The organism is Cohnella silvisoli (genome assembly GCF_021190915.1).
Taxonomy (GTDB): Bacteria; Bacillota; Bacilli; order Paenibacillales; family Paenibacillaceae; genus Cohnella; species Cohnella silvisoli.
The window spans coordinates 57672-114879 of the sequence record NZ_JAIOAP010000009.1 but is presented as its reverse complement, the minus strand read 5'-3'; the positions used below and the strand labels follow the sequence as shown (position 1 = coordinate 114879).

Below are 57208 nucleotides of genomic sequence, written 5' to 3'. Positions count from 1 at the left end.
GAAAAGGAATACTCGCTTGGCATTTCCGTTTCCTATTTCTTGAAAGTCCTAACCTCAGCTGCATTAGCCGCGTTTATCGCATTTTTCTTTAAAGTACAATGTTTGAAGTGGTTTGAAATGACCGAGACGAATGTTTTATTAACCGGAGTTTGCTTAGCGCTTGGGATGTTTCTGTACCTAGGCATGATCAAGCTCTTGAGGATACAGGAAATTAATTTCGTATATGACAAACTTGCCGCCAAGCTCCATTTCAAGAAAGCTCCTGAGGCGGTAACGATTAGCGATTAAGGTCATTTTGGTGAAGGGACAGTGGACATCATATTGAAAATTTTATTTCTATCGTGGGCTTATCCAAAAAAGAATACACCCTATTTGGGGATATGGGCGCACCAGCAGGCGCTAGCTTTGAAAGCTAGAGGAGTTGAAGTGGATGTCGTAAATATGGTGCCCTATATTCCTAGATTTTTAGGGTTCATTTCAGACAAAATCAAGAGATATTCGAACATTCCGCGATTGGAGCAATATGATGGGATAACTGTCTATCATCCGAAGTTAATACGTTCGAATCCGTACGACGCGCTGGACAAGTTGTTGTTCCATATCTTAAGTTTCCAGTCCGGAATCATATCTTCCGTGCTAATGGATTGGATAGATATTAAGAAGTATCAAGTTATCCATGCCCACAATTTGTTTCCAGACGGGGTCATTGCCTATCTCTTATATAAACGCTACGACATTCCTTATGTAATTACTCTGCATGATGTCGACAAGTTTAACCGATTTCCCAAAAGAGGCTGGCAAAGAAAAATATCCAGGCTGATTATCGATCATGCGGATAGAGTGTTTGTCGTAAGCAATCGCGTTAGAGATAACATTCTTCCTTATGTGGAAAATGAGCGCATCCAGGTTCTTTATAACACCTTTTGGACAGAAGAGCGCGCGCAAAATTTACCTAAAGCGAAAAATATCGTAACCATCGCATCCTTGATTGAGCGAAAAGGGATTCATGTTTTATTAGAAGCGTTCTATCGCGTAACCGCTAAGCACGAAGATTACCATCTGACGATAATTGGCAATGGCAGTCAATTAGAACCGCTAAAGAGTCTAACACGCAAGTTTAATTTAGAAAACAAGGTTACTTTCACGGGAACTCTGGCTCATCAGGAAGCAATGGACAAGCTTTCCAGAGCATCTGTGTTTTGTCTGCCGAGTTGGAACGAAGCATTTGGCGTTGTCTATGCCGAGGCTATGTCTTATGGTATTCCCATTATCGGCTGCAAGGGCGAGGGGATCGCGGATATTGTGTGCGATCGGGTCAACGGTATGTTGGTCGAACCTCATGATGTTGATGAATTGGAACATACGATTCTCTCTTTAATAGAGAGCCCTGAGTATGCTTTGAAAATTGGACTCGAAGGGAAAACGAAAATTCGTGAGCTGCATCCGGATCTCTTCGGCGAGAAACTTAAAGGAATCTATCAAGAAATACTTGCTGCGCGCTGAAAGGAGAAGTTTATGCTAAAAATCTACTGCCTTATCTGCTTTTTTCTTATTAATGGACTTATTTGTTATCAGAATACGTCACAGTGGACCGATTCCGTATTGCTGCTATCTTTCTTATTAAACCTAGTATGCATCGTGATTGGATTTTACCAGTCCATCAGTAATAAGTATTTGAATCTAGACACCATAATATGGGTATTTGTGTATATGTTTTTCTTTCTTGCTCCAGTGATTCAACTTGAATCTAGCCCTTTCTTTCCAAACTCATTGCCGATAGAACCTAATGACATGATTAAAGCAAATGGAGTGATTTTGCTTTGGAACATTGTGTATCTCGTATTGAGGACAAGAAGAAAGATTAATCCAGATGAAGCTGTTATAAGATCAAATGAGCAAAATGGCCTTCATTTAATTAATAACAAAGTCAGAGCCTTATATTTTTTAGCTGCTATTCTTATGTTTCTTATTACGTTCGCCCAGTTTAAATTTGATTTTTTCTTCGGTAATGTCGATTACGCTGCGAAAGTTTCCAATAAATCCATATTGTTGCTAGTTAATATTTGTTTTCAAGGCACCGTGTTTGCCAATTGGGTGTTCTCCTTTGACAATTGGAAAAGACAGAAAGGCATGGCAAGTTTTTTGAATATAGGTGTTTCGTCAATTATTTTCGTTTACCAAATCAGTCCATTTAATACAAATCGATTTTATATTGGACTTTGCATAATCATGATTGTTTACTTGTTCTTTCACAAGAAAGTTAGCCCTAGTAAATTCGTAGGGGTTATATTTGTAGGTTTATTGGTTATTTTTCCTCTGTTGAACAATTTCAGAAATGGTTTAAAAGAAGTTGAGATACCATCCTTATACCATTTAATGCTCGATCAACTAACGGAATTGCATTTCGACGCTTATTCGAATTTAATCGCTACCTTCCACTATGTAGAGGCCAATGGATTGGCTTACGGTTATCAAATGCTGGGCGTATTGCTCTTTTTTGTTCCCCGGAATATTTGGCCGGGAAAGCCGCTAAGCTCGGGAGAAGCGGTGGGTGATTTTATCTCCACTCGATTCGAGATGGATTTTAGCAACATATCCAATCCTATTCCGAGCGAGTTTTTTATTAACTTCGGTTGGTTCGGAGTTATTCTGGGTGCCTTTCTGGTTGCTCGAATGGTAAATAAGTTGGAATCGGACACACTTATGAATCGCTATACGCATGCATTGATTGCCGGTTATTTATTCATCATTTATCGTGGAGATCTCATGAATGCCTTTGCCTATTGCTTTGGAACCTTCGTCATTATGGTTTTGGTTCCGAATTTATTATCGAAGCTGAGCAAGAAGCAGCTATATTTGCCTCCTATCGGGAAACTCAACAATGGTTAAACCGAGAATGCCGAAGAAGATGGGCAGAAGGGATTTTATTGCCGGATTAGCAGCGGCTGCCGTTACTTTTGTTGCCGGAGGAGCCATCGGCAGACGGTTATTCCCGCAGGCGGCCACGCATTCGGTATCTGTCGTTTCCGCGAGTCTACCACCGCCTTGGACCAATGTCGTGGACTTCGGTGCCGATCCGACGGGGAAAAGCGACAGCAGCGAAGCTTTTATCCGGGCATTAACTCATATAGAGCAATCGGCCGCCTCTAATCCTGCCCATGAAACATTAGGCAACGATACGGCACGAGGAAGGGTAAAATTGTACGTCCCTGAAGGATGTTATCTCCTATCCAAACCGGAAGCGCTAATGAGACATTCATACCATTCCAAGACATTAGGACTCGTTATTCAAGGGGCAGGCAGAGGTCTGACGCAAATTTATTATCGGAATAGCAAAGCTGGCGAGTATTTGCTTTACAACAAGGATACTTGGCTATTTATTTCCATCTCCGATATCGAGTTTATTTCGGATGACGTCAACAACAACTTTATGTATTCCTACTCTGAGGGCTCCGCGCAAAACTATACATTCGAGCGTTGCATGTGGAGCGGCTCGTGGAATTATGTTTTTCACTTGGAAGGCACGAATACTAACAGCGAGATGACTTGGTTCCATTGTAATTTCTCCGGAGTCATTAGAGCCGGAATCTATGTGCCGGCGGATGGGGGCTCGGATCAATTTCTTAACTATAACTTTTACTCTTGTCAATTCGAGGTGGAAGAAGGAAACTACCTAGTATTCGAAAAGGGCGGCAATATCAATATTTGGGGCGGCAGCATTATACACTATGACCGCGATAAAGGTGGAACTTTTTTTAAGCTTATGAACGGTGGTCACTTTGGCGGCGTGGAAAGGTTCTTATGCATAGGTGCGCGGTTTGAGCATCGAAACAAGAATAGCAAGCTCATAGAGTGCGAGTGGAATGATGGTGCCGTATCGTTTATAAGCTGCGACATGTCTTCCCAAGCGTTTCAATTGGCTCCTGCCATCCATGCGACCTTCCGGTCAATCAATCAGAAAATGCCTAGTATTACTTTTCAAAGTTGCGTCTTAATGGGCAAACACGAGTTCCGTTATCTCTCCCGTTCTTGGGAAAGTCCGCACAATATCGTATATGAGAGCTGCGAGTTCGCACATGGACTAATGGCAGACGAATTTATCGTTTACACGAACGATGAAAGCTCTCTTCCGGACTATAAGGGGGGAAGACCTCAGGTTATTTTCCGTAACTGCCGAAGCATCCACGCTACCCACGAGACGGGATTCTACGATTCCGATCTCGGGTTTCAAAGCAACAATCGCGCCGTGCTCACCAAGAAGTTGATCAGTATAAGAAATGCTTTTGGCGCATTACCTCATAACGGGGAAGCTGAGAGCTTTCAATTGCCGCTCGGCGCCATTATTCTGAACGTCAAATTTATCGGCAAGCCGGATGCGGTAACAAGCGAGGCAGCTGCCGACTATTGGATCGAGACTTCCGAGCAAGTACCTGCCCGAATTGCCGCGGTTTATGCGGAACAGGCTAGTCGAGGGTTTCAAGCGAATATCGACCCAGTATTCGAGTGCAATACCGATGCCAAGCGTAAGCTTCGGCTCTGCTCAGGTTCTAAAGTGGACGAGCCCAATGGCGGCGCCTATTGCTTAATTGAGTACATAGGCTGAGTCGTTGGTAAGAGAAAAGAGGCTGATCGGCCGATGTACAATTCAAGCAAGAGAACCTTGATTACGATCCTTATTTTTGTTGTCGTCATGGGATGCATCTTTTATTTCGGCAACCATTTTTCGAAAGCCAAGGAGCAGGAATGGCTGCGGCAAACGACTCTGATGTCAACGTCTTTAGAGCTGAAAACCGAGCAGGCTGCCAGTTTAAACCTATACGACAAGATGAAGCAAGGAAAGGTAATCCGATATTTGATTATAGGGGACAGCATAGGTCAAAGCGATGGCGCAACAAGAGGGAATAATTGGTTTGGTCTATTGAATCGGAAATTAAAAAATACTTATCATGTCGTCCCTTTCATAGACCGCATTACGATGGGGGCGCGGTAGTATTAGCCGGGTGGATCGACTATATCGAGCGATTAAAGAAGAAAGCCGATGGCTACGACTTGGTATTCATCTGCTATGGACAGAACGACCAAGGTTCCTTAACAACGGAGGAATTCGGTGCTATTTATGAAAATCTAATACGCCGAATAAAGCACGACTACCCTTATGCGGAAATTGTTACTTTAGTCGAGAGCAGCCTTCAATCGGAAACGTTTCCCGATGTTATTAAATCGCTGACCAAACGCTATGGTCTTATCAACGTAGATACTCGACAATCGTTCGGAAAGTCTGCACTGCCCTATGATCAATTGACAATCGATGGCGTTCATCCGAATAACGAGGGTTATAAGCTATACGCTCAACAAATTTATGACGCGCTTTCTCAAGAGTACGACTCAGGCAAACAAATCAGTGAATTAGGAGATTCACTATTGTATCCACAGTCCTCGTTCACCTCGGGACGTACGCTAAGAGAATGGACGACTATCAACGGTTTTATCCATAGAGGAAATGCTTTGTTTGGCAATAAACCGGGGTTTACGGCCGAAAGCGAGTTTGAAGGCCAATTTGTGGCCCTTTCTTATATGACAGACCCTAAAGGCGCTCTCGTTAACGTCTACGTAGACGGGAAATTTCAAAGACAAATCAGCACGAATATTCCGTTTGTCGTGAATTGGAAAAGTATCGTCACAAGCGGTTTGGCACAAGGCAAGCATCAGCTCAAAGTTGAGATTGCGCCTGCGAAGGATGCCGTATCGACAGGAACGTTTGCGCATATTATCGGTTATATTACGAATTGAATGGTGGGGTAAGTATGGTATCCATTGTTATCATTACTTGCAATAGACTTGACTCTCTGCCAAAGACAATCGAATCTTGTCTTTCCTTTATGGATCATACTTCCGAGTTGATCGTTGTAGACAACGGATCGATCGATGGAACCCGAGAGTGGGTTACGGAACAATCCCTTAAGAACAGTAAGATTAAAGGCGTATTTTTACCAACAAACCTAGGCGTTGCAGGCGCAAGAAACGTAGGCTTTGCTAGGGCGAACGGAGATATTGTTTATTTTATTGACGATGATGCTTGGATACAGAGAGCGGAGCCCGGCTTCAGGGACATAGAGAAGCTATTTTCCGATCATCCGGACATCGCGATCGTCGGTACGGAAATAAGAAATACGGTCTATCATATTTTTGAACATGGGGTGTTCCCGAAAGGGAATATGAAACCGTCCGAGGGCATTATGTTCAATTACATCGGGGCGAGCCATTTTATAAGAAAAAGCGTATTTGAGGGGCGGGAGCTGTATCCTGCGAATCTTTTCTATGGAGCAGAGGAGCACTATGCTTCCTTGTATGCTTGGGGACAGGGGAAAATCGTTTACTACTACTCCCGTTTCTCGGTCGTGCATCAACCTAATAGAAAAACAAGGATTAATGACGAAGAAAAAGTATGCAGAAGTTACGTGAATTTATTTCTATGTAAAAAGTTGACGACGCACTCTTCGGTTATCCCGGTTATGTGGGTTCTTTTCCTGCTTCGTGTAGTTAATATGTCCAAAGGGCAAATGGGCCTTGTGAAGAAATCCCTGAGCCTCTATTCGGATGTACACGATGATGCGTATAGGAGACCGATGTCCTTCGTTAAGACGGCATGGCTAGTACGGAAGTTTGGATTTGTGACCATTTTATAATAAACGGATTTTCGGCAGGGAGGAAGCTCCATGATCGATACGCATTGCCACATTATTCCGATGTGCGACGACGGGCCGGAACATTGGAATCAATCGTTGGATATGGCTAGGGAAGCTGTACGTCAAGGCATTACAGGAATAATAGCGACACCCCACCATGGAAAAGGATCCTATTACAATAACCCGGACAAAATTGCGGCATTGGTCAAACAGTTCAATGGTTTACTAGTCAATGAAAGTATTCCGTTAACGGTATGGGCAGGACAGGAATACCATTTAAGCGCAAATTACAAAGAACAATCGGGGATATTCAATAATGTTCAACCTTTGGCCGACAGTAAGTACGTCCTCGTAGAACTTCCTTCTAAAGAAACTCCGAAGTACCTGAATGATTTTATCCGTTTTCTCAAATCGAACGAACTTATACCCATTATTGCTCATCCGGAACGCCATCATCCTTTCATTAGGGAGCCAGGTCGGCTCTATGAATTGATCGGTTTGGGTGTACTCTTTCAGCTAACGGCTCCCTCATTGGTCGGCCATTATGGAACCGAAGTGCAGCAAGCTGCATGGATGATGGCGCGTAATAGGTGGATTCATATACTTGCCTCTGATGCTCATGACTTGAATAAGCGCGCATTCCGGCTCCGTGAAGCTTTTTGGCTTCTGGAAGCGGGATTACAAAGGGAAACGGTAGACTACTTGAGGTTTAACGCTGAGCAGCTCGTACAAGGGGAAGTGCTGGAAACCGGGGAGCCGATTATCCCGTTTCAACATAAGAGCAAACGTAAAATTCCGTTTTGGAATCCTCATCGTCTTTGAGTCATATATATAAGGCGGAGCCGCTAGCACAGTTGGGCAAGCAAAGTCTCGATGAAGAATTCTAATTGTGTGAGGTACATTCCTATGAACATTAAGCAAACTCAATTAAACGGCGTATGTTTGATAACTCCGGATTACTATGCCCAAGGAATCACGTATTCCTTTATTCAGGATAATCATTCTTTATCGAAAGAGGCGGGAACATTAAGGGGACTGCACTACCAGTTAAATCCGAAGGCCCAGACGAAGTTGGTTCGCACGTTAACGGGGGCGATCTATGATGTTGTCGTCGACATCAGGCAGAGCTCTCCCACCTTTGGTCAATGGATGGGCTTTTTTCTGAGCGAAGCGAATAAAATGCAGCTGTTGGTACATGGCCGACTTTGAATCCATTGCTTTCCGACAAAGATAAGTTGCATCCTGCTTTTGGGCAGGCGGAATTATATCCATAAAGAAGAAGGGGACCGCCGATATGGGGAAGCTGAAGGTTCTTATTACGGGTGCGGAAGGACAAGTAGGCAGGGAGCTTGTTAGTGTTTTTGAAAATAGAGGCTGCGAGGTTTACGCTTACGGAAGATCCGATCTGGATATAACCAATGGGGAGCGGGTTTCAGAGACAGTTAACCGGATAAAACCGGATGCGATTGTTCACTCTGCCGCATATACGAAAGTCGATCAGGCGGAAGCAGATCCGGATCAAGCTTTTTTGATCAATGGAACAGGGACCAAAAACGTTGTGTTAGCTGCCGAGGCGGTGGGCTCCAAGTTCGTGTATATAAGTACGGATTACGTTTTTGACGGGAAGGGAATTAAGCCGTATAACGAACAGCATCCCGTAAATCCGGTTAGCGTATACGGCAAGTCGAAGCTGGCAGGCGAGCAGGTTGTCCGATCTTTGCATTCTCGATATTTTATCGTCAGAACATCATGGGTTTACGGGCAGTATGGACATAACTTCGTGAAGACGATGCTGAAGCTGGCGGAGGACAAATATTCGGTTTCCGTCGTGGCGGATCAAATCGGATCACCCACATACGCCGTAGATCTGGCGGAATGTATTTCTCGTATCGTTCAAAGCTCTCAATATGGAATCTATCATGTTTCCAACTCCGGGAGCTGTTCATGGTACGAATTCGCCAAGGCCATATACGAAGAAGCAGGAATTTCCCTTACCTTGCAACCGGTCGATTCAGATGCCTTTCCCCGTCTGGCTAAAAGGCCTAATTACTCCGTAATGGATCATAACAACCTGATTTCCAACGGGTTTGGTGAAATGCGCAACTGGAGAGAAGCTTTGGCTGAATTCATTAAGCAACAGAGCTAGCCATTGCTTGCACATGAAGCACGAAGGCCAAAAAAGTACCATCATCGAGCTAGAACCAGATACATATGAAGTGTGAGGGCCAAAAAAGTACCTTCGTTGAGCCATCACCAGATACATATGAAGCACGAAGGCCAAAAAAGTGCCTTCATTGAACCAAGCCAGATTACTTATGAAGCACGAAGGCCAAAAAAGTACCTTCGTTGAGCCATCACCAGATACATATGAAGCACGAAGGCCAATAAAGTGCCTTGTCCAAGTAAGGGATCTAAGTAGCAACCAAAAAATGGACCTAGAGGAGAAACCGGAGCACCAAGCGCAGCAACAGGTCTACTAGCCCAATCCCCCCTCGGCAGACTCCACTCGAATTGTGTTCGGGAGGAGTCTGCCGTACTACGAGCACCCCCTCTCCAACATCCCTCCTATGCCTTCAATTTTATCGCCCGCACAGTCCGTAATTTTCGGAAAACGTCCCTTATTTTCGGCTTTAGCCGTTCTACCCCGATTCCGGTCTTCTCCATGCGTTCCGGTTATTGCCGGGTAGGGGAAGATCGATTACATTTAGACTAGATTGCGAGAATGAATGAAGCACGGACGGGGAGAGGCGTTGTAATGACCACCAAAGGAATCCGCCGGTTCGCTTTCCGCGACTGGGGCATGGGGAAAAAGCTGACGGTACTTTACACGCTTATGATTTTGCTGCCTGTTATCGTCGTCACGCTGCTCGGGTTTCAACGTTATTATGACAACCTCAAAGGCAAAATGGGCGACTTGAGCCTGCAGCTTCTCGATCAGGTCGGCCGGAATATCGACAACTACTTGCAGGAAATCGATAGAATCTCTTTGACCTTCTACCTCAACGAGGACGATCTGAAGGTCATTGCCGACGGCGGAAAAGAAACGAGTCCAACGTTGGATTACGAGAAAAAAATATCGATTAACCGGACGATGAATTCCATCATGCGCGCTTCTCTTAAGGACATTATGGGTGCCTATTTATTTCAGGACGGCAAAGTGTTCGCGCAATATGGCTCCGGGTTTTATGTTGATTATAGCAACTCTACGAAGGAAGCTTGGTTTGCAGATGCGCTTAAGGGCGATGGCAAAGGCATTCTTATTCCGACGCATCGTATAGACGTGCCAGGGGAGCATGAGAAATACGCTTTGTCGTTCGCGCGAAGCCTCATTAACATTACGAATCACAAGTCGTTCGGCGTGCTGATGATGGATATCGGCATGGATACGATAGCGGACATCATGAATCCGATAGGCAATAACAATGGAGAAGTGCTGTTTATCGTCGACGGTAACGGACACATCATTTATCACCCCGATCAGAAGCTGTGGACCCATAAATTCGATATTCCGCTGCCTAAGAGCCGGGATACTTTCTTCATTGATATCGATGGAAAACAGACGATGGTCAACTACGTTACGGCTTCTCGTTATGGATGGAAAATCGTCGGGACGATGCCGGTTAAAGAACTGACCAAGGACCTGAGCTTGCTTCGAAGCCTGCTATGGACGTTAGCCGGAGGAACGCTGCTCGTCTCGATTGCCATAGCCGCGCTTCTAACGTCCCATATGATTAAACCGCTCAAGAAAATCCGGATTCTCATGCGACGGGTGGAAGAGGGCGATTACAAAGTACGTTACCGTTCGCCTTCCAACGACGAGATCGGCCAAGTCGGGCAAAGCTTTAACGTCATGGTGCAGCGAATCAACGAACTCGTAACGAACGTGCTAACGATTAACATCCTGAAAAAGGAAGCCGATTTCAAAGCGCTTCAGAGCCAGATTAACCCTCACTTTCTGTACAATACGCTGGAATCGATTAACATGAAGGCGGAATTCAACGGGGATTACGAGGTAGCCGACATGATCTCATTACTCGGCAAGCTGTTCCGAATGTCCGTTAACCAAAGCTCGGAGCTCATCCCGTTCTCCCAAGAGTTGGAGTTTATACAGGTGTACGTCAATCTGCAGAAGCTGCGTTATCCGAATATGACCGTAGAAATCGATATCCCCGAGGAAATATTGCAGTCGTGGACGCTGCCTTGGATTATTCAGCCGCTCGTCGAGAATGCGATCATTCACGGTTTGGCGCCCAATAAAGGGGCCGGTATGATTAGAATCATAGGCAGCCGGGATGAAGATCGAACTTTCATCACGGTCATCGATGACGGCGTAGGAATCGAAGCGGATCGGCTCAAGCAAATTCGCAGTCAACTGATAGTCGAAATGTCCGTGCTTACTTCCCATATTGGACTCAAAAACGTGCACGACCGCATCCAGCTTCAATTCGGAAGAGACTGCGGATTGTCTATCGATAGCGAGCGGGGAGAAGGAACTCGCGTTATCGTGAGCGTGAGCAACAGAGAATGGAGGGAGATTCGCGATGCCAACGCTTATGATCGTGGATGATGAAGAGACGATACGCCGAGGATTGGCGCTCGCTATTCGGCGTTTGGCGCCCTCATGGGAAATCGTTGCCCAGCTTGAGGATGGCTTCGAGGCGATGAAGGTGCTGGAGAAATTTCAGCCCGATTTAATGATCGTCGATATTTCGATGCCGGGGATGAACGGACTGGAATTGATCGGGATCGTTGCCGAGCGATATCCGAACATCTCGCAGATCGTGTTATCGGGCCACGATAATTTCGCTTTCGCTCAGAGCACGCTGCGCAACGGGGTAACCGATTATTTATTAAAACCTCTGGATCGCCAGGAATTGATGGCGGCATTGTCCAAAATCCAACAGAAGCTGGCCATGCGCCAGAAAACGGAAAATGAACGGTCCAGCAGCCAAAGGATAAAGCTCGAGCGGTACGTTCTGCAATGGATTTCCGGAGAAGCGGACTATTCCGAGCTACTGGAAACGGGCTTCAGAGATATTGGATGGCTGTTGGATGGGAAAGAATTCGCGGTTATGGTGACGCTGGAAAGCGCGGAGGGGCGATTCCCGGAGCCCAGTCAGCTCGAAGAGCTTCAAGCCGAGCTGTGGGAGCGGTTTGGGCACATTCACCAGTTATTCGGTTTCTACGTAGGCAAGTTTCATCATGTTCTGCTTATCGAAGGCAATGACCTGCCGATCAAGGCGATTCGGGATTATTGGACATCGGAATCCTCCGTTGGCGTAAGCGATAATCTCGTCTTGTTCGAGCATTTGCCCGAAGGTTACCGTCAGGCTATGCAATCGGCCTATGCGGAGCAAGCCAACATGGCGCAAGGAACGGGGGCGCGTTCAGACGCCGAGGCCAACTTAAAGGAAGAGCGTTTTCTGGAGGCAATCGCGGAGGAGAACATTTCACTTACGAAGACGATGATGCAGCAATGGAAAGAGGAGTTTCTCCATTCCCCGAACGACAACGCCGCATGGGCCCAATTGCGGTTTTACCGTTTCCTCTCTGTCCTGCTCCGACGCGTGCGCAGCCGGAATGACTCAGGCCTCAGCTTGCAGGTTGAACGTGAAACCCCCTGGCTTCTGGCCAGGATCGCTCCCCCTGTCTCGCCGCAGCTGCTTTCCCGCACCTTCGACGAATTCATGGAAAGAATTAATGTTCAGAGCGTCGATGAGAAGCCGGATAACAGGAAGGTCGTCCGGGCGGCCAAAGCTTATATTCAAGAGCGCTGCGGGGATCCCGAGCTCAACCTCGAACAAGTCGCCCAGCACGTGTACATGAACCCGACCTATTTCAGCGAGCTGTTCAAGCAGGTGTCCGGCGAAAATTTCATCGAGTATTTAACGGTAACCCGCATGAACGCGGCAAAGCGCCTGTTGAGGGAAACGCATCTCAAAACCTATGAAATTGCGGAGAAAGTAGGTTACACGAGCGCAAAGTATTTCAGCACCTTATTTCGGAAAGTATGCGGGCTTACCCCATCGGAGTATAGAGACCAAGTTTAACGGATCGCCGAAAATAACGAACGAAACACGAGTTTTAGGGCATTCAGAAAGCGCTTCAATTTGGTTTAACATGAGGTAGCAAGTCAATCAAACAAACCAAACGGAGGTCACAGAAAAATGAGAAAACCGCTTTTGATCGTGCTTGTCCTCATGTTATGCGTGTCTAGCTTGCTGTCCGCGTGCGGAGGCAACAAAAACAACAACGCCTCGACGTCCACGTCGGCATCGCCGACCGAAAGCGCCAAGGCATCGGAAGCTTCCGCTTCTCCCGAAGCAAGCAAGCCGGCCGAGCAGGTAGAGCTCAAAGTATCCGGTTATAAGTCAGGCGCTGAAATCGGCGCGATTCCGGAGCTGAACGAGAAATTCATGAAAGAAAATCCGGATATCAAAGTCACCTATGAAGGTATGCCCGGCGCGCAATACAAAGATTTCATCAAAACAAGGCTGGTTGCAGGCGATGCATCCGATGTTATGCTCCTTCATCCCGGCGCCGAAATCGTCGACTATGCGAAAGCCGGATACCTGATGGACTTAAGCGGCGAGCCTTGGGTGCCGGATTTCACGGTAAGCGCGATCGACGCGGCTTCCGGAGACGGCAAAGTTTACGGAACACCAAATGATACAGTTATGCTTGGCGTTTACTATAATAAAGATATTTTTGCGAAGTTGAATTTGAAGGTGCCTACTGATTGGGATCAGTTTTTGGCGGCTTGCGAAGCTATCAAAGCCTCTGGCGTGACGCCGATCGCAATTGGTAATAACGATGGATGGATGACGCTGGCTGCGCTGTTCGTTATGGCTCCTGCGATGATATATGCCAAAGATCCCGATTTCGATAAGAAGCTGAATGCACGCGAAACGAAGTTCGCCGGTTCTTGGGACGAAATGAACAAAGCTTGGTTCTCCCTCGACACTAAAGGGTACTTGACTCCGAAGAGCACGGGGATCAGCTTGGATCAAGCGCAAACGGATTTCGCGAAAGGCAAAGCCGCGATGTATATCGACGGAACTTGGTCTCTGGCAGGCATTAAAGGCAAGAACGAGGCGCTGAACCTCGGAATGTTCGCCATGCCGTCCAACAAAGCGGGCGAAGACGTCTACGTATCCGCGGCAGTCGGAACGGTATGGACAATCAATAAGAGCACGGAAAAAGCGGACGCAGCGAAGAAATATTTGGCTTTCTGGGCCAAGGAAGAAAATCAGAGCATCTGGGCGAAGAGCGGCGGCGCGTTCCTCACGCTTCAAGGCAAGAAGAGCGATGCGGATCCAGCCTTCGAAGATATCGCGGGTACGCTTGCAACGGGGAAAGCGTGGCGTTTCTTGAATCAAGCGTGGGCGCAGGACGCGGCTACGACCGAGATGATGAAATCCGCGCAAGGCGTGTATTTGAAAGCATTAACGCCGGAGCAAATGCTGAAAAACATGGACGACGCATGGGATAAAGCAGCCAAACTGCAAAAATAATCAAAAGTGGGTGGGACGAATGAAACAGCTGACGTTCAGGCACAAAACCCACATCACTCTCGCTTGTTTCCTGGCACCGGCCGTGTTGATCTACTCTCTATTGTTTCTTGGCCCCGTCCTTAGCAGCTTCTATTATAGCCTGACTAACTGGAACGGCTTTACGGCTACGATGGGTTTTGTCGGGCTCCGCAATTATAGAGACATGATGGATGACGCGGCGTTTGTCGCCGCGCTCAAGAACACGGCCGTCTTTGCCGTATGGGTCGTAATCCTGCAAAACGCGTTGGCCATTCCCTTGGCCATCGCGTTGGATTCGGGAATTCGCAGCAAAAACGTGCTGAGAGTCATCTTCTTCGCCCCGGCAGTGCTCAGTCCGCTTGTGGTGGGTTATACGTGGATGTACATTTTTAATCCGAATAGCGGATTGCTCAATACTTTTCTCCGTTCGATCGGCCTCCCTTCGTGGGAACAAGTGTGGCTCGGAGATCCGAAGTTTGCTATGTTCTGCATTATTACGATGGTGATTTGGCAGTTCACAGGATATTCTATGGTCATTTATTTAGCTAACCTGCAGACGATTCCGAGTGAACTGTACGAAGCGGCCAACATAGACGGAGCGGGAAGGTGGAACAAGTTTCTGCGCATTACGTTTCCTTTGCTGGCACCGGCTATGACGATCAACATCCTTCTTTCCACGATAGGAACGTTAAAGGCATTCGATCTGATCTACGTCACGACGAATGGCGGCCCCTTTCACGCGACGGAGACGCTTACCGTACTTATTTTCGAATCGGCCTTCAAAGACAACAACTTCGGCTATGGCACCGCCATCGGAGTTGTCATGTTTCTTATTATATTTGTCGTATCGCTGCTGCAGCTGCTTGTTCTTAGGCGAAGAGAGGTGTCGTCTTGAGAACCGATTCCGCAAAGCTGAGCGCCAGGAAATTATCCATCGAGTTATTCAGCATAATCGCCGCATTCGTCTTTATTTATCCGCTATTCTTTATCGTAACGATGACCTTCAAGACCGCGGAGGAGGCAGCTTCATCCCCATTTCGTCTGCCGTCAAGTTTGCACTTCGGCAATTATGCCAAGGTGTGGGAGATGATGCATTTCCCGCTGGTGTTCGCCAATACGCTGCTCATTACCGCGGTTACGATCGCATTGATCATTGTCATTGGCGCAATCGCCGCATACCCTTTGGCGAGAAGATCCGAGAAGCCGTATTTATTTTTCTATTTGTTTTTCATTGCGGGCATCATGCTGCCCTTCCAACTGGCCATGATCCCATTGTATAAACTGGTTAATATGCTTCACCTGGTCAATACGTATCATGGCGCCATCTTGATTTATTCATCGATAAATTTGCCCTTCACTGTGTTTCTGTATACAGGGTTCCTCAAGTCAACGCCGAAGGAGCTCGAAGAAGCGGCGCTTATCGATGGTTGCTCCATCTTCCGCGCCTTCTGGACGACCGTGTTCCCGTTGATGAAGCCGGTTACGGCGACCGTCGCCGTGCTGACCGCGCTGAGCGTTTGGAATGATTTCATCGTACCGCTTCTATTCCTGAGCGAGCAGAATCACCGTACGATTACGATTGAATTGTACACTTTCGTCGGGGAGTATATTACGAATTGGGACTTGCTCTTTCCGGGTCTCGTGTTGTCCATTATGCCGTTGCTCGTGTTCTATTTATTCCTTCAGAAGTTCATGATCAAAGGCGTTGCGGCAGGATCGGTCAAAGGATAAGCGTGAGGAATACAAGCTTGCGCAATAAGGAGAAGCAGGGGGAGCGATTCCTCCTGTTTTTTCTTATTAGAGCGGTAATGATGATATAATAACCCCTAGCGCAATTAATTCCGATTTATGAATCATCAAGAGCGGCGGGGATACGTGAATGATCGTACTTGGACTAAGCATTCTTTTGTTCATCTTTATTTTTCAAGCGGCGACGATATTGCTGCTTGAATTTCGCAGGCCTGCCCATGCGACAGCTTGGTTATTTATCCTGTTTTTATTTCCGCTAGTTGGCTTCATTCTGTATTACTTTCTTGCCCAGGAGTATCGCAGGAGCAGAAAAGCAAGACGCAGCGGGTCGCAAGATAACATCCGCCGATTGCGCATGCTTAGGCAAAGCAAAATCGTGACATCGCCTGCCGAATTGCCCGATCCGGACTTTGCCGATCAGAATCGGTTGTTCCGCAGACTGATTAAGGGAGGAACGTTTCCCATTCTCGGCAGAAACAGTACGGAGGTTTACAGTAACGGCCAAGATACATACGATGCCATGCTTAAAGCGATTAGAGGCGCGAAACATCATATTCATATGTCCAGCTACATTGTCCGGGATGACGATACGGGGCGATTGTTCCAGCAAGCGCTCATCCGGAAAGCAAAGGAAGGCATTGAGGTCCGGTTTCTGTACGACGGAATCGGAAGCGTGAAGTTAAAGGACTCTTATGTGCGGATTTTGCTCGAGGGCGGCGTCGAATGTGCCTGTTTTTTTCCGTTGAAGATATCGTTCCTGAAAAAAAGGATGAATTACCGCAATCATCGGAAAATCATGGTCGTTGACGGATTAAAGGGGTTTGTCGGCGGTATTAATGTCGGAGACGAATATATCGGTAAACACCCAAAGCTTGGGTTCTGGCGGGATACCCATCTGGAATTGGAAGGAGATTCGGTATATTGGCTGCAGGAGGTGTTTCTTAAAGACTGGGAGCTCGCAACGAAGGAGAAACCGGATAACCCCGCATACTTCCCTGAGCATAGCTGCGATAACGCGCAACCGGTTCAGATCGTTCCTGCAGGCCCTAATCGCAGAGGGGATGCGATTCATGACTCCGTTTATGCGATGATTACTTCCGCCAGGACGCGAGTGTGGATCACGACCCCTTATTTCATACCTAGCGCAAGTGTCGGGATGGCCTTGCACGACGCGGCTTTAAGCGGATTAGATGTCAGGATTATTATTCCGTACGTACCGGATACATGGCTTGTTCACTTCGCGACTTTGTCTTACGTGGAAGAGATGATGAAATCCGGAGTGAGGGTGTGGCAATACCGTAAAGGGTTCGTTCACGCCAAGACGCTTATCGTTGATTCGCTTGTGGGAGTAGTAGGCTCGGCCAACATGGATTTGCGGAGCTTCTTCAGCAACTTCGAGATCAATGCCCATCTGTTTGATCCCGATACGATCGCCCGGATCGAAGCGGATTTCCTTCAAGACTTGAAGGACAGCACGGAAATCAATGCTCATCTATTCCGCAAACGGCCCAAGAAGCAGAAAGTAAGGGAGGCGCTGGCGCGAATTTTATCCCCTTTGCTCTAAACAGGGTTTTTAATGCGCAAATGGTCCAGTATCGGGGCAAGGTTCTGCTTAGGAGCCGAATTCAGAAGATCTCCTCGGATGCGAAGCCGATCCCGAATATTAAGCAAGTGATAATCGGTCGGTTTAACGTTGCCGCGCACTTCCTCCCAAGTTAACGGAGTCGATATTGTCGCTCCGGGTCTGGCGCGGGGAGAATACGGGGCGGGCAGCGTCTTGCCGGCGTAGTACTGGAGATAATCGAGATAAATAAGATCCCCGCGATCCTTCTTCATTCGTTCAACCGTGAACAGCTTAGGATGTTCCGCGACGAGATACTCCGAAATGAACTTGCCGAACCGCCTCAGGTCGTCAAATTCCGGTCCGCGTTCGATTGGCATGACGATTTGAACGCCGGTTGCTCCCGAAGTTTTGGGAACGGCGCTTAATCCGAGCGAAACGAGCAGATCCCCGACTAGGGCAGTGGCTTCCATCAATCGAGGTTCTACCTCTAAAGAAGGATCAATGTCCAGCATCCAGGTGTTCGGCAATCGAATCCCGATCTCTTCGCATGAAACATGAAATTCCAGGCTGTACAAGCTTCCCATCCATAGCAGGGTAGGCAGGGAATCCATGACTACATACCGGATGTTGTTTTCTGTTGCGGTTCTTACGTAATCGGGAGCAGGCTCAGGGCAATTTTTCTGGTAAAAGGAAGTGCCGTGGATGCCCTTAGGATAGCGGATCGTAGTCAGATAGCGGTTGGAGGTATAGGGGAGCAAGTACGGGGCTAGCTCGGCAAGAATCTGCACGTAGTCCAGCTTTGTAATTCCGTTATCCGGCCAAATCAGCTTATCGGGATTGGAGATCGACAGTTCGAATTCCCCAAGTTTGATAATCGTGCCTTGCCGTGCCATAAGAAAAATCCCCTTTTCCAATTCAGCTTACCTTTAGTATTTCCCATTGATCACATAAAAAAATGCTTGATCAGGAATGGCTCCCTGTTCAAGCATTTTTGCGCTTTCGGCCATATTAAAATTCAAAACAAGTATTGCTGAACGTGCCGAATTCGTATCCTCGATATAACACGCTTGGGGTTTGCTCACCGCTGGAGCTGCCCATAGCTAGAAATAGCGGGACGAAGTGTTCGGCTCTAGGTACCGCGCGTGACGCATAGGGCGCTAATTGCTCGTAATTGACGAGGGATTGCAAATCTTTGGCTTGGATTTTCTCAATAAGCCAATCGTCGAATTCGACCGCCCAAGGCTCCGGATGCTGCTGACCAAACTTGATGTAGTTGAAATTATGAACGGTGGTGCCGCTCCCGATGACGAGAATATTTTCCTCGCCCAGCGTGCGGAAAGCTTCACCGATTTTGTATTGCTCGGCGGCGGATAAGAAAGGATTCACCGAAACCGTTACGACGGGAATGTCGGCTTCCGGATACATGTGTCGCAGGAACACCCAAGCACCGTGATCAAGGCCTCTTTTGTTGTCTCTCTGAGACGGGATTCCATGAGTTTGGAATAATTTCTCCAGCTTCTCGGCAACTTGCGGGGAACCTGGAGCCGGATAAGCGATCTCGTACAGATCATCCGGAAACCCGTAGAAATCGTATATCGTCTCGAGCGGACCGTCGGCGAACGAAACCGTCGTTACTTTCTCCTCCCAATGGGCGCTGAAGATAACGATGGCTTTAGGAGTAAACCTCTTGCCGATATCCTTCAGGAAATGTGTGTAATCCGATTGTTGTTTAATCATCATTGGCGAGCCGTGGTTTATGAATAAACTGGGTAACATGGGCGCGCTCCTCTCTATCTTTTACTGATAAAATATAATATACTTACTTTATGTAACCAAGTATATCTATTGCATGGATTTAAGTCAACGAGGTGATAAAATGGATCAGCAGGAATTGTGTCCGAAGTTCGAGAAGGCGATGGAAATCCTCAGCAAACGATGGACGGCATTAATTGTATATCAGCTGCTCTCGGGCCCGCAGCGATTTGTTCGGATAGAAACCTCGCTGACTAATTTAAGCGGGAAAGTGTTGTCGGAAAGATTAAAGGAGCTAGAAGCGGAAGGAATCATCAGGCGCGATGTTTATCCGGAAACTCCCGTGAGGATTGAATATCAGTTGACGGAGAAGGGGCTTGCGCTGGCTCCGCTGTTTGAACATATTGCGAAATGGTCTCACGATTGGATCCGGATTTCATAGTCGAATCGAATACTTTACTGCTCCTATACTGACCCTAGTCTGCCCTATTCAGCATAGAAATCGATCGCCCAGGGAATATTGGAAATGGTTATAGGCCAGATCGCAGAGGGGAGCAAATGACTATGGATTCAGAAACTACGCCGATTTCGGATTCGATCCACGAGGGTAAGGACGTCTACGATATGGATATTGACCGAATGATAAACGAAGGGCTTGGCGGAGGCCAAGTGACGGTTCATAACGGGTTAATTACGGAATCGACGACAGATTCGATGGAGGCCGATAATCCATGAACGCACAGAGAGCGCAAGAAATTTACGAATCCTCGGACAATATCCCCGTTCAACTGGACGACGGTCAATCGGTGTGGATCGAGAATGTGGATACCGCCAATGGCGTCGCTACCGTGCAAATCGGACAAAGTCCGACGAATACGCAGACGGTTGCTGTTGAACGGTTGAAGGAACGGCAGTAATAAGTATTGCTCCGTAGATGGGGCGGGTTCTTACTTTTTGAAAGCGGGATAGCCTCGTGGTACAATGGGGTAGTGCCATTATATCCCACGAAGGAGTGACTGTTATGTATGATATCGCCATTATCGGAGGCGGCCCAGCAGGAGCTAGCGCAGCTATTTTCACCGCGAAAGCAGGAAAGAAAACGCTTGTGATCGACAGCGATCAGAGCGTAACGAAACGCGCTTGGGTGGAAAATCACTATGGAGTCGACGGGATTACCGGTCCGGATCTTGTTGCGGTAGGCAAGAAGCAAGCAACCAAATTCGGTGCTGAATTTGTAACCGCCAAAGCAACGAGGTTAACCTCGGGCGATGGTTTCATCACCATCGAGACGGATGGTGAAACCTACGAAGCGGGTCATGTCATTCTCGCAACTGGCCTCTTCGTCGACGTGGCTGAAGCAAGCGGCGTTCGCACGAAACCCGGAACGGAGCCGAGAATCAAGACGATCGTTGAGGCTACCCCGGAAGGCAAGACGAGCATGGATAATATTTGGGCTGCCGGCACAGCTGCCGGAGTGAGCATGCATACGATCATCACCGCTGGAGACGGCGCGAAGGTTGCGATTAACGTGATCAGCGAGATCAACGGCGAGCGTTATGTTGACCATGATGTGCTGAAGGCATAGAAGTTTTATAAATGCTGTATTTAGCGGCTTCTCATTAGTTTATTAACTAGTGGGAAGTCTTTTCATTTTTCTCTAATCTGGATTGACTTGCATACAAGTATACATGTAAAATAATTGATAAGATTAGTTGCATTAAAAAGGAGTTTGATCCACTCATATGATCAGCAATATCTCATCGGGAAAAAAATCGTTAAGCGAAACGGCATACGACTGGTTAAGGGATTCCATCATTTATCTCCGTTTCGAGCCAGGTCAAATGGTGTATGAGAATGAACTGGCGCAGACGCTCGGAATGAGCCGTACTCCGCTGCGCGAGGCGTTTCGCATGCTGCTCATGGAAGGGATGATCGAAATTTTGCCGCAGCGCGGCGTACGGGTTTCTTTAATTTCCCGGAGCAAAGCGGAAGAGGTTCGGTTTATCCGAGAGAGCCTGGAAGTGAGCGCCGTTCGTGAAGTATGCCGGCTGTGGAAGGAAGATGGCATTCGATTCAGTAAAATCGCTAAGAGCGTGGATGCCTTATTGGAGGAACAACATCAGGCGGCGGAAGAGAGGGATGCTTTGGCATTCCTGCAGGCAGACGAAGCGTTTCACCAACTGATTTTGCGTCAGTTCGGGAATGAAACGCTGCTTTCCGTCGTGCTTCTGATGAGGGGACACCTTAACCGGCTGCGTTATTTGATGCTGAAAGAATTCGAACAAATGGACGTATTGATTGATGAGCACCGGAAACTATTCGAAGCGGTCGCAACGGGCGACGAACAGGCGGCGGTTTCGCAGCTTGAATCCCATTTGCGGAAGCTTCATGTGGAGCTGCCTGAAGCGGTTGCCAAGTTTCCGCATTATTTCACCAAGTAATAGAGGTTGGGAGAGTGGATTGTATGAGGGCACACCCGTATGAGTTTAACGGGAAGGTCGCTGTCGTTACCGGGGGAACGATGGGCATCGGTTTCGGAGCGGCACGCAGTTTGGCGCAAGGGGGAGCAAATGTGGTTATTTGCGGTTCGCGGCCGGATGCGGGGGAGGAAGCGGCGCAGCGGTTATGCGACGAAGGGCTTCCCGTTGTTTTCAAGAAAGCGAATGTCCGCTTCTCTTCGGAAATTCAAGAATTGATCCGGTATACGGCGGATACATACGGCCGTTTGGACATTCTTGTGAACAGCGCAGGCGTTCAACGGTATGGCGATGTGACGGAAACGAGCGAGGAAGTATGGGATGAAGTGATCGATATTAACCTCAAAGGCATGTTTTTAAGCTGTAAATATGCCATACCTGAGATGCGCAAAGGCGGAGGAGGAGCGATCGTCAACGTTTCCTCCGTACAAGCTTTCGCTTCCCAGAAAGGGGTAGCCGCCTACACGGCCAGCAAAGGCGGCATCAACGCCATGACGAGAGCGATGGCTCTCGACCATGCGCAGGACAATATCCGCGTCAACGTCGTGTGTCCGGCTTCCATCGATACGCCAATGCTGCGATGGGCGGCCGATTTGCATAAAGGAGAGAGCAGCCAGGAGCAATTACTGGCCGATTGGGGGAAGATGCACCCGATAGGCCGCGTCGGCACGATGGAAGAAGTGGGCGAGCTTATCGCCTTCTTGGCAAGCGATCGTGCCGGTTTTATTACGGGCGCCGAGTACAAAATTGACGGAGGCATGTTGGCGGCGCTGGGCGTCCACTTGCCGGAATAAGGAGAGGGAACATGAAGATTACGAACATCAAATCGACTACCGTTATGATCCCTTTGGAGGCTCCCCTTCGCCATAGCAACGGAGCGCATTGGGGACGATTCGTCCGCACAATCGTCGAGGTGGAGACGGACGAAGGCATTACCGGCTTCGGAGAAATGGGAGGCGGAGGAGAAAGCGCCGAGGTGGCATTCGCCGGACTAAAACCGTACCTTCTCGGGCATGATCCTTTCCAATTGGAGGAAATGCGTTTTAAGATTTGTAATCCGACAGCAAGTCTTTACAATAACAGAACCCAACTGCACGCGGCCATCGAGTTTGCCTGTTTGGACATCATGGGCAAGAAGTTGGGAGTCCCCGTGCATCAGCTGTTGGGAGGCAAAGTGCGGGACAGCGTCTCCTTCGCAAGTTATTTGTTTTACCGTTTGCCGAACGAGCGTACGGGCGAAGGAGAAATTCGCACCGTCGAACAGTTGATCGAACATTGTCGCGAATTGAAAGAAAAGCACGGGTTCACCACGCACAAGTTAAAGGGAGGCGTATTTCATCCCGACTATGAACTTGAGTGTTATCGCGCGTTGGGGGATGCTTTTCCACGGGACCGCCTTCGTTTCGATCCGAATGCCGCGCTTAGCGTGGAAGACTCCATCCGTTTCGGCCAAGCGATAGAGGGATTAAACAATGACTACTTCGAAGATCCGACTTGGGGGCTGAACGGAATGCGGCGGGTTCGTTCCATGGTGCGAATACCGACGGCAACGAATACGGTCGTGGTGAACTTCGAACAGTTGGCGGCCAATATTCTGAATCCGGCAGTGGATGTGATTTTACTGGATACGACCTTCTGGGGAGGCATCCGTCCTTGCGTTAAGGCGGCCGGCGTATGCGAGACATTCCAGTTGGGCGTAGCCGTTCATTCGTCGGGTGAACTAGGGATTCAGCTTGCATCGATGCTGCATATGGGGGCGGTCGTTCCCAATTTGGCTTTTGCCGCCGATGCCCACTACCACCAATTGCAGGACGATATATTGGAAGGCGGTAAAATGAAGTACGAGAACGGCGCGATTCGGGTCCCGGACGGACCGGGTTTGGGCATCCAAGTAAGTCGGGATAAGATTGAACAATATGCGGAGATGTATCGAGAATTCGGAGGATATCCGTATGACCGGGATCCATCGCGCCCCGATTGGTTTCCGCTCGTTCCCAACGAACGCTGGGCGGATCATCGGGTTAAGTCAATATGAATATAAAGCCGGTTTGGATGGGGAAGCAAGCCGTGCTGACGCATGACCGCGCAACGGTCTTCTATGATGGCATCTTCTCGGAGCCGCAATTAAACCACCCGGAAGGAATTGCGTTCGATGGACAAGGACACGTGTGGTGCGGAGGAGAGAAGGGGGAAGTTTTCCGGATCGCGGCCGACGGGACCGGCATTGAACAAGTGGCCTCTACGGGCGGGTTTACTTTGGGATTGGCCTTAGATGAATCCGGTTTTTTGTATACGTGCGATTTGCGGCATTCGGCCGTATTTCGCCTTGATACCCGGACTGGGAAATTGGAACGGTTCGCCGATGGTGACGGAGCGGAAAGGAACATGCGCATTCCCAACGTTCCCGTCGTCGATGAAACGAACCAGTTCCTTTATGTAAGCGATAGCTACGATTCGCGGCAAGCCGGACCGGGAATATGGAGGTTCGACTTGAAGTCAGGCACGGGCTTCATGTGGTATGATGAACCGTTGCGTTTCGCCAATGGGCTTGCCCTTTCTCCCGATGGAAAAAATTTGTTCGTTGCCGAAACCTTTGCTCGTACAATTAGCTGTATTCCCCTTAATGATGATGGCAGCGCGGGTTCGAAGCAAACGGTCATTGAAGTGGATGCACTGCCTGACGGGTTAACGTTCGACAGATTGGGCCGACTTTATATCAGTTGTTATGAACCTTCGCTCATCTACCGTTGGTCGGAGACTTCCGGATTGGAGCTGTTATACTACGATCCTGAAGCGCATATGCTCTGCCATCCTACGAACTGCGCGTTTCGCGGCAACGATTTATTTACATCGAATTTGGGACGTTGGCATATTACGAGAATCGCGGACGTGTTGAAATCTTAATCTCTAAAGGCGGGCATAGAATATGAAAAAATATCGGCGTCAGCGCAATTACGGGTGTCGCATTCATGACCAATACACTTACTTCGGGATGAGAACGATCGTACTGGAGAACGATTTGGTGCGCATTTCCTTGTTGCTCGATAAAGGCACGGAAATTTTCGAATATTTGTATAAACCGAGCGATCTAGATTTCATGTGGCTGACGGAAAATGGCGTGCAGAACCCGACCGACTATTTGCCCACTTCTCCCGATCCCGTATCAACTTTTATCGATTATTACCCGGGAGGTTGGCAGGAAGTGTTTCCCAACGGAGGTGGCGCCAGCACCTACAAAGGGGCGCAAATGGGACAGCACGGCGAAGTGGCTCACATGGCTTGGGATTACGAAATCGTAGAGGATACGCCTGAACGGATATCCGTTTGCCTCGGCGTAAGAACGAAGAAGACTCCGTTTCAATTAAGCAAAACGTTAACATTGACTCGCAATAGCCCCTCCCTGACCATTGAAGAAACGCTTGAAAATGTCAGCGGAGAACCGCAGCAATACATGTGGGGACAGCATTTGGCGTTCGGCCGCCCTTTTTTGGAGGCAGGCTGCACGATAATAATGCCAGAAGGATTGAACATACTAACGGAAAACGCGGACTCGCCCGTTGCCTTGCCGGGAACAATAACGAGAGGAACATCGAACGTTTGGCCGAACGGCGTTAATGACCGGGGGGAAACCGTCGATCTTTCTAGAATTCCGGAAGTAGGAACGCTGTCGGACATTGTATATTTGCATGGATTCCCAAAAGAAGCATGGTATAAGGTGGAGAACGATTTACTCGGAATGGGAATGAAAGTACAGTGGGACGGAGAGGCGTTCCCCTACTTATGGTTTTGGCAGGAGTACGGTGCCACGAAGGACTATCCTTGGTACGGACGGCATTACAATATCGGCCTGGAGCCTTTCTCAAGCTATCCTACGTTTGGGCTGGAGGAAGCAATCCGCAACGGGAGCGCCGGCTGCATCGGACCTAGAGAGCGTAAAACATTTACGATGCAAACCACCCCGTATCCCATCAACCAATCTTAAAAAACAGGCTTTGCGAACGGCGCTTAAACGCGCCCTCGCAAAGCCTGTTTTATTCCACTTTTTATGAGATAAATTCTTGAACCCATACGCCGTTGTAATAAGCGACGCCGATGGTCGTGTAGTTTGCGTTTAGAATGTTGGCGCGGTGACCCGGGCTGTTCATCCAAGCAGTCATTACTTCTTGCGGGGTGCGCTGGCCTTTGGCGATGTTCTCGCCGGCATAGCGATAGTTAATCCCGTATTGCTTCATCATGTCGAACGGCGAACCGTAAGTCGGCGAATTATGATCGAAGTAACCTTTGGCGTACATGTCCTTCGCTTTGTCGAGCGCCATCTTCGTTAACGTTGCATTCGTCGTCTTGAGCGGGCTTAAGCCTGCTTTTGCGCGTTCTTGGTTCACAAGAGTAACGACTTGCGTCGCGAATGCCGATGCAGGAGCGGTTGTTCCAGTATTAGTATTGCCAGAACCGGTGTTTCCTACGCTGCCTGAGTTACCGCTTCCCTGGCTTGGCTGCGAAGGCTTGGCAGGTTCGACTGGTTTAGGCGTTGTTACGACAGGTTTAGATGCGACCGGATATTTGCCTTGCATGATTTGCTGAAGTAAAGCGTTAAGATCAAAACCGTTTTGAGTCATAAATTGTTGCGACAAGGTAGTATTGCTTCCGGTTGTTCCGCAAACGCTGGCTGCGGATGCAGCGCCCACTCCCGTAGGAATGGATATGGCTAATGCCAACGTGCCTAGGATAAGAGTTTTCTTAAGACCTTTGTTATTGCGTTTATTCATGAAATGTGTTCCTCCTCTTTATTAAGCCTGCGAAGACTTGGAATACCTCAAAGTCTATCAGCTATGAAGGACCAGATCACCCCATAAATATTTACAATTGATAGGCTTAACGTCTTTTTATCCCGTTAAATCAGTCGTTTTAGCACCTCTAACCAATTTTTTCTTGCTAGAATTACTAGGGTTCGTTATCTTGAGAAGATAACGGATTGGAGGTTTTTACGATGGAAATACAAGTTGGAGAATACTTAATCAGCGACGATAAATCCCTGCTTCAGATGGATGTAATCCAAGGCTTCCTATCGCGGAGCTATTGGGCTGCCAAACGTCCGTTCGAGCGGACTGCGCAAGCCATCCAGAATTCGAATTGTTACGGCGTATACGACGAAGACAAAAAACAGATCGGCTTCGCGCGGGTAGTCACCGATGATGCGACTATTTTTTATCTATGCGACGTTTTCGTTAATGAAGATCATAGAGGTCAAGGAATCGGCACGAGGTTGGTCGCCCATATTTTCAATGAACAACGATATGAGGGGATGTTAGGTCTACTGGGTACGGCGGATGCTCACGGTTTGTATGAGAAGTTCGGTTTCATGCGCGATGCCGAACGTTTTATGAAAAAACCGCCAGCATGGCGGGCGGATGCCTGATATCTCTGAACTCGAACATGAAACGGCAGGCTTCCCTGCTGTTTTTTTGTTACGCTAGAAAGTATAAGTTTTATAGACATCTGCTCAACTAGGCTTAATCTGTTTTTTCTTCGTATGTACCAATATCCCGCAGCGTCAGAAAAGTAGGAAAATAAATCGGCACCTAATTTCCGTGCCATTTCGGAGAAATGGTACCATTATCCCCTTGCCTCAGAAGTGCGTTGCCAATAAGCGAATATTCGAATGTCATGACTTGAGTGGGGAGTTGCCAACCAGCGGATTTACGAAAGTCAAGACAGAAGTGAGTTACCAATGAGCGGATATTCGAATGTCATGATTTGAGAGGGAGTTGCAATCAACGAATTCCCGGATATCACGCATAAGTTTGCCGTTTCGTGAATGGGAATAGAACGGATTATCGGCAACTTAAAAAGCAGGCAACCCAAGCATCAAGCATTCCATAGGGTGAGATATTTTCCTTTCCACTTCGCCTTGCTTCCCCAGACCACCCAGGGAACGGTGAGAACCGGTTTGCTGCGGGTCAGATCTTTGTAAGTCAAGGTTGGCGTCGCAGCGCACCAATGGAGCAGTTGGCCGAAGACCGGGGCATGGCGGAGTTTTAAGTTCAACCGGAAACAAAACTCGTCTAAATAAGCCTGCAAATGTTTGGCCCCGATGCCATTAAACGTATTGTTCAGCCACGCGGTCACCTTCCACTTGATGGGGTTCAAAGCAGGGTGAAGTTTGCCGCGCGAAACTGTCACGGCCTCTCCATCCGTATGATCGTTTACGAACGCTTGGACGCCAGGTTTTTCAATCCACCTCAACGCGTTATTCACATGGCTGGGATCCGGTTGTTTGATTTTGATTTGCTTGGGCTCGTCTCGCTCATTGAGGGATCCGCCGATCAACAGCGGCTGCCGGGCCTCGCTAAAATACGTATAACCGTAAGAGATAGGGTCAACTCGCACAACACCCGTGAGCGGATCGCCTTCATCGGCTTGTTGCAGGGCATGGCGGATTTTTCTTGCGATGAGCCACGCAGTCTTATAGGTGACCTGAATCACTTGGGACAGGCGGGAGGCGCTGATGCCGGAAGGCCGGGAGAGTAAAAACATCGCTTGGAACCAGCGGGTCAACAACGTGGAGCTGCCTTCCATGATGGTGCCGGCGATGACAGACGTCTGATGGCGACAGGAGCGGCATTCATAGAGAGGCAGTCTTCGCGTACGGATGAGATAAAAGTGAGGATGACGACAAGTCGGGCAACGGAAGCCGTCCGGCCATCTGGCTTCGAACAGCGCCTCGGCGCAAGCCTGCTCGGAGTTGAACTGCTGGCAAAATGCCTCGAAGGTCAGATGATCCTGAAACATACACGCCCTCCTCAAGTAGAACATTTGTTCTTATTTCTATCATACCAAACATACGTTCTATTTTCAAGAGATATCGGGTAAAATTTCAACGTTCCGGGTTTGTTTTCAGAAGCATGAACAAGGGTTTTCCCCCTTATTGGATGGGATAATGGTATGTTTTCGCGGAAAGGAGTTAGGGGAGGCTGCGGTGGTCCTATTCTACTTCTGATGCGAAGGGATAAAGGTACGTTTCGCGAACAGCTGCAGGCATGAACAGGAGTGTCGGACCGGTCGCGCTCCAGAGTTACAAGGGAGTTCATGGGTACGATTGCTTTATTACGGATATTCGCCAAAAGTAAAAGGACCGGAGGCAAAGCCTGGCAAAGCCTCCGGTTTTTTTAAATTGTAAAGAAGGATTCATCGGGAAAAAGGCGAATATATATTCGCATATAGCAAGCTGACTTCCATATTTTTACGGAGACTACGCCTATGGATGCTTCTACTCAACCGCCTAATGTTCGTACGGAACAAGACATTAAAGCTTGGTTATCTGAACTTCGACCCGATTTGCTGCGTTACAGCCGTTCATTGTGCGGGAACAGAGTAGAGGCTGAAGACATTGTGCAGGATGTTTTCGTTAAAGTGATGAGCCGGCTTGAGGAGGATCCTAAGCATAACCTCAATAGATCTTATTTGTTCCGCGCGGCGAAGAACGTCTGGATAGATTTGTGCCGCAGGCGGCAACGCAGCCCGCAAGTTTCTCTCGAAGAAATGCAACATGACCCCTCTTCCTATGATCATCCTTTTTATTCGACTCGGGAATTGCTTGAAGCTTTATTCGATCGTCTGATGCCTAAACCTTTCGTGATCCTGCTGTTATGCGATGTTTTCGGCTTTACGGCTAAGGAAACGGCTATTCATATCGAAGGGACTGAAGGCTCCGTTCAAGTGGCGCTTTCCCGTGCGCGCAGCCGGTTGCAGCAGTTGGCGAGACGGGGGGATGCGGCGGAAGGGTCTCGAAGAGAGGCACCGCAACAACAACCGAAAACCGCAGAAAGCGTGGATTTGCTGGATGCGGTCATTAAGGCTTTCCGCCGTCATGATCCGCACATGATATATCAAGCCTATTCTCGGCTGTTCCTTAGCGGCTCGCGGATCAATGATATTAAATCGTTGGGCGGTCGGCTGTGTTTCACGTTCAGGGATCCCGATGGGAATGTATTGATGGTGAGCGGTTAATTTTTTGCGGAGAGGTGTATGGTTTGAAGCAATCTCAACGTTTAGTAAGAGTAGGTTCATCAAGAGGAGGGATTAAATGTCCAATCAGGTGAAATTAGTCTCATTACAGGAGAAGAAATTCGTGGGTTTACCGGTAACATCGCCATTTGAAGCTCATCAACCGGAAAGAATCGACGAAGCAAAGCAGATATTCATTGAGAGAAGACATGAGATCAAGGCGGTTGTAAATCCGAATGAATACGTTTGTCCTCACTACACATCCGAAGTGCTGTTCACTTATTTTTTCTGCATGGAGGTAAGCGAGATTACGGATGTCCCGAATGGGATGATCGGTTTCACGCTGCCCGCACATACTTATGCCTTAACCAGGTCGGATCAGGATCCCTATGAAGTCATTCATTCTTTTCTGAGGGATATCGGGAAGGAAAGCAATCAACGTGCTTTGGCTATGGAAATTTACTCTTTTGACAATCCGCAGTGGCCGAGTCAAGTCGATGTTTATTTGCCGATCAAAGAGTAGGAGGATCAGCTATGTTTAATCGGATTGATCGGGTGATGGTTCCCGTACCGGATATCCATCGTGCGGCGGAATGGTACCGGAGAGAGCTGGAATTTCAGGTCGTTGAAATTCGCGAACGGGAAATTGACCTTAAGGTTCATCAGGGGGAAGCGTTGCTGACTCTTATGGAGGTGGATTCCTTCCAACCCAAGCCCCATCTGCATGCGGAAGGGCACGTTCCCTGCTTTAACTTCTATACCCACTGGGAGGATCTCCATCTGGAATGGCTTCACTCAAGGGGAATTGAAACAACGGATATGATGAACGTGCCCTATATGAATGTCAGCGAAATGATGGATAGGGATGGCAATGTAATCGGCATCTGCCATGAAAAGGAATCGTCGCTTTACCACACTCCGCACGAAGGCGCGCTGCCACCTATGTTCCATCGGGTTTTGGCGGTGTTTTTGCCGGTCAAGAATTTAGAGGCTTCTATCCAGTGGTACACGGATAAGCTTGGATTTCAGCTTTATAACCATTGGGGTCAGGGCGCTGATCTTAAAGTCGGGGAGGGCGAGACGATCGTCACGATGATCGTAATGGATGGACCGGTGCATCAAGAAGCGCTTCGGGCCGTAGAAGGATACCCCTACTACTCTCTTCAGACCGACAATATTCACGAGGTCTATAAGCAATTGCAGGACAAGGGAGTCACCTCGGAAGAGGGCATGGAACAGGGCGGGTTTTGCCGTTTTCACATCCGATCGCCGGAAGGGCTGACCATTCGAATATCAGATAGGGAGCCGATTTACGTACGTTGAGATTTAATCCGCAATCCAATAGGAAGGGAGCACGAACCCATGAGTTTTGAGACAAGAATCACCTGGAAAGATCCGTTCAAAGTCGTAGGTCAAAAAATCCTTTTTACTCCCTCTCAACATACCCCGCCTTCGGAAAATGAAATTGCTCTTCTATGGCAGCGCTTTAATCCGCGGGGATGCGAAATCCGACATTTCAATGGTGGAAGTTATGGTTTGTGCGTATTTGGGCCTGATATGGAGCCTGGCAAGCCATTTGATTACATCGCCGCAGCGGGCGTGTCCGCATTCGAGGATATTCCCGACGGAATGACGGCCGAGTCGTATCCCGGCAGTCTCTATTGCGTCGTTCAGCGCCACGGGATCATCGACGAAATAGGTAAAGCCTTTAATTATTTCCATCAAGATTGGATTCCGAATTCCGAATATGAATATGGTGGTCCAGGCGTCGAGTTTGAATATTACGATGAGAGGTATAAGGGCAATTATGATCCTGATTCCATTATGGAGTTGTGGTTCCCGATTCGCAGAAAGAAGGAGCTCCCGATCGAGAGCCGGGTAGCTAGCTTGTTCGTCCACGTAACCGATTTGCGCCGGGCGGCAGATTGGTATAACCGATTGCTGGGCTTGCCCCTGAGAGAGGAAAGGCTGAATGGCGGCCCAGTCTATTGGTTTGATTTGCCGGGAACGGGTCTGATTTTAGATTCCGACACCTTCAACCGGGCAAATCCCGACTGGTCGGAGAAGAACAGCCCGCGTATTATGTTCGCGGTTTCCGATATCGATGAGGCTTATAACTATATAAAGGATAAAGCTAACGTACTCTTCGAGCCTGAACGCCACGGGAGCATGGCCTATTTCAATTTCAGCGATCCGGAAGGGAATGTTCAAATGGCTTGCTGGGCTGCGGACGGCGGGGTGGATCATGAGCTTCCAATTACGGAAAGCCCTGTGTTGGCTCGTATTAGCGGAGCATTTATCGATGTTAAGGATATGAAGAGCGAGGCTGCTTGGTATACGGATCTATTAGGCTTGCCTTTGGATGAACGCGCTGTTTCGCAGTCGATATATACCGTTCCGGTAACACGAGGAGCTTCACTGCTTTTGGATCAGAACCGATACCTCAAGCAAGAGCCGTTTTCTATTTTATTTATGTTCGATACCGATGATATTCAGGCATCGTACGACTATGCCGTCAATTGCGGAATGGAATTTCACGGTGAAATGGAACGGCATGGAGCTGTTTCCTTCTTCATCCTGAAAGATCCGGACGGCAATTTGATTATGATTTGTCAAATGAATGAATCGCTCAGCGGGAAAATCAATTAAATGGAGGTAACGGCAGATGGCGAAGCAAATCGGCAGTTCTTTGACGGTGTTCATGGTTACGAACTTAGAGCGTTCCAAGCAATATTATCGCGAGGTGCTCGGATTCGACGTGACGGATTGGTGGGCGCAAAGGGACGGACTTCAAGGATTGGCCTTGAAATTGCTGCAATCGCCGGCAGGAGCGGGAGCAACTCCCAATCCGCCTGAGCCGGGATCCGATACCGGAGTAGATGTGTATGCTTATGTTGAAGATTGGACAGCGCTCGATCAATTGTACTCGGAATTTACATCCAAAGGCGCGAAAATTTCGCGAGAGCCGATTGTCTATGCCGATGGCGGTCCTTGGAAGGACTTCGTCGTGGAAGACCCGGACGGCTACCATTTGGCTTTCGGCGGTATAGATGGATCTCGAGCCCATTGCAGCATCGATCCGCATATCGATTCGGTTTTCCTATGGGTAAGGAACTTGGACAAAGCCGTAGATAGATACAGCAAGCTTATGGGGTTGGAAGTTCGGGAGCAGGACCGTTATGGTCATCTTCACCTTTTCCATCTGGACAACAATACCGGCTTGATTCTCGATTCCAATGGAATGGATTCCATTCCGGTGCCGGAGAAAGGTCCCGTCTTGTTTAAGGTGAGTACGAAGAATATCGACAAAGCTCGCGATGAAGCCGTCAACCTCGGTTTCGATGTCGTATACGGCATAATTCGTCTGCCGCAAGTATCCTTCTTTAATATTCGCGACGAAGACGGAAATATTTTGACGGTGAGCCAGGACCATTAAGTGGGGAATAGGAGGGGGGAGCCGCGTGAAAGTAACCATTGTAGAAAAGCAATCGATGAAGATGGCTGTCATTAAAAGTGTCCGTAATGGGAGCGATGTAAGACAGGCTTGGAAACGGGTTCAACAATTGTTGAAGGGGCATCCTGCGGTCGGCAACGATGAATATGGGCATGTGCTCATTCCGGAATGGCAGTGGCCTACCGAGGTTACGACACTATGGACAGGCGTTGAAGTGAACAGCTTCGACAACCTTCCTGAAGGTCTAGAGACGATTACGATTCCGGCGCGTCGTTTCGCCAGAATTACGGTTAAGGGCAATAGAGAGCGGATGAACGAGACTTACGCCTATTTGGGCGAATGGTTCGGAACCGAGGGATATGAGCGAGATATGAACGAAGGGTCGTACGGCTATGAAGCAAATCGGCTGATGCCGATTAATCCCTTTGATATCCCGGCGAATGAGATCGATGAATTCGATTTCGATATTTATGCCCCGATTAAGGAAAGCCAGTCGGTACAGTCGGATCGTTTTCCGGCCATCTTAAAGGTGGAGGTTCAAGCTGATAAAGCTCGTAAAATTGTCGGAATGGAAGCATTCATCCAACAATCGACAACTCCGCCGAATCTAGTTATCGGGCCGCTTTGGCATCAATTGATGCAACGTTTCGAAGAAATATCAGACCGCAGCGACAACCCGCATCATTATGGTTTGCTTAGTTACAAGCCGCCCTTCGGATCCGGTCAGGATTTTACTTACTTAGCCGGCTTTGAGGTAGGAGGCGACGCTCCATTGCCGGACGGTTTTGTCACGAGGACGATTCCCGCACGTCTCGTTGCCATCGTAACTTATCAAGGCCTGGCTAAAAACATTACGCAAGCATGGGAATTTTTCCATGGGAGTTGGCTCAGTCAATCGGGATATGAAGCGATACACGATTTCGACTATGAAGTGTACGATCATCGTTTTCATGGAGTCGACAGCACGGAGTCGATTATGGAGGTTCATTTTCCGATTCAATTGAAACAAACTTCAAACCTGCTTACGGACAAGATGATGTACGACGAAAAAGGCGGTTTCGAGCTTCAAGACATGCGGGATGCGAAAGTGCATATGGCGTGCTTCAAGGGGGCGGAATTTCACGGCATCGATCTTCGAAATGCTTCGCTGGAGCACGTTAATTTCGTCGACTCCAAGTGGCAGCATATCTTTTTCTCCAATGTCCATGTAAATATGGCGCAATTGGGTGGAACGGTATTCGAGAACATTAAACGTCCGGATGCTGCGGAAAGTCGATTTACTGAAGAAGCAGGAACGGATGGATGGATCAACGTAGAACCGGTAACGTTTCGTAATAGCGACCTGAGCACGGCGATTTTCGAAAATTGCGATTTGGTTGACGTGGATATTCGGAATTGCCGGACGGAAGGAATGCGCATTAACGGTATTCTCGTGCAAGATTTGTTGACGCATTACAAGCCGGGGAGAGAGTAAAGACCAGACTGACCGGGAGCCAATCAAACGGAGGATGTTCAGATGAAAGTGGATTCCCACCAGCATTATTGGAAGCCGAGCCGCAATGATTATGGTTGGTTGACGCCGGAAACCGGAGTATTGTACGCGGATTATATGCCGGATCAATTGCATCCGTTGCTGCAACAATACAATTTTGACAGGACAATTGTCGTACAAGCTGCGCCAACAATTGCCGAAACCGAATTTCTGTTGTCGCTTTGCGACAAGGAAGAGACGCTGGCCGGTGTCGTAGGGTGGCTGGACTTGGAATCCGACGGCTTTGCACGTGATTTTGCCCGTCTGCTGCGTAATCCGTATTTCGTGGGAATCAGGCCAATGCTGCAGGATATGGATGATGATGCTTACATTCTTCGTCCCAAAGTGATCGAATCATTGAAAGCGTTGGCCGAGGATGATTTTCCGATCGATTTGCAGCTTCGTCCGCGGCATTTGCCGCATGTTGTCCGTTTATTCGAAAAAATGCCGAAGTTAAAGGCAGTTATCGACCATTTAGCTAAACCTTATATCGCGGATGGGACCCTCGAGCCGTGGAAACAACAAATCGGTGAAATCGCCCGACATGGCAACGTCTATTGCAAATTGTCCGGCATGGTAACCGAAGCGCGGCAGCAGTGGAGCCCGGCGGATTTCATTCCGTACGTTCACCACATCGTAGACGTTTTCGGAACGGATCGCATTATGTTCGGCAGTGATTGGCCGGTATGTCTGCCTACAGAGTATGGGGAAGTCGTCAAACTGCTATTAGATGCGTTGCCCGAGACGGTCACCAATGAAGATCGGGAGAAGCTGTTTGGAAGTAATGCGATATTCTTTTATCAACTCAAATTAGGCACCGTATAAAACCCCTTCAACTGAACCACAATACCAAGCGGTACTTAACCAAGGTACTCAAAACCGAAGGGAGAATCACAATGCCACACAGACAAAATTTTTCGAATTTGGCTTCGCAATGTGAACAAGCAGTATCGCAACTGATTAACCAAACGAACCAATCGACTCAGATGTATCAGCAATTGCTGCAAAAAGAACAGCAAAATGCTACTGAGCTTGAACAGTTGGCGCAAAGAGAGCGCCAAGCCGCTCAAACGATCCAAAATGTTCTGCATGGCCATCAAATCGCTATCCAACAGTTGAATCAGATTCAAAACATGTGTAGACAAATGGAGCAAACGTTTCAATCGTCTATCGCCACCCAACCGTTTGCTAACCAACAGCAACAATCGAATTTTGCAACCAGTCCTATCGGGAACATGAATCAATATAACCCTTCGACGATGAATCAATCCCAACCGATGAACGCTAATTTCCGTTCTTTCCAGTAATTGATTTCCCTTAAATGAAAGACCCGCTCGGCCTTTGCCGAGCGGGTCTTTGCATGTTCCGGCGCACCCCGATATAATTAAGGACATCATGATGTGAAGGGGTTGCGCCGTGCCGCCACTAGACGAATTCGGACTCATTCGCGTCTGGACGGAAGGCCGTCAGTCCAAGGAAATGCTTGCAAAGGCAGGCGTTACTCTGGGCATCGGAGATGACGCGGCTGTCGTGGCTGGTTCGTCCGGCCAGGAATGGCTATTTGCCATGGACACGATGGTGGAGGAAATTCATTTCCGCAACGAGACGATGAGCGAGTCCGATGTCGGGTACAAAGCGCTCGCCGCTAATATTAGCGACATCGCTGCGATGGGCGGCATGCCGAAGTTTGCTCTTGTGTCGGTAAGCGTGCCCCCCCAATGGGATTCGAACCGGATGAAGCAATTATATGATGGAGTTTATATGTGCGCGGAGAAGTATGGGGTGGCCGTTATTGGCGGGGATACAACCTCAGCCCCGCGGCACCTTGTCGTATCTGTAACGGTCATAGGCAGCATCGAAGCTGGTAAAGCCATTCGCCGCAGCGGGGCGAAAGCAGGCCAATTCGTGTTCTTAACCGGCCCAACCGGGCTGTCGGCAGGCGGGCTGCACGGATTGCTGAAGAAACCCGCAGATGAGGGCGGTCCCGATTCGGTCCCAGTGCCGCCGCATAGACTAGTCCAAGCTCATCAACGTCCATCACCCTCGGTAAAGGCGGGAAGAATCCTATTGGAGCAAGGATGGGGAGCTTCGCTTAATGATGTGAGCGACGGCGTTGCGAGCGAGGCGTGGGAAATCGCCGAAGCATCCCATGTTAAACTCGTACTGAAGGAAACGCATCTGCCTCTATCCGGCGAGCTTGTCGCATATGCTCGCGATAATGGCATCCATCCGCTGGATTGGGTACTATACGGCGGGGAGGATTACGTCCTACTGGGTACCGCCGATAAGCGGCATGAGCTTGCGATGAAGGAGCATTTTCGCGCGGAAGGCATTCCGCTGTTTATTATCGGTGAAGTGGAGGCCGGACAACCGGAAGTGATCTTGGAAACTTCGGCAGGGGCGAGCAAGCCGATACATAAGCGAGGGTATAATCATTTTCCGAAGGGATACAACGAATAATGGAATTCATCTGGGAAGCGCCCACGGAGGCGGAAACAATCGCATTCGCCAATGCGTTGGCGCAGCTCGTTGGGCCAGGGACCGTGCTAGCCGTCGACGGGGATTTGGGCGCGGGCAAAACAAGGTTTGCGCAAGCGTTTGCTGCCGCAATCGGGGTGCCAGGGATCGTGAATAGCCCAACTTATACGATTATTAAAGAATATGTGGGCAGGGCTCTGCCTTTTTACCATATGGACGTTTATCGATTGTCGCTTGCTGAGGCCGATGAACTTGGGCTAGACGAATATTTCCATGGCGAAGGCGTAACGTTGGTCGAATGGGCGTCCATTATACAGCAGATTTTGCCTTTGGAGCGGCTGCACATCAGAATAGAGACGACCGGTCCCGTTTCACGGAAAATCATTTGCAGTCCCGTGGGGCAAAAATACGAGGAATGGTGCCGGCAATTGGAACGCAAGCAATTGGAGCATGTGACGAGGAGGAACCGCCAGCATGAATCAAAACATAAATAAAGGCGAAGATTCGTCCGTTACGGTATTGTCTTTCGATACCTCGACGGCCTCGCTCGCAGCGGCCATCGTCAGGGATGGCGTTCTGCTCGACTCCATCGTATCTTTCACCGAGCGCAATCATTCGGTCAGAATTTTATCGGAAATCAAAGAGCTGCTTAGCCGCAATGGTTTGCAGGGGAAAGATATAGATGTCGTCGCTGCAGGCCAAGGCCCCGGCTCTTATACGGGCGTCCGTATTGCGGTTACAGCGGCCAAAACGTTAGCCTGGGCATGGAACAAGCCATTGTTAGGCGTGTCCAGTTTAGAGGCTTTGGCCTTCGGGGCATGGAAGTCTCTGCAATCGGCTGACGAGAATATCGATTTTGACACGGAAACATGGATTATTCCGCTCATGGACGCGCGGCGCGGACAAGTGTATACGTCTCGTTATTCCGCAGGACATTCGGATAAATGGGATACGATAGACAAGGACGGGATTAGGTTGATCGCCGATTGGTCCGAACGTATCGAGAAAGAGGCGACGATGGATTCGCAGGTATCCTCGATCTGGTTTGTCGGTGAAATCGCACCGCATAAAGTGGCTATCGAGCAAGCCGAGCAGTCAGGAATTCGATTGAGGACTTTGACATGCGACATGGATCCCGGAGCTGTCGGCCAGCTGGCGGAGCTCCGATTTAGACGAGGCGAACGGGATGACGTGCATTCATTCGTTCCCAATTATACGCAATTGGCGGAAGCGGAAGCAAAGCTGCTTGCGGCTTCCCGGGGAGAGTGAGCGAATGAATTATCGATTGATGAATTTGAACGACATTAGCACCATCGTGGACATCGAGCGTGAATCGTTCACGGCCCCTTGGTCGGAGGAAGCGTTTCGTAACGAGCTTACGCAAAATCTTTTTGCCAAATATATGATTATGGAGCTTGAAGACACGATTGTTGGATACGGCGGCATGTGGCTTATTATCGACGAGGCGCATATCACGAACATAGCTATCAGGGAAAAGTATCGGGGTCTAGGTTACGGCAAGAAACTGCTGCACGAAATGATGAGAACCGCTCTCTGGCTAGGCGCGCAACGTATGACTTTGGAGGTTCGGGTATCGAACGAAAGGGCGCAAGCCTTGTATCGTAAAATGGGATTTTATCCTTCGGGGGTCCGTCCTGCGTATTATTCCGACAATTTGGAAGATGCTCTCATCATGTGGGCGGATCTGGTGCCGGAGGACATCGGCGACTCGGAAACCGCGGGCGCTGTGGAAGGGGAAGAGGCATGAGCGCATCGAACAATACGGCCAACGTGGCTAAAGCGGCTAATGCGGGTTCGCTCTCTCCGAACAGCTCTTATTTGCTGCTCGCCATTGAAACTAGCTGCGATGAAACCTCGGTCGCGGTCGTTCGAGACGGACGGAACGTTTTATCGAATATTATCTCTAGCCAGATCGACACTCATCGGCAATTCGGCGGTGTCGTACCGGAGATAGCCTCTCGCAAACACGTGGAAAGCATCACCATAATCGTTGAAGAAGCCATACGCGAGGCGGATATAAGCTTGGAAAATATCGACGCCGTGGCGGTTACGCAGGGGCCGGGTCTTATCGGGGCTTTGCTGGTCGGCGTTGTCGCCGCCAAAAGCTTGTCTTTGGCGTTAGACGTTCCGCTCATCGGGACGCATCATATTGCAGGGCATATTTACGCCAATCATTTAATCGGCGATATCGTATATCCGGCGCTTGCGCTTGTCGTGTCCGGCGGGCATACCGAGCTTGTGCTGCTGGAGCAAGAAGGCAAGTTCCGCATAATCGGGCGGACTCGGGACGACGCGGTCGGCGAAGCTTATGACAAGGTCGCTAGAGCGCTTCAATTCCCCTACCCGGGTGGTCCTTACGTCGATAAGTTGGCTCAGGAAGCGACTGAGGAAGTCGTGCTTCCGCGCTCTTGGTTGGAGCCGGATTCGTATGATTTCAGCTTTAGCGGGTTGAAATCAGCCGTTCTTGCGGAAATTAACCGTTCCCGGATGAAGGGCGAGTCTCCCGATTTCTCCGCTTTGGCTCGCGGCTTTCAGAACTCGGTCATCGACGTGGTGACGGTTAAGGCAATGAAAGCCGCTAAAGAATTCGGCGTTAAGCAGATGCTTCTGTGCGGGGGAGTTGCGGCAAACAAGGGGTTGCGTGAAAGGCTGGCCTCCCTGTGCGGGGATGTCGGTTTGCCCTTGCTTATTCCAACGAACAAGCTGTGCACGGACAATGCCGCGATGATTGCCGCTGCAGCCGATTTGAAATGGCGCCGGGGCGAGTTTTCAACGTTGGATCTGAAGGCGGAGCCGATATTGTCGTTGGAAGACTGGTCGGTTGGAAGCTGAGAAGAAACGGATCCGTGAAAAAAATAGTTCGATTGGGAATTGACAGATTATTTTCTGGTGAATATAATAAGAACCAATCCCCAAGGGGAACATACTTCAACAAACGCGAAGAACAGGAACAGTAGGAGTGACCCGGAAATTCAGAGAGCTGCGGGATGGTGCAACGCAGTAGAAGGGAACCCGAAACTCGCCTGGGAGCGGATGGATGGAACACTCGGATGGTATACGATTATCCGGTGCGTACATCTTTACGACTAACCCCCGTGACAGGGTCCAAGCGGATATTTCCTGCCCGTATAGGCGATGGAAATATCAACAAGAGTGGTACCGCGGATGGCTAAATAAGCCCACCGTCTCTTATACAGAGATGGTGGGCTTTTATATTTGTATACGCGATGAACGGGAGCATTAGGAATTCCTCGGGAACAGAGAACTGCGGGTTGGTGCGACGCAGCCGAAGAGGAATCCGAACTCGCCCGGGAGCGGAACGGTGGAAATGGATTCGGTGTTTGCGGCCGGCCTCAAGTACACCGCTACGGTTGGCCCCCGCTATAGGGCGCTCGCCGGTAACGATCGACCGAACGATCGTTATCGGCGCACAAGTGGGAGGACCCGTTCGTCCGTCGGAAGACGAACCCCTCCAAGCAGAGTGGTACCGCGGCGGCTTACAAGCCCGTCGTCTCTAGCCTTAAGAGACGACGGGCTTTTTGAGTTATCCGGCAGCGGGAACAGCCAGCGCAGCTGCTCTGTTCCGGATACCTTTGGCCCGTCGTACTCTTGGATTTATCGGACCATCCCTGACGGGGTGGAAATCTAAGGAGGTTAACTGTAATGACAACAACTACAGATTCAATGATCGCTGCCGCTAAACGTCGCATTCAAATTTTCGATACGACGCTTAGAGACGGAGAGCAAGCCCCGGGAGCTTCGATGAAGCCCGAACAGAAAATCGTTATCGCTCGCCAACTCGCTCGCCTAGGCGTAGATATTATTGAACCTGGCTTTGCGATTTCGAGCCCCGGAGAATTTCAAGCGATCCAACAGATTTCCCGCGAGTTGCAGAACGTAGAAATATGCGGGTTCGCCCGCTGCGTCAAGGCAGACATCGATTCCGCCATTGCGGCTACGCAGGATGCCTTCCGTCGACGGCTGCATCTATTTATTTCCGCTTCGCAAATCCATCTGGATTTTCAACTGCGCAAGACGCAAGACGAGGTCATTGAAATGCTTCGCGGAATGATTGCCTATGGCAAGCAATTCGTCGATCAAATCGAATTTTCCCCTATGGATGCATCGCGCTCCAGCGAAGAATTCCTGTTCAGGGTCGTAGAAGCTGCGATCGAAGAAGGGGCAACCATCATTAATATCCCGGATACGATGGGGTACGCGCTGCCGGAGGAATTCGGTCCATTGTTCACCCGAGTCCGTGAAGGCGTGCGGGGCGGAGATAAAGTCATTTACAGCACCCATTGCCATAACGACTTGGGCTTGGCGGTTGCCAACAGCTTGGCTGCCATCCGTCATGGCGTAACTCAAGTCGAGGTAAGCGTGAATGGCGTCGGCGAGCGTGCAGGCAACTGTTCTTTGGAGGAGCTTGTCATGGCTATCGAGACTCGAGGCGAATCCATGGGCGTCGAAACCGGAATTTCCACCGAGCATATTTACGAAACTTCGCGTTTGGTTAGCCGCACGATGCATTTTCCGATTGCTTTTAACAAACCGATTGTCGGCCGCAACGCCTTTCAACACGAGTCGGGAATCCACCAGGATGGCCTGCTGAAAAATCGCAACACTTACGAGATCATGGATCCGGAGGCAATGGGTATTCCTCGCAGCATGATTATCCTTGGCAAGCACTCAGGACGTCATGCGATCAAACATCGGGTCACCGAATTCGGAGTCAAGCTTGGCGATACCGAGATGGAGGACTTGTATAACCGTTTCAAAGAGAAAGCCGATGAGCAGAAAATCATTACGGATGACGTTCTGATGCAGTTGGTCGGAGAATCTACGGACTCCATCGTGCAGCCGTACTCGTTGGTCGATCTTCAAGTATTGGCCGGGTCGAACCGTTCCCGCATGGCTTCCGTTACGATTTTTAGCTCGGAAAATGGCAAGGAGCATACTTATACGGGAGCGGGAGAAGGACCGTTGGAGGCGGTTATCCAATGCATCCGGGAGGCGATGCCGGTCGATGCCGTATTCGAAGATCTGGAGCTGCACTCCTTGTCCACGGGCGAGGATGCTTTCGGCGAAGCGATTGTTACGGTCGTCAGCGGAGGCCAAAGAAATATCGGAACGGCGATACACCGGGACATCATATTGGCGGCTGCCCGGGCTTATGTATCGGCAGTTAACGGTGTAATCATGGCGCAGCGTTCGGTGAAAATGCGCAAAGAAGCGTCAGGGGAATGAGCGACGTTAATCCGACGGAGAAAGTCGTGCAGTACTACGATTCGTTCGATGAGTGGGGGCGACTCGATCGGGAGCCGATCGAGTTTCTCGTTAACTGTCACCATGTCCGGACGAATCTCCCTGCTGAAGGCCGCCTCCTGGATATCGGGGCCGGCCCTGGAAAGTACTCGATCGCGTTAGCTGATTGGGGATATGAGATCACTTTGGCGGACCTCTCGCCACGACTCGTAGAGATGGCGAGACTTAAAGCGCGGGAGGCAGGAGTGGAGCAACGGTTTGCCGGTTTTCACGTTGCCGATGCACGGGACTTGAGCGCCTTTGCGGATGAACAATTTGACGCTTGTTTAATGCTTGGACCGCTATACCATCTGCAAACGGTGGAGGATAGGATTAAGGCCGTTAATGAATTGCGCCGGGTGACGAAGAAAGGCGGTCTAGTATTCGCAGCGTTCATGTCCAGATTAAGACATCTCGCTACTTCTTTGATGTTTCCTGAAGCGTGGAAACCGAATCATACCGTCCAAGGAGTATCGGATTTTCTTGAGACGGGAGTTTTCAACCATAGCGACGAAGGCAGGTTCACGGGCGCTTATTACTTCGACATCGATGAGATCAAGCCATTCATGGAGTCTAACGGGTTCGAGAGCTTGAAGCTTATTGGATCGGGGAGCGTTGCCGGAGCGTTGAATTCGGAGCAATGGAACTATTGGAAGAAGCGTGGAGACGAAGAATTCGGGCAAATGATGCAAATCATCATGAAAGCATCGGAAAGCCCTTATATTCTAGGGACTTCGTCGCACCTGCTGTATGTTGGACGGAGAAAATAAATTTTACGTCGGGGGACTGTTCGATAAGTGAAGCGCTTATTGAGCAGTCTCTTTGCTATATTTGGCCGCTACCCCTCTCTGTTACCTCAACAAGCGATGTGGACAAACTTATCCACACCGCTTGTGCATAATGTGGATAAACCCCGAAAGGCGCTGCTACACAAGGAGTTGATTGTTGCTGAAAGTGGGATTAGTTTTTCACAGTTTGAGTGTGTATATTGTGGATATTGTGGATAAATCGGTGGAAAACTGTTCCTTTCCATCAACAAACCAACAAAAAAGCTTGCGCCGCCAAGAGTTGAGAGGGTTTATCAACAGATCCCTGTTCGCTCTTAAAGCACGCAAGCTGTGTATAACCATGTGAACAACTTTTTACCAGAATAGCGATTTTACTTCCCGTTAACGGAGAGTACGAGCAGAATTTACTCTTCCATCAAAGCTTCCCAACTCTGATAAGCGGCATCCAATGCCGTACGCGTTTTTTCCGCTTCGGCTTGTTTATCCCGCAGCTTCATATAATCCGTGACCATCTCGGGAGAGGCCATCGCAAGCTCGAGCTCGGCTAGCTCACCCTCTAACCTGGCAATATCGGCTTCGGCTTGCTCCCGTTTTCGCTGGCGAGCTCGTTCTTCCCGTTTAGCCTGCTTATCCGCCTCGTAGTCGCTCACAACAGGTTGCGAAACTTGAGAGTTAACGGCGTTTAATGACGATTGCCATTCTTTCATTTCTTGTTTTTTGGCGACCATTTCGTCATAATTTCCCAGGAAATGCTCAGCCCCGTCCGGTGCTAATTCGACAATCCGGTCGGCAATCCGATTCAGGAAGTAACGATCATGGGAAACGAAGATCAAAGTACCGTCATATTCGTCCAATGCGGCTTCCAGCACTTCCCGGCTCATTAGGTCGAGATGATTCGTCGGCTCATCCAGCAGGAGCACGTTGGCTTTGCGCAACATGAGCTTCGATAATGCTACTCGCGCCTTTTCGCCGCCGCTAAGCGCGCTGACTTTCTTGCGAACGTCGTCGCCGCTGAATAGAAAATTGCCAAGAACCGTGCGAATCTCCGCTTCGGGAAGCATAACAAAAGCGCTCCACACTTCCTCTAACACCGTGTTGGAGGGATTCAGCTCGCGCTGCTCTTGATCGTAGTAACCAATCGACACTCCTACGCCCCATTCAATAACGCCGGTACGAAGCGGCAATTTATCGATCAGCGCCCTTAGCAAAGTCGTTTTACCTACGCCATTCGGTCCAAGGAGGGCAAGTCGTTCCCCTCTTTTCACCTCGAAGGATACATTCCGAAACAAAGGCGCCATCTCTTCTTTAGGAGCGGCGGAACAATTAATGGCCCTAAGTACTTCCTTGCCGCTTCTGCGCTCCGTTGAGAACGAGAAGCTCGCCTGACGCAAACTGTTCGGCTTCTCTAACCGTTCAATTCTCTCCAGCGCGTTACGCCTGCTCTGGGCACGGCGGGTCGTGGAGGCGCGAACGATGTTGCGCTGAACGAAATCTTCCATGCGCGAAATCTCTTTGCGCTGCTGTTCATACAGTTTAAGCTGCTGGGCGAAGGCTGCGGCTTTCAAATCCATAAAACGGCTGTAGTTGCCTGTATAACGAATAGCTTCATGGCGCTCGATTTCAACGACAGCCGTCACGGTTGCGTCAAGGAAATAGCGGTCATGGGAGACGATGACCATCGCTCCGGCATATGAACGCAAATATTGCTCTAACCAAGTCAGCGTATCGATGTCCAGATGGTTGGTAGGCTCATCGAGCAACAATAACTCTGGCTGGACAAGCAGCAGTCTAGCAAGCGCAAGCCGCGTCCTCTGCCCCCCGCTGAGCGAGGAAACTTCGGTATCCGGCGAGAAATCGCCGAAACCCATTCCATGCAGGATGCTGCGAATACGGTTTTTCATTTCGAATCCGCCATTTTCCCGAAACTTATCGCTCGAGTCCGCATACTGCGCCAATAAGGCTTCGTAGCGCTCCGAGTTAGCGAGCTCTTCGGGATCGGCAATTCGCTCTTCCATCGTTTGCAATGCCCGCTCTTGCTCCAACAACGGGCCGAACGCCGAATTCATTTCTTCCATAAGAGTACGATGTCCTTGAAGGCCGCCGTTCTGAGCTAAATACCCCACTTTGAGCTCTCTCGGCTTGGACACCGAGCCGGTGTCGGCGGTCAGTTCTCCGGCCAGTATGCGCAAGAACGTGGATTTGCCTGCCCCGTTGACGCCGACCAAACCGATGCGATCGCGTTCGTTGATTTGAATCGATATCCCGTCCAATACGGGGGTAACGCCATAATGTTTCGTAATGCCGGATGCTTGTAAAAGCAAGAGGAATCCCTCCGAATAGTTCGTTTAATCCTTACCAACCAAGTGTACCGTAAAAACACGAGAAATGTCCAAGCCTCCGGCCTTTGGCGGAAATAGGTGAAAAATGCTAAAATGAAAGTAGATTTTCACGGAATTTTGGAGGTAGGCATGTCTTTTATGGATGAGGAACAGAGGACATCGGACAAAGGCGAGTGGCGCCGCCGCATGACGGCCGTCAGGGATGCCATGTCCCCGGATGAGCGGGAACAGCGGTCCTTGCAGCTATGCGTTTTGCTCGAGCTTGAAGTGATAAGCGTCCTCAGGAAGCGGCTTGAAAGGCCTCTGAACATTTGCGCTTATGGACCTTTCCGCTCGGAAGCATCGGCGCTGCCTCTTATAAATAAGTGCTGGAAAATGGGCGATCAAATATTTGCTCCGCGAATTTTGCCAGGCGGAGAAGGAATGGAGTTAAGGAAGGTCGAAGCATTGTCTAACTGGATTCCCGGGAAATGGGGAGTTCCGGAGCCCGATCCGCTGCATACTTCAATCAGGAACGGAATGCAGCCGCTTGATGCGGTGCTTGTGCCGGGCATTGCTTTTAACGAAATAGGCGGAAGATTGGGTTACGGCGGCGGTTACTATGATCGTCTGTATGCGGGTGAACAAGGAACGAACCATTCCGAAACAACGCTTTGGATTGGATTTGCGTTCGCAAGCCAAGTTGTCAGGGACCCGCTGCCGAGCGAGCCGCATGATCTCAGGTTAAGCGGTTTGGCAACGGATGAAAAGGTCATTTGGTTTAATTGAGGGGGGAAGATGATGGATAACGCGGAGGACGGGTTAACGCATTTCAACGAACAAGGCCGTGCAAAGATGGTAGATGTCACCGATAAAACGATAACCGCAAGGGTAGCGGTCGCCGAAGGCGAGGTTACCATGGCACCCGAGACGCTCAGACGTATCCGGGAGCGATCCGTTGGCAAAGGGGATGTGCTCGCCGTCGCGCAAATCGCGGGTATCCAAGCGGCCAAAAGGACTTCGGACTGGATTCCGATGTGTCATCCGCTCCCGCTGACCGGCGTAAACCTGCAATTCGCGGATAATGGAGCAGACACGCTGCGCATTACAGCCGAGGTGAAAACGACTGGCAAAACAGGCGTGGAAATGGAAGCGTTGACCGCTGTTTCCGCGGCTGCATTAACCGTTTATGATATGTGCAAGGCGCTGCAGAAGGATATGGTTATCGGTCCGATTAGGCTGTTAATCAAGACAGGCGGCAAAAGCGGCGATTATGCTTTGGCGGTTGAACAAACCGAGTAAGCGAGATTAAGATAGAGTTCGTACCCATGGGAGCGGAGGGATGAGGCATGCGTTGGAAAGTCGCCTTATTGACGGCAAGCGATAAAGGATCGCGCGGCGAACGCGAAGATACGAGCGCGCAGGTTATACGGGAATTAATTGAGGAAGAACTGGTTGGAGACATCGTAGATTATCGTATCGTGCCGGACGATCAAGACGAAATTCGTGCCGCTCTTATCGAAATGGCCGATTATTTTCAAGCCGATCTCGTATTGACGACCGGAGGCACGGGACTTGGGTTTAGGGATGTTACGCCTGAAGCGACGCTTATGATCGCTGAACGGATCGTTCCGGGAATCGCGGAAGCTATGCGGGCAACCGTTATTCAGCGTTCGCGCAAGGGGATGCTGTTCCGCGGCATTTGCGCGATTCGCGGCCGGACTTTGATTTTGAACTTGCCGGGCGACCCTAAGGGCGTCCATGAGCATTTAATGGCGGTTATGGACATGCTGCCGGAAGCGCTCGATCAGGTGAAAGGCTTGCGGAGGGAGACGCTAGGATGACGGACTCCGGAATGTCCCCGCGGCAGGGGACGACTGTCATAAGCTCCTCCGTGCTCAGGGAAGTTAAAGTGGAGGAAGCCGTCGGAATGGTGCTGGCCCATGATCTCACGCAGATCGTTCCCGGCCAGTTCAAAGGCAGATTGTTTCGCAAAGGCCATGTCGTCGTAAGCGACGATATTCCCAAGCTGAAGGATATCGGCAAAGAGAATTTGTACGTCATCGAGCTTGCGGACACCGATCTTCACGAAGACGAAGCCGCGCTCCGGATGGCGGTAGCCTTAGGCGGGGACAACACGGCTTATGGCGAGCCGCATGAAGGCAAAGTTTCCATTAAATCCGAGATCACGGGGTTAGCCTGCATCGCCCGCGAAGTCGTGGATGAGATTAACCGGCTTGGCGAAATCGCCCTTGCTTCGATAACGAATCATCGCGTCGTTCATCCCGGCGATGGCTTGGCGGCGACAAGGGCTATTCCGCTCATTGTCCCGGAACTGAAGGTTCAAGACGTTGAAAGAATAGCTGGCGATTACCGGAAGAAATATGGATCGTCTCCCGTCAGCGTTCGTCCCTTCCGTTCAATGAAAATTGGTCTGCTGACGACGGGGAGCGAAGTGTTCTCGGGTCGGATTACCGACAAGTTCGGTCCTGCGGTTCGGGCTAAGCTTGAAGCCCTTGGCTCGGAGGTAGCGGAACAAAAGTTCGTCCCTGATGATCGACATACAATTGTCAAGGATATTCACTATTTCCTTGAACAAGGGTATGATATGATACTCGTAACAGGCGGAATGTCCGTAGATCCTGACGACCGAACTCCAGGTGCCATTGCCGAGGCGGGAACCGATATCGTGAGTTATGGAACGCCGATGCTGCCGGGCTCGATGCTGTTGTTCGGATATTTGCGAGGCGTGCCTATATTCGGTTTGCCGGGCTGCGTCATGCATGATCCTTATACGTCTTTTGATGTTTTGTTGCCGAGAGTATTGGCTGGAGATACCGTTGTGAAGGAAGATATCGTCGGAATGGGCTACGGCGGATTGTATCGCTGCTAGAGGATTCCCAAGGTTAAGCAGGCTAGGAAAAGGAACGGAGGTTAATCTTATGTCCGGTATTGGTGCATCGGGAATTATTTTGCTCGTACTTATCGCGCTGCTGCTGTTTGGTCCGAATAAGCTCCCCGAGCTGGGAAGAGCTTTTGGCCGCACGCTTCGCGAGTTCAAGAAAGGCGCTAACGATCTGATGGATGATTCCAAGGATCGTCCGGCGAGCCGCGTGGACGTTTCTCCGGAAGAGAACGCACAACCGAAGGCGGAACGACGTCTCCCGGAATAACGGGATGAGCAATGATGACAAAAAGGGGCTGTCCCTCATCGCAGATGAATCATTTGCGAAGGGGACAGCCCTGTTGTTGCATGGAGGCGATTAACGATGAAGGAAATTCCCGGCTCCCGGCAGGAAGAGGATTGGATGCCGATCATGGAGCATATTGGTGAGCTGCGCAAGCGGATCATCTATTCTTTAATTGTATTTGTTCTCGGGTTAGTCGGGGGATTATTCGGCGCGCAGCCCGTGTTCGATTTTTTAGTGGCTGCCGCACCCGTAAAGAATTTGGATCTCCATGCGTTTTCCCCTTGGGACGCAATCGGGCTGTACATGAAGTTCGCGATTCTGATTTCCTTTATAGTCGCCATCCCGTTTACGATGTTCCAACTGTGGGCTTTCGTTAAACCCGCGCTCGGGAAAAAGGAACAAAGAGCTACGTTGCAATTTGTACCTTGGGCTTTAATCATGTTCCTGATAGGGCTTGCCTTTTCATACTTTGTCGTCTTTCCAATGGCTTTTTTATTCACAGAGAAAGTTACCCATAACCTAGGGTTGGAACAAACCTACGGAGTGACTCAGTATTTCTCGTTTTTGTTTAATATCCTGTTACCGATTTCGTTGTTGTTCGAGCTTCCGTTGATTATTTTATTTTTAAGTCAAATCGGCATACTTAACCCTCGCATCCTTCAAAAAATGCGCAGGCTGGCGTGGTTTATCCTCATTATCATAGGAGTTACGGTTACGCCGCCGGACGTTGTCTCGGATTTATTGGTAGCCGTGCCGCTCGTCCTGCTCTATGAACTAAGCGTGCTTTTGTCAAGAATGGCGTACGGCAAACGGATGAGAGCTCGGGAAAATAAAGAGCGTGAGTTAGAAGAGAAAGAAGATTAAGGAAATCAGACAGGCGGGGTAGTTAAAAATGCCGTCTCTTCCCAGGACTAAAGTCCGACAGTCAATATCATGCAGAAAGAAGCAAAAAGTACCAAATTTCGATAGTCCAAAAGACGAAATTATGATACACTTGTTTCAAGAAAGGGCTTACATCGGCTGTTAGAATCCGGGAGGGACAAGTGCATGCGTGATTTGACTTTAGGTCGCAAAATTATGATTGGCTACGGAGGGATGATTGTATTACTGGTTTTGGCTTTAGTGCTAATGATTACGGGGATGGATCTTGCGGACCATAAGGCAATGTTCATTGAAGTTATCATTATTTTCGTCGCATTGGCGGGAGCAGCCGGTTTCGGTTCGATGTGGCTTGCGCGCAACCTTACCGAATCTATCGGCGGAGTAACGGCAACGCTTCGTAACATTGCATCCTCGGGTGGAGATTTAACAAGACGCATACATATCCGTTCTACCGATGAGATGGGCGATCTTGCCAACGCGGCCAACCAGATGCTGGACGGCTTGCAGAAGATGATGAAAGAGCTTCGCGACAGTACGGCGGAGCTGGCGGCGTCAGCAATCCAGCTTAAACAAGGCGCAGACGAGAATGCACGGGTAAGCAGCGAAGTGTCCAAAGCGGTAGAGAAGGTGGCCGCAGGCTCGGAGACGCAAGTCGCGCAGTCGCAAGAGATATCCGCTACGATGCAAGAGACGCTGGACGGCTTGAATCAAGTAGCCGCCACGACAACGGCAGTTTCCGATGCGGCGTTATCAACGGTTAGCCGCGCGGAGGCAGGCTCCGAATTGCTGCAATCGACATCGGGAGAGATCGCACAAGTAGAGAAGGCATTCCGTTCCCTGCAGGAAGTTGTCAGGGGCCTCAACCATAAGTCAGAGCAAGTAAGGGAAGTTATCGGGTACATATCGGAAGTTGCTAACCAGACGAACCTGCTCGCCCTTAACGCCGCGATTGAAGCTGCTCGCGCGGGCGAACATGGCCGCGGATTTGCGGTCGTTGCCGGAGAAATCCGGAAGTTGGCCGATCAAACGCAGCAATCCGCAGTGCAAATCGGGGATACGATCGGTACGATGTCCAGGGATATCGGCCAGGTGGCCACAATGTTCGAACAGAGCGCGGGTCAAGTATTCTCGGCCGTTTCCGGCATGCAGAACGCGGAAGAAACTTTCCGCGACATCGTAAGCAAAGTCGGATCGCTTAGTTCTAATATCGTTGATGTTGCTGCTTCCGTAGAGCAAATGTCAGCCGGCAGCACCTCTGTAGTGAAATCGATTCAAGATATTTCGCGCATAACGGAAGAGACGGCTTCTTTCACCGAGCAAGTATCGGCGATGACAGAGCAGCAATTGTCCTCTACGGAAGAGATGGCGCTCACGGCAGAGAAGCTGAGCACGATGGCTTCCCGCTTGAAAGGTTTGGTCGGCAATTTCAAGACTTGATAATAGGCATGACTCCAGAGGGAACAATGGAAAGCGTGCCAGTTCGGTGCGGATCCGCAGTAAATGCGGATTCGCATTTTTTTATGGAGAATTTTAACGTAAAGGACTTGAAAACCTTCCGCAAAAACCGTATCATAGAAAATGGTTATTAGCACTTAACACAATTGAGTGCTAACAGAGCAACAATGGCTTTAAGTTAAAAAACTTACACCTATTTAAGAAGGAGGCTATTTACATGATTAAACCTTTGGGTGACCGCGTTCTCGTAGAAGCGAACGCAAAAGAAGAAAAAACGATCAGCGGTATCGTATTGCCGGATAACGCGAAAGAAAAGCCGCAAGAAGGAACGATTATCGCGGTGGGAAGCGGAGCTTTAACTAAAGACGGTGAACGGATCGCGCTTGAAGTCAAAGAAGGCGACCGTGTATTGTTCTCTAAATATGCGGGTACGGAAATCAAATATGAGGGTAAAGAATATTTGATCATGAAAGAAAGCGATATTCACGCAATCGTAGGCTAATTAGCTCTACGGTACAGACATAATCAGCAAGTCCGGAGACGGCAAAACATAGTTATAGATCTTAAGGAGGGTAATTAAAAATGGCTAAGGAAATTAAATTCAGCGAAGATGCTCGCCGCGCAATGCTTCGCGGAGTAGACGCATTGGCGAACGTAGTAAAAGTAACGCTTGGACCAAAGGGTCGTAACGTCGTTCTGGAGAAAAAATTCGGTTCTCCGCTTATCACGAACGATGGCGTGACAATTGCCAAAGAAATCGAGCTGGAAGATGCATTCGAGAACATGGGTGCGCAGCTTGTTAAGGAAGTAGCAACGAAAACGAACGATATCGCCGGTGACGGTACAACAACTGCAACGGTTCTGGCTCAAGCGATGATTCGCGAAGGCCTCAAGAACGTAACTGCCGGCGCTAACCCTATGGTCGTTCGTAAAGGAATCGACAAAGCGGTTAGAGCGGCTGTAGAAGAGCTTCAGAAGATCTCCAAACCGGTTGAAGGCCGTAATGATATTGCGCAAGTTGCTGCAATCTCCGCTGCCGACGACGAAGTAGGTCAACTGATCGCCGATGCTATGGATAAAGTCGGTAAAGACGGCGTTATTACCGTTGAAGAATCGAAAGGTTTCAATACGGATCTAGAAGTCGTTGAAGGTATGCAATTCGACCGCGGCTACATTACGCCTTATATGATTACGGATACGGATAAAATGGAAGCTAATCTCGATAATCCATTAATCCTTATTACAGACAAGAAAATTTCCAATATCCAAGAGATTCTGCCTGTCCTGGAGAAGGTCGTTCAATCCGGCAAACAATTGCTCATCATCGCAGAAGATATCGAAGGCGAAGCTTTGTCGACGCTTGTTGTTAACCGTCTGCGCGGAACGTTCACTTGCGTCGGCGTTAAAGCGCCTGGCTTCGGCGATCGCCGCAAAGCGATGCTGCAAGATATTGCTGCCCTTACCGGCGGTCAAGTAATTACGGAAGAGCTTGGTCTTGAACTGAAATCGACCACTGTTCAACAGCTCGGTACTGCACGTCAAGTGCGCGTAAATAAAGAAAACACCATCATCGTTGACGGTTCTGGCGACAAAGCCGACATCGATGCTCGCGTGAACCAAATCAAAGCTCAAATCGAAGATACGACTTCGGATTTCGACCGTGAGAAATTGCAAGAGCGTCTGGCGAAGTTGGCTGGTGGCGTTGCGGTTATCAAAGTCGGTGCAGCTACTGAAACCGAACTGAAAGAGCGCAAGCTGCGCATCGAAGATGCTTTGAACGCGACTCGCGCTGCGGTTGAAGAAGGTATCGTTTCCGGTGGCGGTACTGCACTCGTTAACGTATATAACGCTGTTGCTTCCGTTAAAGCGGAAGGCGACGAGAAAACAGGCGTGAACATTATTCTTCGCGCTCTTGAAGAGCCGATTCGCACGATCGCGGCTAACGCTGGCCAAGAAGGCTCCGTTATCGTTGAGCGTCTGAAGAAGGAAGCAGTCGGAACGGGTTATAACGCTGCAACCGGCGAATGGGTGAACATGTTCGAAGCTGGAATTATCGATCCAGTGAAGGTGACTCGCTCTGCCTTGCAGAATGCTGCATCCGTAGCGGCTATCTTCTTAACGACTGAGGCTGTCATTGCTGACAAACCTGAGAAAGATAAAGGACCTGCCGGCGGCATGCCTGATATGGGCGGTATGGGCGGCATGATGTAATAAGGGCTCGCGCCCAATAAAATAAAAGGCTTCTCACTGAGTCCAAATTGAACTCAATGAGAAGCCTTTTTTTTATTAAGAGTTGTGCAGTCCTTCAAGTAGTTGATTAAGCTTCTTATCAAAAGTGAAAATGGTATGTCCACCAATCTTTGAATATGAAAAGAGTAGCGAATCGACAAAATCGATTTTGATTTCACTGTAGACTTTTAAAGCTTCAACCAGGATACTTCTGTCATGCGTTGTTATGTTTCCATAGGAGAGTAGGTTCTGTAAGGAATCAAATATATGGACTCTTTCAACTTTATATACCTTTTCCAACACATAGACGACTTCGGCGATGACTTCATTGGGAATAAAAATGTTGTGGTCTTCAATTTTATCTCGGGCTTGTTCTAGGAAATGAATAGCATCTTGAAGCAAGTACCGCAAAATTAAATTTGCATCAACGATGTTCATGTTTTTCTTGCACACCCTTTTCCCAAGCATCTTGTTCATATTGGATTAAATCCAAGTTGGCGTACTGTTTCAATGCGCCTTTAGCGGTGGGAGAAGCGGGTATTGCCTGTTTGAATGGAGATGGGTCTCCGATAGGTAATATGATTAATTCAACATCCTGATTCCGAAGGTTTTCAGGGAGATCGACGATATGCTTTAGAGCATCACTGTTGGTTATTTTTCTGATAAAATTCATGCGTATCACCATCCTTCTTTAAAGTATAGCTTAATCAGGCGTAACTCACAATTACTAATCTTACAGTTACATCCAGTCTGAAAATCCTTACGTAAAACTGGTCTTGAAGCATGGGACAAATGGGCGGCATGATGTAATATAGCAACAACACACGAAGGCTCTCCTGCGGGAGAGTCTTTTGCGTTTTAAGCGATGTTTAATACAGCAAATGTATGTCGATTAATGTCGACTATTGACGATTATAAATGGGATGTTGTAAGATGAATTCATTCACGAAAACGATTTACTAAAACGTTTCCCTAAAACGCTTACTTTCCGTCATCGCACGGATTACGCCAGTTAAGCGAGCGCAATCCATTATGCCCCGAAGCGAGGAGAATATCGGTGTCGATTACGATCAAAGACATCGCCAGAATGGCGAATGTATCGATGACAACCGTGTCCAAGATCATTAACAGCAAGGACAAAGAAATCAGCCAGGCGACCCGTGAAAGAGTGAATCAAATCATTCGCGAGCATAATTACACGCCGAACAAAATTGCCCAAAGCATGATCACGAAGAAAACGAAAACGATCGGTCTTGTTATTCCCGACGTTCGCAACCCCTTCTTCACCGAATTGGCGCGAGGAGCGGAGGATGTCGCCAACGAGCATGGCTACAGCGTAATTTTCTGTAATTCGGATGATAATATGCAGAAGGAAGTTACTTACATTAACATGCTGGTAGAAAAGATGGTCGACGGTATCCTGCTGGCTCCCGCCGCAACCCGGGAAGAGAAGATCGAGTCCGAGATTAACATTCGATTGCCTATCATCACCATGGACCGTGAAGCGGCCATTCAAGGGATTAAGGGTCATGTAAAAATCGACAACATCAAAGGCGCATACGATGCGGTTCACTATTTGGTCGGACTGGGACACGAGGAGATCGTACTTTTCTCGGGTCCGGTCAACAACCAAACATCGATGGACCGATTAGAAGGTTACCGTAAGGCGTTGGAGGACAACGGATTGAAATTCCGGGAAGATCGCTGGTTTGCGGGCGATTTCAAAGGGAAGTGGACTGCTGAGGTCGTTCGGAGTCTGATGCGGGATTCGGTATCGTTCACGGCCCTCTTCTGCGCGAATGACTTGATCGCTATCGAAGCTATTAAGGAACTGCAGAAATGCGGCATCCGGATTCCAGAGCAGGTCAGCGTCGTCGGATTCGATGATATTCCGTTCTCATCGATGGTGAGCCCAGAGTTAACGACGGTTCGACAGCCAAGCTATGAGATCGGTGCCAAAGCAGCGGAAATGCTAGTCGGTCATCTCAAGAAGAGCGGCAAGCTTCCAAGTCCGATCACATTAATGCCGGAACTTACAATCCGCGATTCCACTAGAGCCATATTACGATCAGGAGGTGGATAAGCGAGCGCAGCAACCGCATTGAAATTGGCACACTAGCTTCTGACAGTACCATGAACTTCAAACACTCAACTAGAGAAGGGGTACGAACATGAAAAAAATGACACTGGTTATTATTCTCCTATTCACCTTTGTTCTATCGGCATGCGGCAACACGAACAATAACAATGCTCCGAGTGCAAGCGCAAGCGGTAGCGAAAGTCCATCCGCTTCTGAACCTTCCGGGGCTAAAGGATTAAAAGTGGTTCTCCTTATTCCGGGTACGTTGGGCGACAAATCGTTCTTCGATGCGGCGAACCGAGGCTTGCAATTGGTAAAAGAAAAATTGGGCGCTACGACGAAAGTTATCGAGATGGGCACCGACAAGACCAAATGGGAGCCGACATACACGGATATCGCTTCGCAGGACTGGGATATCGTGATCTCCGGCGGCTCGGAAATTTCCGAAGTGTTTAACGCAACCGCGGAAGCGCATCCGGAAAAGAAATTCATTAACTACGACACCGATGTCGAAGAGACAGCTTCCAATGTCTATGCAATGACATACGCCACGAACGAAGTTTCTTTCCTTTCCGGCGCTGTAGCGGCTTTGGCGACATCGTCCGGCTTGCCTAACACGAACCCGGACAAAGTAATCGGTTTCCTTGGCGGCATGGATATCCCGGGAATCAATGCTTTCCTCGTAGGTTATATTGAAGGCGCCAAATACGTGGATCCGGATATCAAGGTTGCCATTTCCTATGCAGGCGACTTCGCTAACCCGGCGAAAGGCAAAGAACTCTCTCTGATTCAATATAATTCTGGCGCGGACGTCATCTTTAACGTAGCAGGCGGTACAGGCCTCGGCGTGTTCGATGCGGCGAAAGAAAAGAAAAAATACGCGATCGGCGTAGACTCCGACCAAGCGATGCTGCTCAAGGATACGGACAGCGAAAAAGCGAACCTGATCATCACTTCCGCAATCAAGAAAATCGACCAAGCGATTTATAACTCGGTACAGAAAATTCAGGACGGCACGCTCGAGATGGGTAAACGTCAAGTCATGGGCTTCAATGAAGACGGCGTCGGTATTGCGGACAACGAGATCTACAAATCTCTTCTGTCTGACGAACTGAGAGCCAAAGTAGACGAAGTTAAGCAAAAACTCGTAAACAAAGAAATTAAAGTCGATAATGCAATGGGTATGGAAACTTCCGAAGTGGACAAGCTCCGCAACTCGGTTAAACCTTAATCAACATCACAATCCAACGGTTTTGTTATCTAGATGGGAATTCCTCCGCGAGGGGGACTTCCTATCTTTATCTTCACCCTTTAATTCGAATCGAATATTCCAAAGGACAAGGGGATATTTGCTATGCAGCATGAATTGCTGGAAATGCGCAACATTACTAAGGTATACCCGAACGGCGTTCTCGCGAACAGAAACGTGAACTTTGCTCTGCGCGAGGGAGAGATCCATGCCGTCGTAGGCGAGAACGGGGCAGGCAAGTCGACCCTTATGAAAATGATGTTCGGAATGGAAGAGCCGAGCGAAGGCGAGATCATCGTACGCGGAGAGACAGTGAAGCTGCACTCCCCTCAGGATGCAATCGACAGGGGCATCGGCATGGTTCATCAACACTTTATGCTGGTTCCTTCCTTTACGGTTGCGGAAAATATGGTGCTGGGGATGGAGCCGAAGAAAGGTTTGGGCATCCATTACGACGAAGCAGC

At 49.2% G+C, this 57208-nt stretch carries 60 protein-coding genes, 1 pseudogene and 1 other annotated feature (2 of these 62 only partly in view); of the genes and pseudogenes, 54 read left to right on the top strand and 7 right to left on the bottom strand.

Features of this window, described 5'->3' with window-relative positions:
• From murJ to cls, 16 genes and pseudogenes are all read left to right on the top strand, one after another.
• Positions 1-288, top strand: the final stretch of a protein-coding gene (murJ, locus tag K7P76_RS17705) for a murein biosynthesis integral membrane protein MurJ (protein WP_232186648.1). The gene continues 1284 nt to the left of window position 1, outside the view; only the last 288 of its 1572 coding nucleotides appear in the window; its start codon lies beyond the left edge, outside the window; its stop codon occupies positions 286-288.
• Positions 289-309: 21 nt separating this feature from the next.
• Positions 310-1503: a glycosyltransferase gene (locus K7P76_RS17700; protein ID WP_309244774.1), complete on the top strand. Its 1194-nt coding sequence runs from the start codon at positions 310-312 to the stop codon at positions 1501-1503.
• A gap of 207 nt (positions 1504-1710) precedes the next feature.
• Positions 1711-2889, top strand: a complete 1179-nt coding sequence (locus tag K7P76_RS17695; protein ID WP_232186646.1) for a hypothetical protein — start codon at positions 1711-1713, stop codon at positions 2887-2889.
• On the top strand, positions 2882-4603 hold the full coding sequence (locus tag K7P76_RS17690) for a glycosyl hydrolase family 28-related protein (RefSeq protein WP_232186645.1): 1722 nt from the start codon (positions 2882-2884) through the stop codon (positions 4601-4603). Before K7P76_RS17695 ends, K7P76_RS17690 begins: the two co-directional genes overlap by 8 nt.
• Before the next feature lie 33 nt (positions 4604-4636).
• Complete coding sequence (locus tag K7P76_RS17685) at positions 4637-4990, top strand: SGNH/GDSL hydrolase family protein (protein WP_232186644.1); 354 nt, start codon at positions 4637-4639, stop codon at positions 4988-4990.
• Positions 4906-5790, top strand: a complete 885-nt coding sequence (locus tag K7P76_RS17680; RefSeq protein WP_232186643.1) for an SGNH/GDSL hydrolase family protein — start codon at positions 4906-4908, stop codon at positions 5788-5790. Before K7P76_RS17685 ends, K7P76_RS17680 begins: the two co-directional genes overlap by 85 nt.
• A 14-nt stretch (positions 5791-5804) precedes the next feature.
• Positions 5805-6686 (top strand): glycosyltransferase family 2 protein, encoded by an 882-nt coding sequence (locus K7P76_RS17675; RefSeq protein ID WP_232186642.1) that lies wholly within the window; start codon positions 5805-5807, stop codon positions 6684-6686.
• Between the two features lie 30 nt (positions 6687-6716).
• Positions 6717-7508 carry a tyrosine-protein phosphatase gene (locus K7P76_RS17670; RefSeq protein WP_232186641.1) on the top strand — a complete coding sequence of 264 codons (792 nt, stop codon included), beginning with the start codon at positions 6717-6719 and terminating at the stop codon, positions 7506-7508.
• An 84-nt stretch (positions 7509-7592) separates the two neighbouring features.
• Positions 7593-7960: pseudogene (locus K7P76_RS17665) on the top strand (dTDP-4-dehydrorhamnose 3,5-epimerase family protein).
• Positions 7961-7989: 29 nt separating this feature from the next.
• A complete protein-coding gene (rfbD, locus tag K7P76_RS17660; RefSeq protein ID WP_232186764.1) occupies positions 7990-8832 on the top strand; it encodes a dTDP-4-dehydrorhamnose reductase in 843 nt (280 codons plus the stop codon).
• 609 nt (positions 8833-9441) lie between these two features.
• Positions 9442-11253, top strand: coding sequence for a cache domain-containing sensor histidine kinase (locus K7P76_RS17655; RefSeq protein ID WP_232186640.1), 1812 nt, complete (start codon positions 9442-9444; stop codon positions 11251-11253).
• Positions 11228-12736: a response regulator transcription factor gene (locus tag K7P76_RS17650; RefSeq protein WP_232186639.1), complete on the top strand. Its 1509-nt coding sequence runs from the start codon at positions 11228-11230 to the stop codon at positions 12734-12736. The genes K7P76_RS17655 and K7P76_RS17650 overlap by 26 nt, the downstream gene beginning before the upstream one ends.
• 117 nt (positions 12737-12853) lie before the next feature.
• Positions 12854-14200 (top strand): ABC transporter substrate-binding protein, encoded by a 1347-nt coding sequence (locus tag K7P76_RS17645; protein ID WP_232186638.1) that lies wholly within the window; start codon positions 12854-12856, stop codon positions 14198-14200.
• A 19-nt stretch (positions 14201-14219) separates the two neighbouring features.
• The gene (locus tag K7P76_RS17640) at positions 14220-15113 is read left to right on the top strand and encodes a carbohydrate ABC transporter permease (RefSeq protein WP_232186637.1); all 894 of its coding nucleotides are present in this window, start codon (positions 14220-14222) and stop codon (positions 15111-15113) included.
• Complete coding sequence (locus K7P76_RS17635) at positions 15110-15949, top strand: carbohydrate ABC transporter permease (protein ID WP_232186636.1); 840 nt, start codon at positions 15110-15112, stop codon at positions 15947-15949. The genes K7P76_RS17640 and K7P76_RS17635 overlap by 4 nt, the downstream gene beginning before the upstream one ends.
• Before the next feature lie 148 nt (positions 15950-16097).
• Complete coding sequence (cls, locus tag K7P76_RS17630; protein ID WP_232186635.1) at positions 16098-17531, top strand: cardiolipin synthase; 1434 nt, start codon at positions 16098-16100, stop codon at positions 17529-17531.
• Here the strand turns inward: cls and ligD are convergent.
• Complete coding sequence (ligD, locus tag K7P76_RS17625) at positions 17528-18424, bottom strand: non-homologous end-joining DNA ligase (protein ID WP_232186634.1); 897 nt, start codon at positions 18422-18424, stop codon at positions 17528-17530. The genes cls and ligD overlap by 4 nt on opposite strands.
• 115 nt (positions 18425-18539) lie before the next feature.
• Positions 18540-19307, bottom strand: a complete 768-nt coding sequence (locus tag K7P76_RS17620; RefSeq protein ID WP_232186633.1) for a DODA-type extradiol aromatic ring-opening family dioxygenase — start codon at positions 19305-19307, stop codon at positions 18540-18542.
• A gap of 100 nt (positions 19308-19407) precedes the next feature.
• Between K7P76_RS17620 and K7P76_RS17615 the strand changes: the two genes are divergently transcribed.
• The 9 genes from K7P76_RS17615 (at position 19408) to K7P76_RS17575 (ending at position 25742) form a co-directional block, all read left to right on the top strand.
• Positions 19408-19725 carry a winged helix-turn-helix transcriptional regulator gene (locus tag K7P76_RS17615; protein ID WP_232186632.1) on the top strand — a complete coding sequence of 106 codons (318 nt, stop codon included), beginning with the start codon at positions 19408-19410 and terminating at the stop codon, positions 19723-19725.
• 122 nt (positions 19726-19847) lie between these two features.
• Positions 19848-20018, top strand: coding sequence for a hypothetical protein (locus K7P76_RS17610; protein ID WP_232186631.1), 171 nt, complete (start codon positions 19848-19850; stop codon positions 20016-20018).
• On the top strand, positions 20015-20200 hold the full coding sequence (locus K7P76_RS17605) for an H-type small acid-soluble spore protein (RefSeq protein ID WP_232186630.1): 186 nt from the start codon (positions 20015-20017) through the stop codon (positions 20198-20200). The genes K7P76_RS17610 and K7P76_RS17605 overlap by 4 nt, the downstream gene beginning before the upstream one ends.
• Before the next feature lie 104 nt (positions 20201-20304).
• On the top strand, positions 20305-20868 hold the full coding sequence (locus tag K7P76_RS17600; protein ID WP_232186629.1) for an FAD-dependent oxidoreductase: 564 nt from the start codon (positions 20305-20307) through the stop codon (positions 20866-20868).
• Positions 20869-21025: 157 nt separating this feature from the next.
• A complete protein-coding gene (locus K7P76_RS17595) occupies positions 21026-21724 on the top strand; it encodes a GntR family transcriptional regulator (protein ID WP_232186628.1) in 699 nt (232 codons plus the stop codon).
• 23 nt (positions 21725-21747) lie between these two features.
• Complete coding sequence (locus tag K7P76_RS17590) at positions 21748-22554, top strand: SDR family NAD(P)-dependent oxidoreductase (protein ID WP_232186627.1); 807 nt, start codon at positions 21748-21750, stop codon at positions 22552-22554.
• Between the two features lie 11 nt (positions 22555-22565).
• Positions 22566-23795, top strand: a complete 1230-nt coding sequence (locus K7P76_RS17585; RefSeq protein ID WP_232186626.1) for an enolase C-terminal domain-like protein — start codon at positions 22566-22568, stop codon at positions 23793-23795.
• Positions 23792-24664: an SMP-30/gluconolactonase/LRE family protein gene (locus tag K7P76_RS17580; RefSeq protein ID WP_232186625.1), complete on the top strand. Its 873-nt coding sequence runs from the start codon at positions 23792-23794 to the stop codon at positions 24662-24664. The genes K7P76_RS17585 and K7P76_RS17580 overlap by 4 nt, the downstream gene beginning before the upstream one ends.
• A gap of 22 nt (positions 24665-24686) precedes the next feature.
• Entirely contained in the window at positions 24687-25742 is a 1056-nt protein-coding gene (locus tag K7P76_RS17575; RefSeq protein ID WP_232186624.1) for an aldose 1-epimerase, read from the top strand.
• Positions 25743-25803: 61 nt separating this feature from the next.
• Here the strand turns inward: K7P76_RS17575 and K7P76_RS17570 are convergent, their stop codons facing one another.
• On the bottom strand, positions 25804-26526 hold the full coding sequence (locus K7P76_RS17570) for a CAP domain-containing protein (RefSeq protein WP_232186623.1): 723 nt from the start codon (positions 26524-26526) through the stop codon (positions 25804-25806).
• 221 nt (positions 26527-26747) lie between these two features.
• Here K7P76_RS17570 and K7P76_RS17565 point away from each other — a divergent pair, with 221 nt between their 5' ends.
• Positions 26748-27176 carry a GNAT family N-acetyltransferase gene (locus K7P76_RS17565; protein ID WP_232186622.1) on the top strand — a complete coding sequence of 143 codons (429 nt, stop codon included), beginning with the start codon at positions 26748-26750 and terminating at the stop codon, positions 27174-27176.
• A gap of 449 nt (positions 27177-27625) precedes the next feature.
• On the opposite strand, the gene K7P76_RS17560 is transcribed toward K7P76_RS17565, so the two are convergent.
• Complete coding sequence (locus tag K7P76_RS17560) at positions 27626-28549, bottom strand: transposase (RefSeq protein ID WP_232186621.1); 924 nt, start codon at positions 28547-28549, stop codon at positions 27626-27628.
• Positions 28550-29017: 468 nt separating this feature from the next.
• Here K7P76_RS17560 and K7P76_RS17555 point away from each other — a divergent pair, with 468 nt between their 5' ends.
• The 16 genes from K7P76_RS17555 to K7P76_RS17480 all read left to right on the top strand — a co-directional run bounded on the left by K7P76_RS17555 (position 29018) and on the right by K7P76_RS17480 (position 43322).
• Positions 29018-29767: an RNA polymerase sigma factor gene (locus tag K7P76_RS17555; protein ID WP_232186620.1), complete on the top strand. Its 750-nt coding sequence runs from the start codon at positions 29018-29020 to the stop codon at positions 29765-29767.
• Positions 29768-29843: 76 nt separating this feature from the next.
• The gene (locus tag K7P76_RS17550) at positions 29844-30287 is read left to right on the top strand and encodes a GyrI-like domain-containing protein (protein WP_232186619.1); all 444 of its coding nucleotides are present in this window, start codon (positions 29844-29846) and stop codon (positions 30285-30287) included.
• A gap of 11 nt (positions 30288-30298) precedes the next feature.
• Positions 30299-31087, top strand: a complete 789-nt coding sequence (locus tag K7P76_RS17545; protein WP_232186618.1) for a VOC family protein — start codon at positions 30299-30301, stop codon at positions 31085-31087.
• 39 nt (positions 31088-31126) lie between these two features.
• A complete protein-coding gene (locus K7P76_RS17540; protein WP_232186617.1) occupies positions 31127-32413 on the top strand; it encodes a VOC family protein in 1287 nt (428 codons plus the stop codon).
• A gap of 16 nt (positions 32414-32429) precedes the next feature.
• Complete coding sequence (locus tag K7P76_RS17535) at positions 32430-33200, top strand: VOC family protein (RefSeq protein ID WP_232186616.1); 771 nt, start codon at positions 32430-32432, stop codon at positions 33198-33200.
• A 25-nt stretch (positions 33201-33225) separates the two neighbouring features.
• A complete protein-coding gene (locus tag K7P76_RS17530; protein WP_232186615.1) occupies positions 33226-34692 on the top strand; it encodes a GyrI-like domain-containing protein in 1467 nt (488 codons plus the stop codon).
• A gap of 42 nt (positions 34693-34734) precedes the next feature.
• On the top strand, positions 34735-35574 hold the full coding sequence (locus tag K7P76_RS17525; RefSeq protein ID WP_232186614.1) for an amidohydrolase family protein: 840 nt from the start codon (positions 34735-34737) through the stop codon (positions 35572-35574).
• 71 nt (positions 35575-35645) lie between these two features.
• On the top strand, positions 35646-36056 hold the full coding sequence (locus tag K7P76_RS17520; RefSeq protein WP_232186613.1) for a hypothetical protein: 411 nt from the start codon (positions 35646-35648) through the stop codon (positions 36054-36056).
• A gap of 109 nt (positions 36057-36165) precedes the next feature.
• Positions 36166-37209 carry a thiamine-phosphate kinase gene (gene thiL / locus K7P76_RS17515; protein ID WP_232186612.1) on the top strand — a complete coding sequence of 348 codons (1044 nt, stop codon included), beginning with the start codon at positions 36166-36168 and terminating at the stop codon, positions 37207-37209.
• Entirely contained in the window at positions 37209-37721 is a 513-nt protein-coding gene (gene tsaE / locus K7P76_RS17510; RefSeq protein ID WP_232186611.1) for a tRNA (adenosine(37)-N6)-threonylcarbamoyltransferase complex ATPase subunit type 1 TsaE, read from the top strand. Before thiL ends, tsaE begins: the two co-directional genes overlap by 1 nt.
• Positions 37702-38496, top strand: a complete 795-nt coding sequence (tsaB, locus tag K7P76_RS17505) for a tRNA (adenosine(37)-N6)-threonylcarbamoyltransferase complex dimerization subunit type 1 TsaB (RefSeq protein ID WP_232186610.1) — start codon at positions 37702-37704, stop codon at positions 38494-38496. The genes tsaE and tsaB overlap by 20 nt, the downstream gene beginning before the upstream one ends.
• A gap of 4 nt (positions 38497-38500) precedes the next feature.
• A complete protein-coding gene (rimI, locus tag K7P76_RS17500) occupies positions 38501-38995 on the top strand; it encodes a ribosomal protein S18-alanine N-acetyltransferase (protein ID WP_232186609.1) in 495 nt (164 codons plus the stop codon).
• The gene (tsaD, locus tag K7P76_RS17495; protein WP_232186608.1) at positions 38992-40080 is read left to right on the top strand and encodes a tRNA (adenosine(37)-N6)-threonylcarbamoyltransferase complex transferase subunit TsaD; all 1089 of its coding nucleotides are present in this window, start codon (positions 38992-38994) and stop codon (positions 40078-40080) included. The genes rimI and tsaD overlap by 4 nt, the downstream gene beginning before the upstream one ends.
• A gap of 99 nt (positions 40081-40179) precedes the next feature.
• Positions 40180-40441, top strand: a binding site (T-box leader).
• Between the two features lie 129 nt (positions 40442-40570).
• Positions 40571-40897 carry a hypothetical protein gene (locus K7P76_RS17490; protein WP_232186607.1) on the top strand — a complete coding sequence of 109 codons (327 nt, stop codon included), beginning with the start codon at positions 40571-40573 and terminating at the stop codon, positions 40895-40897.
• 14 nt (positions 40898-40911) lie between these two features.
• Entirely contained in the window at positions 40912-42495 is a 1584-nt protein-coding gene (locus tag K7P76_RS17485) for a 2-isopropylmalate synthase (RefSeq protein WP_232186606.1), read from the top strand.
• Entirely contained in the window at positions 42492-43322 is an 831-nt protein-coding gene (locus K7P76_RS17480) for a class I SAM-dependent methyltransferase (protein ID WP_232186605.1), read from the top strand. The genes K7P76_RS17485 and K7P76_RS17480 overlap by 4 nt, the downstream gene beginning before the upstream one ends.
• 422 nt (positions 43323-43744) lie before the next feature.
• On the opposite strand, the gene K7P76_RS17475 is transcribed toward K7P76_RS17480, so the two are convergent.
• Entirely contained in the window at positions 43745-45661 is a 1917-nt protein-coding gene (locus tag K7P76_RS17475; RefSeq protein WP_232186604.1) for an ABC-F family ATP-binding cassette domain-containing protein, read from the bottom strand.
• 96 nt (positions 45662-45757) lie between these two features.
• Here K7P76_RS17475 and K7P76_RS17470 point away from each other — a divergent pair, with 96 nt between their 5' ends.
• The 9 genes from K7P76_RS17470 (at position 45758) to groL (ending at position 53397) form a co-directional block, all read left to right on the top strand.
• Complete coding sequence (locus tag K7P76_RS17470; protein ID WP_232186603.1) at positions 45758-46447, top strand: 5-formyltetrahydrofolate cyclo-ligase; 690 nt, start codon at positions 45758-45760, stop codon at positions 46445-46447.
• A gap of 9 nt (positions 46448-46456) precedes the next feature.
• Complete coding sequence (gene moaC / locus K7P76_RS17465) at positions 46457-46960, top strand: cyclic pyranopterin monophosphate synthase MoaC (protein WP_232186602.1); 504 nt, start codon at positions 46457-46459, stop codon at positions 46958-46960.
• Between the two features lie 47 nt (positions 46961-47007).
• Positions 47008-47502 carry a MogA/MoaB family molybdenum cofactor biosynthesis protein gene (locus K7P76_RS17460; protein WP_232186601.1) on the top strand — a complete coding sequence of 165 codons (495 nt, stop codon included), beginning with the start codon at positions 47008-47010 and terminating at the stop codon, positions 47500-47502.
• On the top strand, positions 47499-48551 hold the full coding sequence (locus K7P76_RS17455) for a molybdopterin-binding protein (RefSeq protein WP_232186600.1): 1053 nt from the start codon (positions 47499-47501) through the stop codon (positions 48549-48551). The genes K7P76_RS17460 and K7P76_RS17455 overlap by 4 nt, the downstream gene beginning before the upstream one ends.
• A gap of 49 nt (positions 48552-48600) precedes the next feature.
• Positions 48601-48831 carry a twin-arginine translocase TatA/TatE family subunit gene (gene tatA / locus K7P76_RS17450; RefSeq protein WP_232186599.1) on the top strand — a complete coding sequence of 77 codons (231 nt, stop codon included), beginning with the start codon at positions 48601-48603 and terminating at the stop codon, positions 48829-48831.
• Between the two features lie 96 nt (positions 48832-48927).
• Complete coding sequence (gene tatC, locus K7P76_RS17445) at positions 48928-49713, top strand: twin-arginine translocase subunit TatC (RefSeq protein WP_232186598.1); 786 nt, start codon at positions 48928-48930, stop codon at positions 49711-49713.
• A gap of 183 nt (positions 49714-49896) precedes the next feature.
• Positions 49897-51168 (top strand): methyl-accepting chemotaxis protein, encoded by a 1272-nt coding sequence (locus K7P76_RS17440; protein ID WP_232186597.1) that lies wholly within the window; start codon positions 49897-49899, stop codon positions 51166-51168.
• Between the two features lie 235 nt (positions 51169-51403).
• Positions 51404-51688 (top strand): co-chaperone GroES, encoded by a 285-nt coding sequence (groES, locus tag K7P76_RS17435; protein ID WP_130605926.1) that lies wholly within the window; start codon positions 51404-51406, stop codon positions 51686-51688.
• Positions 51689-51768: 80 nt separating this feature from the next.
• Positions 51769-53397 (top strand): chaperonin GroEL, encoded by a 1629-nt coding sequence (gene groL / locus K7P76_RS17430; RefSeq protein WP_232186596.1) that lies wholly within the window; start codon positions 51769-51771, stop codon positions 53395-53397.
• A 75-nt stretch (positions 53398-53472) separates the two neighbouring features.
• Here groL and K7P76_RS17425 read toward each other — a convergent pair whose 3' ends face one another.
• Positions 53473-53853 (bottom strand): type II toxin-antitoxin system VapC family toxin, encoded by a 381-nt coding sequence (locus K7P76_RS17425; RefSeq protein WP_232186595.1) that lies wholly within the window; start codon positions 53851-53853, stop codon positions 53473-53475.
• Complete coding sequence (locus K7P76_RS17420; RefSeq protein ID WP_232186594.1) at positions 53840-54088, bottom strand: hypothetical protein; 249 nt, start codon at positions 54086-54088, stop codon at positions 53840-53842. Before K7P76_RS17420 ends, K7P76_RS17425 begins: the two co-directional genes overlap by 14 nt.
• Before the next feature lie 384 nt (positions 54089-54472).
• Between K7P76_RS17420 and K7P76_RS17415 the strand changes: the two genes are divergently transcribed.
• From K7P76_RS17415 to K7P76_RS17405, 3 genes are all read left to right on the top strand, one after another.
• The gene (locus tag K7P76_RS17415; protein WP_232186593.1) at positions 54473-55498 is read left to right on the top strand and encodes a LacI family DNA-binding transcriptional regulator; all 1026 of its coding nucleotides are present in this window, start codon (positions 54473-54475) and stop codon (positions 55496-55498) included.
• 88 nt (positions 55499-55586) lie between these two features.
• Complete coding sequence (locus K7P76_RS17410) at positions 55587-56726, top strand: BMP family ABC transporter substrate-binding protein (protein ID WP_232186592.1); 1140 nt, start codon at positions 55587-55589, stop codon at positions 56724-56726.
• Between the two features lie 123 nt (positions 56727-56849).
• A protein-coding gene (locus K7P76_RS17405; protein ID WP_232186591.1) for an ABC transporter ATP-binding protein crosses the window boundary here: on the top strand, positions 56850-57208 show its beginning. 1195 nt of this gene lie beyond the right edge of the window; the window shows 359 of its 1554 coding nt (coding positions 1-359); it begins with the start codon at positions 56850-56852; the stop codon falls past the right edge of the window.

What these genes read in the sequence shown, in the direction of transcription:
- K7P76_RS17695 (WP_232186646.1), top strand. Translation starts at nt 1,711, where the DNA reads ATGTTTTTCTTTCTTGCTCCAGTGATTCAACTTGAATCTAGCCCTTTC.
- K7P76_RS17690 (WP_232186645.1), top strand. Translation starts at nt 2,882, where the DNA reads ATGGTTAAACCGAGAATGCCGAAGAAGATGGGCAGAAGGGATTTTATT.
- K7P76_RS17685 (WP_232186644.1), top strand. Translation starts at nt 4,637, where the DNA reads ATGTACAATTCAAGCAAGAGAACCTTGATTACGATCCTTATTTTTGTT.
- K7P76_RS17675 (WP_232186642.1), top strand. Translation starts at nt 5,805, where the DNA reads ATGGTATCCATTGTTATCATTACTTGCAATAGACTTGACTCTCTGCCA.
- K7P76_RS17670 (WP_232186641.1), top strand. Translation starts at nt 6,717, where the DNA reads ATGATCGATACGCATTGCCACATTATTCCGATGTGCGACGACGGGCCG.
- K7P76_RS17655 (WP_232186640.1), top strand. Translation starts at nt 9,442, where the DNA reads ATGACCACCAAAGGAATCCGCCGGTTCGCTTTCCGCGACTGGGGCATG.
- K7P76_RS17650 (WP_232186639.1), top strand. Translation starts at nt 11,228, where the DNA reads ATGCCAACGCTTATGATCGTGGATGATGAAGAGACGATACGCCGAGGA.
- K7P76_RS17645 (WP_232186638.1), top strand. Translation starts at nt 12,854, where the DNA reads ATGAGAAAACCGCTTTTGATCGTGCTTGTCCTCATGTTATGCGTGTCT.
- K7P76_RS17640 (WP_232186637.1), top strand. Translation starts at nt 14,220, where the DNA reads ATGAAACAGCTGACGTTCAGGCACAAAACCCACATCACTCTCGCTTGT.
- cls (WP_232186635.1), top strand. Translation starts at nt 16,098, where the DNA reads ATGATCGTACTTGGACTAAGCATTCTTTTGTTCATCTTTATTTTTCAA.
- ligD (WP_232186634.1), bottom strand. Translation starts at nt 18,424, where the DNA reads ATGGCACGGCAAGGCACGATTATCAAACTTGGGGAATTCGAACTGTCG.
- K7P76_RS17620 (WP_232186633.1), bottom strand. Translation starts at nt 19,307, where the DNA reads ATGTTACCCAGTTTATTCATAAACCACGGCTCGCCAATGATGATTAAA.
- K7P76_RS17615 (WP_232186632.1), top strand. Translation starts at nt 19,408, where the DNA reads ATGGATCAGCAGGAATTGTGTCCGAAGTTCGAGAAGGCGATGGAAATC.
- K7P76_RS17610 (WP_232186631.1), top strand. Translation starts at nt 19,848, where the DNA reads ATGGATTCAGAAACTACGCCGATTTCGGATTCGATCCACGAGGGTAAG.
- K7P76_RS17605 (WP_232186630.1), top strand. Translation starts at nt 20,015, where the DNA reads ATGAACGCACAGAGAGCGCAAGAAATTTACGAATCCTCGGACAATATC.
- K7P76_RS17600 (WP_232186629.1), top strand. Translation starts at nt 20,305, where the DNA reads ATGTATGATATCGCCATTATCGGAGGCGGCCCAGCAGGAGCTAGCGCA.
- K7P76_RS17595 (WP_232186628.1), top strand. Translation starts at nt 21,026, where the DNA reads ATGATCAGCAATATCTCATCGGGAAAAAAATCGTTAAGCGAAACGGCA.
- K7P76_RS17590 (WP_232186627.1), top strand. Translation starts at nt 21,748, where the DNA reads ATGAGGGCACACCCGTATGAGTTTAACGGGAAGGTCGCTGTCGTTACC.
- K7P76_RS17585 (WP_232186626.1), top strand. Translation starts at nt 22,566, where the DNA reads ATGAAGATTACGAACATCAAATCGACTACCGTTATGATCCCTTTGGAG.
- K7P76_RS17580 (WP_232186625.1), top strand. Translation starts at nt 23,792, where the DNA reads ATGAATATAAAGCCGGTTTGGATGGGGAAGCAAGCCGTGCTGACGCAT.
- K7P76_RS17575 (WP_232186624.1), top strand. Translation starts at nt 24,687, where the DNA reads ATGAAAAAATATCGGCGTCAGCGCAATTACGGGTGTCGCATTCATGAC.
- K7P76_RS17570 (WP_232186623.1), bottom strand. Translation starts at nt 26,526, where the DNA reads ATGAATAAACGCAATAACAAAGGTCTTAAGAAAACTCTTATCCTAGGC.
- K7P76_RS17565 (WP_232186622.1), top strand. Translation starts at nt 26,748, where the DNA reads ATGGAAATACAAGTTGGAGAATACTTAATCAGCGACGATAAATCCCTG.
- K7P76_RS17560 (WP_232186621.1), bottom strand. Translation starts at nt 28,549, where the DNA reads ATGTTTCAGGATCATCTGACCTTCGAGGCATTTTGCCAGCAGTTCAAC.
- K7P76_RS17555 (WP_232186620.1), top strand. Translation starts at nt 29,018, where the DNA reads ATGGATGCTTCTACTCAACCGCCTAATGTTCGTACGGAACAAGACATT.
- K7P76_RS17550 (WP_232186619.1), top strand. Translation starts at nt 29,844, where the DNA reads ATGTCCAATCAGGTGAAATTAGTCTCATTACAGGAGAAGAAATTCGTG.
- K7P76_RS17545 (WP_232186618.1), top strand. Translation starts at nt 30,299, where the DNA reads ATGTTTAATCGGATTGATCGGGTGATGGTTCCCGTACCGGATATCCAT.
- K7P76_RS17540 (WP_232186617.1), top strand. Translation starts at nt 31,127, where the DNA reads ATGAGTTTTGAGACAAGAATCACCTGGAAAGATCCGTTCAAAGTCGTA.
- K7P76_RS17535 (WP_232186616.1), top strand. Translation starts at nt 32,430, where the DNA reads ATGGCGAAGCAAATCGGCAGTTCTTTGACGGTGTTCATGGTTACGAAC.
- K7P76_RS17525 (WP_232186614.1), top strand. Translation starts at nt 34,735, where the DNA reads ATGAAAGTGGATTCCCACCAGCATTATTGGAAGCCGAGCCGCAATGAT.
- K7P76_RS17520 (WP_232186613.1), top strand. Translation starts at nt 35,646, where the DNA reads ATGCCACACAGACAAAATTTTTCGAATTTGGCTTCGCAATGTGAACAA.
- tsaE (WP_232186611.1), top strand. Translation starts at nt 37,209, where the DNA reads ATGGAATTCATCTGGGAAGCGCCCACGGAGGCGGAAACAATCGCATTC.
- tsaB (WP_232186610.1), top strand. Translation starts at nt 37,702, where the DNA reads ATGAATCAAAACATAAATAAAGGCGAAGATTCGTCCGTTACGGTATTG.
- rimI (WP_232186609.1), top strand. Translation starts at nt 38,501, where the DNA reads ATGAATTATCGATTGATGAATTTGAACGACATTAGCACCATCGTGGAC.
- tsaD (WP_232186608.1), top strand. Translation starts at nt 38,992, where the DNA reads ATGAGCGCATCGAACAATACGGCCAACGTGGCTAAAGCGGCTAATGCG.
- K7P76_RS17485 (WP_232186606.1), top strand. Translation starts at nt 40,912, where the DNA reads ATGACAACAACTACAGATTCAATGATCGCTGCCGCTAAACGTCGCATT.
- K7P76_RS17480 (WP_232186605.1), top strand. Translation starts at nt 42,492, where the DNA reads ATGAGCGACGTTAATCCGACGGAGAAAGTCGTGCAGTACTACGATTCG.
- moaC (WP_232186602.1), top strand. Translation starts at nt 46,457, where the DNA reads ATGATGGATAACGCGGAGGACGGGTTAACGCATTTCAACGAACAAGGC.
- K7P76_RS17460 (WP_232186601.1), top strand. Translation starts at nt 47,008, where the DNA reads ATGCGTTGGAAAGTCGCCTTATTGACGGCAAGCGATAAAGGATCGCGC.
- K7P76_RS17455 (WP_232186600.1), top strand. Translation starts at nt 47,499, where the DNA reads ATGACGGACTCCGGAATGTCCCCGCGGCAGGGGACGACTGTCATAAGC.
- tatA (WP_232186599.1), top strand. Translation starts at nt 48,601, where the DNA reads ATGTCCGGTATTGGTGCATCGGGAATTATTTTGCTCGTACTTATCGCG.
- tatC (WP_232186598.1), top strand. Translation starts at nt 48,928, where the DNA reads ATGAAGGAAATTCCCGGCTCCCGGCAGGAAGAGGATTGGATGCCGATC.
- K7P76_RS17440 (WP_232186597.1), top strand. Translation starts at nt 49,897, where the DNA reads ATGCGTGATTTGACTTTAGGTCGCAAAATTATGATTGGCTACGGAGGG.
- groES (WP_130605926.1), top strand. Translation starts at nt 51,404, where the DNA reads ATGATTAAACCTTTGGGTGACCGCGTTCTCGTAGAAGCGAACGCAAAA.
- groL (WP_232186596.1), top strand. Translation starts at nt 51,769, where the DNA reads ATGGCTAAGGAAATTAAATTCAGCGAAGATGCTCGCCGCGCAATGCTT.
- K7P76_RS17425 (WP_232186595.1), bottom strand. Translation starts at nt 53,853, where the DNA reads ATGAACATCGTTGATGCAAATTTAATTTTGCGGTACTTGCTTCAAGAT.
- K7P76_RS17420 (WP_232186594.1), bottom strand. Translation starts at nt 54,088, where the DNA reads ATGAATTTTATCAGAAAAATAACCAACAGTGATGCTCTAAAGCATATC.
- K7P76_RS17410 (WP_232186592.1), top strand. Translation starts at nt 55,587, where the DNA reads ATGAAAAAAATGACACTGGTTATTATTCTCCTATTCACCTTTGTTCTA.